General features: G+C 59.5%; 46 protein-coding genes and 4 pseudogenes (1 of these 50 running past the window's edge). 30 read left to right on the top strand and 20 right to left on the bottom strand.

Going from position 1 to position 57,671, the window contains the following annotated elements:
* The 4 genes from JMY24_RS35500 to JMY24_RS35485 all read left to right on the top strand — a co-directional run.
* On the top strand, positions 1-174 hold the 3' portion of the coding sequence (locus JMY24_RS35500; RefSeq protein ID WP_128598364.1) for a hypothetical protein. The gene continues 72 nt to the left of window position 1, outside the view; 174 of the gene's 246 nt are visible here — the last part of the coding sequence; its start codon lies beyond the left edge, outside the window; it ends in the stop codon at positions 172-174.
* Between the two features lie 30 nt (positions 175-204).
* The gene (locus JMY24_RS35495; RefSeq protein WP_128598365.1) at positions 205-1,656 is read left to right on the top strand and encodes an FAD-dependent oxidoreductase; all 1,452 of its coding nucleotides are present in this window, start codon (positions 205-207) and stop codon (positions 1,654-1,656) included.
* Positions 1,657-1,665: 9 nt separating this feature from the next.
* A complete protein-coding gene (locus JMY24_RS35490) occupies positions 1,666-3,432 on the top strand; it encodes an FAD-binding protein (RefSeq protein WP_128598366.1) in 1,767 nt (588 codons plus the stop codon).
* A gap of 86 nt (positions 3,433-3,518) precedes the next feature.
* Positions 3,519-5,048 carry an FAD-dependent oxidoreductase gene (locus JMY24_RS35485; RefSeq protein ID WP_128598367.1) on the top strand — a complete coding sequence of 510 codons (1,530 nt, stop codon included), beginning with the start codon at positions 3,519-3,521 and terminating at the stop codon, positions 5,046-5,048.
* A 78-nt stretch (positions 5,049-5,126) separates the two neighbouring features.
* Here the strand turns inward: JMY24_RS35485 and JMY24_RS35480 are convergent, their stop codons facing one another.
* Complete coding sequence (locus tag JMY24_RS35480; protein ID WP_128598368.1) at positions 5,127-5,867, bottom strand: SDR family NAD(P)-dependent oxidoreductase; 741 nt, start codon at positions 5,865-5,867, stop codon at positions 5,127-5,129.
* Between the two features lie 222 nt (positions 5,868-6,089).
* Between JMY24_RS35480 and JMY24_RS35475 the strand changes: the two genes are divergently transcribed.
* Complete coding sequence (locus JMY24_RS35475) at positions 6,090-7,055, top strand: LysR family transcriptional regulator (protein WP_128598369.1); 966 nt, start codon at positions 6,090-6,092, stop codon at positions 7,053-7,055.
* An 83-nt stretch (positions 7,056-7,138) separates the two neighbouring features.
* Positions 7,139-8,065, top strand: a complete 927-nt coding sequence (locus JMY24_RS35470) for a LysR family transcriptional regulator (protein ID WP_128598370.1) — start codon at positions 7,139-7,141, stop codon at positions 8,063-8,065.
* A gap of 1 nt (position 8,066) precedes the next feature.
* On the opposite strand, the gene JMY24_RS35465 is transcribed toward JMY24_RS35470, so the two are convergent.
* Complete coding sequence (locus JMY24_RS35465) at positions 8,067-9,428, bottom strand: MFS transporter (protein ID WP_128598371.1); 1,362 nt, start codon at positions 9,426-9,428, stop codon at positions 8,067-8,069.
* A 290-nt stretch (positions 9,429-9,718) separates the two neighbouring features.
* Here JMY24_RS35465 and gtdA point away from each other — a divergent pair, with 290 nt between their 5' ends.
* From gtdA to JMY24_RS35410, 11 genes are all read left to right on the top strand, one after another.
* The gene (gtdA, locus tag JMY24_RS35460; RefSeq protein WP_128598372.1) at positions 9,719-10,780 is read left to right on the top strand and encodes a gentisate 1,2-dioxygenase; all 1,062 of its coding nucleotides are present in this window, start codon (positions 9,719-9,721) and stop codon (positions 10,778-10,780) included.
* A 35-nt stretch (positions 10,781-10,815) separates the two neighbouring features.
* Positions 10,816-11,520, top strand: a complete 705-nt coding sequence (locus JMY24_RS35455; RefSeq protein WP_201703863.1) for a fumarylacetoacetate hydrolase family protein — start codon at positions 10,816-10,818, stop codon at positions 11,518-11,520.
* Between the two features lie 38 nt (positions 11,521-11,558).
* A complete protein-coding gene (gene maiA / locus JMY24_RS35450) occupies positions 11,559-12,218 on the top strand; it encodes a maleylacetoacetate isomerase (RefSeq protein ID WP_201703869.1) in 660 nt (219 codons plus the stop codon).
* Between the two features lie 54 nt (positions 12,219-12,272).
* A complete protein-coding gene (locus JMY24_RS35445) occupies positions 12,273-13,505 on the top strand; it encodes a 3-hydroxybenzoate 6-monooxygenase (RefSeq protein ID WP_128598373.1) in 1,233 nt (410 codons plus the stop codon).
* 72 nt (positions 13,506-13,577) lie between these two features.
* Positions 13,578-14,612, top strand: a complete 1,035-nt coding sequence (locus JMY24_RS35440; RefSeq protein ID WP_128598374.1) for a Gfo/Idh/MocA family protein — start codon at positions 13,578-13,580, stop codon at positions 14,610-14,612.
* Positions 14,613-14,680: 68 nt separating this feature from the next.
* The gene (locus tag JMY24_RS35435) at positions 14,681-15,529 is read left to right on the top strand and encodes a branched-chain amino acid ABC transporter permease (protein ID WP_128598375.1); all 849 of its coding nucleotides are present in this window, start codon (positions 14,681-14,683) and stop codon (positions 15,527-15,529) included.
* A 166-nt stretch (positions 15,530-15,695) separates the two neighbouring features.
* Positions 15,696-16,742 carry a branched-chain amino acid ABC transporter permease gene (locus JMY24_RS35430; protein ID WP_128598376.1) on the top strand — a complete coding sequence of 349 codons (1,047 nt, stop codon included), beginning with the start codon at positions 15,696-15,698 and terminating at the stop codon, positions 16,740-16,742.
* Complete coding sequence (locus JMY24_RS35425; RefSeq protein WP_128598377.1) at positions 16,739-17,452, top strand: ABC transporter ATP-binding protein; 714 nt, start codon at positions 16,739-16,741, stop codon at positions 17,450-17,452. The genes JMY24_RS35430 and JMY24_RS35425 overlap by 4 nt, the downstream gene beginning before the upstream one ends.
* Positions 17,449-18,147: an ABC transporter ATP-binding protein gene (locus JMY24_RS35420; protein WP_128598378.1), complete on the top strand. Its 699-nt coding sequence runs from the start codon at positions 17,449-17,451 to the stop codon at positions 18,145-18,147. The genes JMY24_RS35425 and JMY24_RS35420 overlap by 4 nt, the downstream gene beginning before the upstream one ends.
* Before the next feature lie 40 nt (positions 18,148-18,187).
* On the top strand, positions 18,188-19,381 hold the full coding sequence (locus JMY24_RS35415) for an ABC transporter substrate-binding protein (RefSeq protein WP_201703861.1): 1,194 nt from the start codon (positions 18,188-18,190) through the stop codon (positions 19,379-19,381).
* Between the two features lie 104 nt (positions 19,382-19,485).
* Positions 19,486-20,220 (top strand): EthD domain-containing protein, encoded by a 735-nt coding sequence (locus JMY24_RS35410; protein WP_128598381.1) that lies wholly within the window; start codon positions 19,486-19,488, stop codon positions 20,218-20,220.
* A gap of 874 nt (positions 20,221-21,094) precedes the next feature.
* Here the strand turns inward: JMY24_RS35410 and JMY24_RS35405 are convergent.
* The 10 genes from JMY24_RS35405 to JMY24_RS35360 form a co-directional block, all read right to left on the bottom strand.
* Positions 21,095-21,292 carry a hypothetical protein gene (locus JMY24_RS35405; protein ID WP_201703859.1) on the bottom strand — a complete coding sequence of 66 codons (198 nt, stop codon included), beginning with the start codon at positions 21,290-21,292 and terminating at the stop codon, positions 21,095-21,097.
* 237 nt (positions 21,293-21,529) lie between these two features.
* Positions 21,530-24,025, bottom strand: a complete 2,496-nt coding sequence (locus tag JMY24_RS35400) for an NACHT domain-containing protein (protein WP_236597699.1) — start codon at positions 24,023-24,025, stop codon at positions 21,530-21,532.
* Between the two features lie 387 nt (positions 24,026-24,412).
* Positions 24,413-27,013 (bottom strand): P-loop NTPase, encoded by a 2,601-nt coding sequence (locus JMY24_RS35395; protein WP_164853853.1) that lies wholly within the window; start codon positions 27,011-27,013, stop codon positions 24,413-24,415.
* A 1-nt stretch (position 27,014) separates the two neighbouring features.
* The gene (locus tag JMY24_RS35390; RefSeq protein ID WP_164853854.1) at positions 27,015-27,455 is read right to left on the bottom strand and encodes a hypothetical protein; all 441 of its coding nucleotides are present in this window, start codon (positions 27,453-27,455) and stop codon (positions 27,015-27,017) included.
* 874 nt (positions 27,456-28,329) lie between these two features.
* Positions 28,330-28,608 carry an HU family DNA-binding protein gene (locus tag JMY24_RS35385; protein WP_201703855.1) on the bottom strand — a complete coding sequence of 93 codons (279 nt, stop codon included), beginning with the start codon at positions 28,606-28,608 and terminating at the stop codon, positions 28,330-28,332.
* Between the two features lie 1,594 nt (positions 28,609-30,202).
* A complete protein-coding gene (locus tag JMY24_RS35380; protein ID WP_128598384.1) occupies positions 30,203-30,586 on the bottom strand; it encodes a hypothetical protein in 384 nt (127 codons plus the stop codon).
* Positions 30,587-30,777: 191 nt separating this feature from the next.
* Positions 30,778-32,004: a hypothetical protein gene (locus JMY24_RS35375; protein WP_201703853.1), complete on the bottom strand. Its 1,227-nt coding sequence runs from the start codon at positions 32,002-32,004 to the stop codon at positions 30,778-30,780.
* 16 nt (positions 32,005-32,020) lie between these two features.
* Positions 32,021-32,431: a hypothetical protein gene (locus JMY24_RS38885; RefSeq protein WP_236597696.1), complete on the bottom strand. Its 411-nt coding sequence runs from the start codon at positions 32,429-32,431 to the stop codon at positions 32,021-32,023.
* 604 nt (positions 32,432-33,035) lie between these two features.
* Positions 33,036-33,356 carry a type II toxin-antitoxin system RelE/ParE family toxin gene (locus tag JMY24_RS35365; protein ID WP_128593993.1) on the bottom strand — a complete coding sequence of 107 codons (321 nt, stop codon included), beginning with the start codon at positions 33,354-33,356 and terminating at the stop codon, positions 33,036-33,038.
* Positions 33,353-33,622 carry a type II toxin-antitoxin system ParD family antitoxin gene (locus JMY24_RS35360; RefSeq protein ID WP_128593992.1) on the bottom strand — a complete coding sequence of 90 codons (270 nt, stop codon included), beginning with the start codon at positions 33,620-33,622 and terminating at the stop codon, positions 33,353-33,355. Before JMY24_RS35360 ends, JMY24_RS35365 begins: the two co-directional genes overlap by 4 nt.
* 761 nt (positions 33,623-34,383) lie before the next feature.
* Here JMY24_RS35360 and JMY24_RS35355 point away from each other — a divergent pair.
* The 5 genes from JMY24_RS35355 to JMY24_RS35335 all read left to right on the top strand — a co-directional run bounded on the left by JMY24_RS35355 (position 34,384) and on the right by JMY24_RS35335 (position 39,738).
* The gene (locus tag JMY24_RS35355; protein WP_128593991.1) at positions 34,384-34,638 is read left to right on the top strand and encodes a type II toxin-antitoxin system ParD family antitoxin; all 255 of its coding nucleotides are present in this window, start codon (positions 34,384-34,386) and stop codon (positions 34,636-34,638) included.
* On the top strand, positions 34,635-37,778 hold the full coding sequence (locus tag JMY24_RS35350) for a CheR family methyltransferase (RefSeq protein WP_268960843.1): 3,144 nt from the start codon (positions 34,635-34,637) through the stop codon (positions 37,776-37,778). The genes JMY24_RS35355 and JMY24_RS35350 overlap by 4 nt, the downstream gene beginning before the upstream one ends.
* A gap of 9 nt (positions 37,779-37,787) precedes the next feature.
* Complete coding sequence (locus JMY24_RS35345; protein WP_201703849.1) at positions 37,788-38,183, top strand: response regulator; 396 nt, start codon at positions 37,788-37,790, stop codon at positions 38,181-38,183.
* A gap of 575 nt (positions 38,184-38,758) precedes the next feature.
* Positions 38,759-39,019, top strand: coding sequence for a hypothetical protein (locus tag JMY24_RS35340; protein ID WP_128593990.1), 261 nt, complete (start codon positions 38,759-38,761; stop codon positions 39,017-39,019).
* A 95-nt stretch (positions 39,020-39,114) separates the two neighbouring features.
* The gene (locus tag JMY24_RS35335) at positions 39,115-39,738 is read left to right on the top strand and encodes a hypothetical protein (RefSeq protein WP_201703847.1); all 624 of its coding nucleotides are present in this window, start codon (positions 39,115-39,117) and stop codon (positions 39,736-39,738) included.
* Positions 39,739-40,223: 485 nt separating this feature from the next.
* Here JMY24_RS35335 and JMY24_RS35330 read toward each other — a convergent pair whose 3' ends face one another.
* Positions 40,224-40,733, bottom strand: a complete 510-nt coding sequence (locus JMY24_RS35330) for a ferritin-like domain-containing protein (protein ID WP_128593988.1) — start codon at positions 40,731-40,733, stop codon at positions 40,224-40,226.
* A gap of 267 nt (positions 40,734-41,000) precedes the next feature.
* On the opposite strand from JMY24_RS35330, the gene JMY24_RS35325 reads away from it, so the two are divergent.
* A complete protein-coding gene (locus JMY24_RS35325; protein WP_128593987.1) occupies positions 41,001-41,183 on the top strand; it encodes a DUF2934 domain-containing protein in 183 nt (60 codons plus the stop codon).
* Positions 41,184-41,903: 720 nt separating this feature from the next.
* Positions 41,904-42,920 (top strand): chemotaxis protein CheB, encoded by a 1,017-nt coding sequence (locus JMY24_RS35320; protein WP_201703845.1) that lies wholly within the window; start codon positions 41,904-41,906, stop codon positions 42,918-42,920.
* A gap of 1,750 nt (positions 42,921-44,670) precedes the next feature.
* Here JMY24_RS35320 and JMY24_RS35315 read toward each other — a convergent pair.
* The 3 genes from JMY24_RS35315 to JMY24_RS35305 all read right to left on the bottom strand — a co-directional run bounded on the left by JMY24_RS35315 (position 44,671) and on the right by JMY24_RS35305 (position 50,833).
* Positions 44,671-45,279 carry an H-NS family nucleoid-associated regulatory protein gene (locus JMY24_RS35315; protein WP_128593985.1) on the bottom strand — a complete coding sequence of 203 codons (609 nt, stop codon included), beginning with the start codon at positions 45,277-45,279 and terminating at the stop codon, positions 44,671-44,673.
* A 918-nt stretch (positions 45,280-46,197) separates the two neighbouring features.
* On the bottom strand, positions 46,198-50,262 hold the full coding sequence (locus JMY24_RS35310; RefSeq protein WP_236597694.1) for a CheR family methyltransferase: 4,065 nt from the start codon (positions 50,260-50,262) through the stop codon (positions 46,198-46,200).
* Between the two features lie 160 nt (positions 50,263-50,422).
* Positions 50,423-50,833 carry a response regulator gene (locus tag JMY24_RS35305; protein WP_164853362.1) on the bottom strand — a complete coding sequence of 137 codons (411 nt, stop codon included), beginning with the start codon at positions 50,831-50,833 and terminating at the stop codon, positions 50,423-50,425.
* Here JMY24_RS35305 and JMY24_RS39780 point away from each other — a divergent pair.
* Positions 50,832-51,191: pseudogene (locus tag JMY24_RS39780) on the top strand (chemotaxis protein CheB); the annotation flags it as partial. The gene JMY24_RS35305 and the pseudogene JMY24_RS39780 sit on opposite strands and share 2 nt — an antisense overlap.
* Positions 51,192-51,343: 152 nt before the next feature.
* Here JMY24_RS39780 and JMY24_RS39775 read toward each other — a convergent pair.
* Together JMY24_RS39775 and JMY24_RS35295 are read right to left on the bottom strand one after the other, a co-directional pair.
* Positions 51,344-51,580 (bottom strand): DUF6566 family protein, encoded by a 237-nt coding sequence (locus JMY24_RS39775; protein ID WP_413231301.1) that lies wholly within the window; start codon positions 51,578-51,580, stop codon positions 51,344-51,346.
* 116 nt (positions 51,581-51,696) lie between these two features.
* A complete protein-coding gene (locus JMY24_RS35295; protein WP_128593978.1) occupies positions 51,697-52,185 on the bottom strand; it encodes a DUF892 family protein in 489 nt (162 codons plus the stop codon).
* A gap of 392 nt (positions 52,186-52,577) precedes the next feature.
* On the opposite strand from JMY24_RS35295, the gene JMY24_RS38880 reads away from it, so the two are divergent.
* Together JMY24_RS38880 and JMY24_RS38875 are read left to right on the top strand one after the other, a co-directional pair.
* Positions 52,578-52,724 carry a DUF3460 family protein gene (locus tag JMY24_RS38880; RefSeq protein ID WP_236597693.1) on the top strand — a complete coding sequence of 49 codons (147 nt, stop codon included), beginning with the start codon at positions 52,578-52,580 and terminating at the stop codon, positions 52,722-52,724.
* A 602-nt stretch (positions 52,725-53,326) separates the two neighbouring features.
* Positions 53,327-53,768 (top strand): annotated as a pseudogene (locus tag JMY24_RS38875) (IS21 family transposase); the annotation flags it as partial.
* 836 nt (positions 53,769-54,604) lie between these two features.
* On the opposite strand, the pseudogene JMY24_RS35285 reads toward JMY24_RS38875, so the two are convergent.
* A pseudogene (locus tag JMY24_RS35285) lies at positions 54,605-54,859 on the bottom strand (transposase); the annotation flags it as partial.
* A 118-nt stretch (positions 54,860-54,977) separates the two neighbouring features.
* Entirely contained in the window at positions 54,978-55,526 is a 549-nt protein-coding gene (locus JMY24_RS35280) for a hypothetical protein (protein ID WP_128593977.1), read from the bottom strand.
* Between JMY24_RS35280 and JMY24_RS35275 the strand changes: the two genes are divergently transcribed.
* From JMY24_RS35275 to JMY24_RS39910, 3 genes and pseudogenes are all read left to right on the top strand, one after another.
* A complete protein-coding gene (locus JMY24_RS35275) occupies positions 55,525-56,871 on the top strand; it encodes an SDR family oxidoreductase (RefSeq protein ID WP_201703841.1) in 1,347 nt (448 codons plus the stop codon). The genes JMY24_RS35280 and JMY24_RS35275 overlap by 2 nt on opposite strands.
* A gap of 7 nt (positions 56,872-56,878) precedes the next feature.
* Positions 56,879-57,343 carry a DUF2269 family protein gene (locus tag JMY24_RS35270; RefSeq protein WP_128598777.1) on the top strand — a complete coding sequence of 155 codons (465 nt, stop codon included), beginning with the start codon at positions 56,879-56,881 and terminating at the stop codon, positions 57,341-57,343.
* 163 nt (positions 57,344-57,506) lie between these two features.
* Positions 57,507-57,671, top strand: a pseudogene (locus JMY24_RS39910) (IS110 family transposase); the annotation flags it as partial.

Below are 57,671 nucleotides of genomic sequence, written 5' to 3'. Positions count from 1 at the left end.
TCCATCCTCGCCGCGCTCGTCACACTGGCGGGTCTCGGCTACCTTGCTTTCGCTACCGCGACGCCCTGGCTTTACCCCGTGGCATTGGTTGGCGCTGTCGTTCTGCTGGTCTTGCTTCTTAGCTACGTTGAAGTTCTCAAGATTATCGCCGACACCCTTCTGCCGAAGTACTGAAGCTAACGGGTCGATATCAAGGAGACTGCAATGACGCGAGATTCAGAATACGACGTACTCGTTATAGGTGCGGGGCTGGCGGGACTCACGGCCGCGAACAAGGTAGCGGAGGGTGGATTGAGAGTCCGCGTTCTCGAAAAGAGCAGTGACGACGCATATCTGTGTAACAGCCGCTATACCGGAGGACTCTTCCACGTTGCGATGGACGACATGACAGGTGACCCATCATGGGTTCGTTCGAACCTGATGCGCGTCACACGCAACACGGCAGACCCGGCCCTTGCCGATGCTCTTACAAAGAACGCACGCCGCACACTCGCGTGGCTCTCGGCTCAGGGCGTCCGGTTTATCAAGGCTGGTCCGGATGGGCTGCGGCGTAATTCGTTGGCCCCTCCGGGCATGCGGCGGACGGGCCTTAACTGGCATGGGCGCTCCGGAGACGTGATGCTGCGTACCCTGGGGCAACGGCTCGCCGCCCGTGGCGGGCAGCTGTCACGCGGCATTAAGGCGGAACGACTGTCAATGGAAGACGGTCGATGCGTCGGAGTCGAAGTGTCGAATGGTGCCCATGGAGTGCAGCAGTTGCCGGCCCGCGCAGTCGTCATCGCTGACGGTGGATTTCAAGGCAACCTAGAACTGCTTCGACGTTTCATTTCGAAGCGGCCGGAGCAGTTACTGCAGCGCAATGCGCAATCGGGACAAGGTTCTGGACTGCTCATGGCTGAGGCGGTCGGAGCGAAGTTGATAGGCACTGACCGCTTTTATGGTCACGTTCACGACCTCAAGGCAATGACGAACCCTGGGCTGTGGCCATACCCGGTCGTCGATTCCCTGACCACCGCAGGCATGGTTCTCGACGGTCGCGCCCAGCGTTTTTGCGATGAGGGTCTCGGTGGCGTCTATATCGCGAATGCAATTGCCGGACTCGATGACCCACTCACTGCCGTCGTTGTCTTCGACGACGCAACGTGGAACGGTCCGGGACGCGACTGGATTTTGCCTGCGAACCCGAACATGGTGAACGCTGGCGGCGAACTCATTTCCGCAAAGACTTTTCAAGAACTCGCCCGCAAGCTAAACCTCGAACCTGCGGCACTCCAAGCGTCAGTGGAAAGCTTCAACCGAATTTGCGAAACCGGGCAGGCAGACGGACAGCCGCCTCGCACCACGACCGTGTACAAAGCGTGGCCGGTCCGGACCGGTCCGTTTCACGCTGTCAAACTTTGCGCGGGCGTCACATACACGATGGGTGGAATTGCTACCGACGCGGAAGGTCGAGTTCTCGATAACTCGGGTGAACCGATTTCCGGACTGTATGCGGCGGGAGCGTGTACCGGTGGCCTTGAAGGACAAGGCGGGGCAGCTGGCTACTCGGGCGGTCTTTCGAAGTCGAGCGTATTCGGGATGCTGACTGGAGAGTCAATCATCCGAACCTTGGGCAGCGAACAAACTGCGGGGGCCCGCGCTCTCGCCGGCGTCTAGGAGACGGCTATGACCACCAACACGAAATGGGACCGGGAAGTTGACCTACTCGTTTTAGGCGCTGGCGCCGGCGGAATGACCGCGGCGCTCGTGGCCTCGCTGGAAGGCCTGACGCCTTTGGTTATCGAGAAATCACGCCAGGTTGGCGGAACGGCATCTACCTCGGCAGGCTCAATCTGGATTCCCGGCAACCGTCAAAGCCTCGACGCAGGATATCCAGACTCGGCAGAAGCTGCCCACGTCTACATGGAGAAGCTGAGCGGGAGGCGGGATGACTCAGGTCTGCGTCAGGTCTATCTTCAGACCGGGCCGCAGGTAGTCGACTACCTTCGGGCAAAGTCCGATGTGCGTTTTAACCCATGCGGAAAGCATCCGGACTATCGGGACCTCGATGGCGCCGCCGTTTCAGGTCGTGCACTGGTCCCTGAAAATTTCGACGGCCGTCTTTTAGGCGCTGACTTTGAACGCGTTCGCCCGCCCATTCCCGAGTTCATGGTTCTCAGCGGGATGATGGCCGGCAAAGAGGACATTCCCAGGCTGCTGGGCCGCTTCAAGACCGTGTCAAACTTCATGTATTCGGGAAAGCTCTTCGCCCGCTATGTGTTCGACCGAACCCGATACTCACGCGGCACGCGCGTGGTCATGGGCAATGCGCTTGTCGCGCGACTCTTTTACAGCCTGAAAAAACGGAAGGTAGAAATCCTCTTCGAGTCCACGGTCACTGAACTGGTTCGCGATGGAAATGCGGTAATTGGCGCCGTGGTCCGAACCGGGTCTGGAAACCAACGCGTCCGGACTCGTAAAGGCGTGGTTCTCGCTACTGGGGGTTACGGTCACAACAGGGAGTTGCGCAAGCAATTCATGCCGCGCCCTACTCCGCAACATTCTGTCGCCAGCGAAAGCAACACGGGCGATGGCATCACCTTGGGCCTGAAATACGGCGCAAGCGTGAGGCCTGAAGAGCATGGAGATGGTGCATTCTGGACGCCGGTCTCAATTACGCGGCGTTCCGACGGAACGAAAGGTCTCTTTCCTCATCTTTCGCTTGACCGCGCAAAGCCCGGTCTCATTGCTGTGAATAGCGCGGGCAAGCGTTTCGTCAATGAAGCAGCTTCATATCATGACTTCGTTCAGGGCATGTATGCATCGCACCCGGTGTCGCCAACAATGCCGGCATATCTCATCTGTGAAACCGGCTTTATTACGCGATACGGACTGGGTGCCATCTACCCCGGCACCAGGAACCTGTCGAAGTTCGAGAGCTCCGGATATCTCATAACGGGTTTGACGCTTGATGTGCTTGCGGGGAAGCTGAAGATTAGGCCCGATGCGCTGCAGGAAACGATTGAACGATATAACCAGTTCGCACGCAATGGCAAAGACCTCGATTTCGGGAAGGGTGACACAGAGCTCAATCGGTTCAATGGGGACCCGAAGGTGCGCCCAAATCCGTGTCTGGCTGAAATCAGGCAAGGACCGTTCGCGGCAGTCGCGGTCTACCCCGCGGAGATTGCGACCAGCACGGGGTTGCGTACCAATGGTGACGGTCAGGTTCTCGACGAAAAGAACCGCGTCGTAGCGGGCCTCTACGCCTGCGGTAATGACATGGCGTCGGTCATGCTGGGTACGTATCCCGGCCCAGGCACGACGCTCGGCCCGGCCCTCACATTCGGATATCGGGTCGCGATGAATGCGGCGGGTAAATCCGACCTTGCAGTCACCGGTACGCAAATTGGTCTGCGCTTGCTGCCGACCCTACAAAAAGTCGGCAACTGAGAGCACGAGAACGCCTCGGTAGAGCCGATTCAATGAGTCGAGCATCGAAGGAGATAGCCTTGCATAGAGATTTGCACACGAATGGGATGCGTCAGGAATTCGCTGACGTAATCGTTGTTGGAGGCGGTGGCTCCGGACTCGCTGCGGCTTGCTCTGCGGCGAGTGCCGGAGCCAAAGTAATCGTTCTTGAAAAGAACCCTCATCTGGGCGGCACGACTCGACTGTCGATCGGGTCGATTACTTCCACTGGCACCCCGTTCCAGAAACGCAAGGGACTAGTGGACACGCCGGACGAGCATTTCAGCGACATGTCATTGTTCCTGCCGCCGGAACTCGAATCGAAGGAGAATCTCGAATTGCGTCGCGTTCTCGTCGACAATATCCCCGAGACCTTCAAATGGCTGCTTAGCATCGGACTCAGCTTCTACGGTCCAATGCCGGAGCCCCCGCATCAGAAGCCAAGGATGCACAATGTGTTGCCGAACTCGCGCGCATATCCCTACTACCTTTCCCGGGAATGTAAGCGTCTCGGTGTCGACGTGCGCCTAAGTGTGCGTGCGCAATCACTCGTGGTCGATGACCACAAGGTTGTCGGCATCGTGGCTAAGGATGCGTCTGGAGCAACCGAATTTATCGCGCGCGGTGGTGTCATCCTCGCCAGTGGCGACTTCAGCGCAAGCCCTGCGTTGAAGAAGGTCAATCTTCCTCATGTCTCACACGTTGACGCCATCAATCCGATGAGCACAGGCGACGGTCACGTGATGGCTGAGACAGTCGGAGCATGGATTCGAAACCCGGATGTGATGTGGGGACCGAGTATGCGGTTCAAGGCGCCGGCGAAAGACACGTTACTCAGGAGACTGCCGCCGCACCGTCTCATCACCGCGCCCATGCAGTTTGCCCTGACCAACCTGCCGTTGTCCTTGTTCCGGCCGTTCATTACCAAGTTCATGACTGCATCGCTCGCGCCTGAGCCATCCCTGCTCAGGGCAGGTGCAATTCTGGTGAACCGTCGCGGCGCCCGGTTTGCGGACGAGCTTAACAAGCCGGAGTTGCAGGTATCCAATCAGCCGAATAAAGAAGCCTTCCTCGTATTCGATGACCGGGTAGCGCAGATGTTCGAGAAGTGGCCCAATTTCGTGTCGACGGCCCCGGGGATTTCGTACGCTTATCTCGACGACTACCGACGTACACGGAAGGATCTCTACCACAAAGCTTCGACGGTAGAGAGGCTTGCAGAAGACATCGGTGTTGCGGCCGCGACCTTGCGCTCGGCCATCGACGAGCACAACGCGAAGCTCCAGCCAGGCAAGTCGACTGGTGACCAGCGGCAGCCCGTATCGAGAGGCCCCTTCTATGCGCTCGGCCCCGTGCAGAGCTGGATTGTCTTCACGGAAGGCGGTCTAGCCGTGTCCCGAGACCACGAGGTTATAAATCGCACGGGGGACCCGGTGCCTGGACTGTACGCGGCGGGTTCAGCTGGGCAAGGTGGGGTGATTCTCGCCGGACATGGTCATCACATCGGATGGGCGATGGTGTCGGGGCGCCGCGCGGGACGTTTTGCGGCTGAGCGTGCTGCGTCGACGAAGTTAGCAACGGCAGGAACGCGTGTCTGAGCAGGCAGCGGGTAGGAATCGATGACCGGCGCGAGCACGATTGATCCGCGCTCGCGCGGCGGGTATTAGCTTCGAATTCTAGATGCCGCGCCCGCCCGAAAGGTCGTAAACCGCTCCCGTTGAGAACGAACACTCTTCGGAGCAAAGCCATGTTATGAGTGCCGCAGCTTCGTCGAGCGTGCCTGCGCGGCCGAGAGGGATTCTCGACAGGGCGGCTTCGTAATACTCCTTCGTGAGCTGCCCGAGTAATTCGGTTGCAATAAGCGCAGGTGCGATGGCGTTCACCAGTACACCGGTACCCGCAAGGTCTTTGGCCATCGATTTGGTTAGTCCGACAACACCTGCCTTTGATGTGGCATACACAGCAAGGTTTTTTGGTCCTTCGTTTGCTGTCACAGAAGCAATATTGACGATGCGCCCCCAGCCATTGGCGACAAGAAGCGGCCTTGCTGCACGCGAAACAAGAAACACGGAGGTCAGGTCGATCCGTAGCGTTCGTTCCCATTCCTCTGGCGTGGTTTCCCAGAAGGGGCCGTTCGGGCCAATCAGTCCCGCACCATTCACGACGATGTCGAGACGGCCAAATTGTCCCATCGCCTCGCTTAATGCGCGGTCGATGTTTCCGGCGTCGGTGACGTCAACGCGCTGCGTCAACACATGCGCAGCGTGCAGTTGCCTGCAGCTAGCAAGACGCTCTTCGTTGATGTCCCAAACTACGACTGTTGCTCCTTCGGCCACCATGCGGTCAACGACCGCGCGGCCGATACCCGCCGCACCGCCGGTCACAAGCGCGACCCTGCCGCCAAAACGTTGTATCACAGTGATGTCTCCTTGATGCCTCCGAAGGAGGCGCTTCTAGTTTTACGAGGCGCTATCGCTGGACGATTGCCGCACCGATAGCGCCTGGTCGAAAGCGATCTTGGCTGGTGTCGATAAGGATAGACACCAGCATTAATATGCCGAAGAATTCATGCAGATAACACTGGGAATATGTCATGAGGTATGCCACCTTTGACATACCTATGTCGTGGAGACATTACTGTGGATTGGACCGACCGCCTTCGCTTGCGCAACCTGCAAATGCTTCTGAGCCTGGCGCGAACCGGCAATATGAGCCATTCTGCGGATGAGCTTCACACGACGCAGCCAGGCTTGTCGAAATGGCTCAAGGAGCTTGAGGAAGATGTCGGGTTGCCTCTATTTGAACGCCGCGCGAGAGGTATTCGTCCGACCATCTACGGAGAAGCATTGGTCGACCACGCGCGTCGAATCGTGGCCCATCTCGACAAGGCCCGCGACGACATGGCTGTAATGCGCGCGGGCGGTGCAGGCATCGTGACACTGGGTATTGCTGGCGCATCGTCCGTCGATACCGTTGTGCCGATGGCTGTCCTGCGAGTCGTCGAGAACCTCCCGACCGTCCATGTGAGTATCGAAGAAAACGCCGTCGAAACGCTCCGTGAGAAGTTGAGCTCGGGCCAGCTGGATATTGTGGTCGGCAGAACAGGCATCGATTTTCAGAATCCCGATATTCGTTCGGAAATCCTGTATGTGGAGCCGATTCACATCGTGGCTCGTATCAATCACCCTGTTTTCAAAATAAAGAAGCCGACCTGGGAGCAGATATCGGGCTACGGTTGGGCTTTGTGGGCCAAAGGGACGCCGGTGCGAACCGCGTTCGACCTGGCGATAGCAGAGTCTGGAAAGAACCTGCCCGGCAACTTCGTCGAGTCTAATTCCGCGACGCTCAATACCTCTCTGCTAACGGGAAGCAATTTGATAGGCGTTGCATCCCACCGACCGGCGCTGCGACTCAACCGGATGCAGATTCTCGGAATTATCGATTTCCCACTTTCGGTCGTTGGGTCGGTCACCATGTACTGGCGGGAGGACGCGGTTGCCCGGAGCGCCGTTAGGGCCGCCCTTGATGGTCTCCGCCAGGCTGTTGTCGGAACAGGAAAAGGCGGCGAAGCGATACACGTTCGAGATGGGGCCGTATCCACCTGAGTCCAGCCGCATTTTCAAACCGACGCAGAGTTCCTCGCCGCTAGCCACGCGAGCGATGCCTCATCGAAGTGGAGTACAGAAAAATGATTGAAATTGACGTAAAGCTGTTGAACGTATTTGCGGAGACTTACAGGACAGGCAGTGTTACTCAGGCCGCAGAGAATCTCGGTCTGTCGCAGCCCACGATCTCATTCAACCTGTCAAAGCTACGTGACCACTACAAAGACCCGCTTTTCGTCAGAACGTCGCGCGGTATGGAGGCCACGCCCTTTGCTCAGGAACTGTATGAGCAGGTCGTCGACCTCCTGGCGTCCTTCTCGAATATCGCGCGTCTGCAGACGTCGTTCGACCCAGCGGAGGCCCAGCGCATTTTCCGCATCGCCATGACCGACATCAGCCAGATAGTGCTGTTGCCTACGCTGTTAAACAAGCTACGAATCGTAGCTCCGGGAGTACAGCTGCGAATCAGTCACATCACGACTGAGACGCCGCGCTTGCTGGAAAACGGCGAAGTCGAGCTCGCCGTCGGCTTCATGCCGCAGCTCGACGCTGGCTTCTACCAGCAAAAGCTCTTCCCCCAGCGCTTTGTGGTCCTTGCGGCGTCCCGGCACGCTGGCTTCGGTGACAGCATGTCGCTCGACGCCTACCTTTCGGCTGGGCATGTCGCTGTCACGCCTTCGGGCACTGGTCATTCCATCATCGACCGTACGCTGCGCGAGCAACAACTACACAGGCATGTCGTACTCGATGTTCCGAACTATCTCGCTATCGCGGACATTGTCGCGCAGACCGATTTACTAGCAACCGTTCCGCAGAAGCTAGCAGACCTGATGAGTTCGTCGGTTGGTGCGCGGCGCTTTCCTGTGCCATTCGAAATCCCCCAATATGATGTCAAGCAGCACTGGCACGCGAGAACTCATCAGGACGCAGGGCATCGGTGGCTTCGCGCCCTTCTCGCGGAGCTGTTTCTGGAGACCGAAACGCCGACATTAGGGACGGCGTCCGGATAAATCATTCCGCGACTGCGGAGGTGAGTTTGACGCTGGTGTGAGAGCCCTGAGTGCGGCGTACCCGTTCCAGCGTGAACAAGGCGATTGCAGCCACGAGTGCAGGAATGATCAGCAATAGGATGATGCCGCGTAGTTCAAGGCCCATCCCCAACATTGCGCCACCGAGCATCGACCCCAGTACCGAGCCAACGCGACCGGCTGCGTTAGACCAGGCAACGCCTGTCGCCCGATTGCTCGTAGCGTAGTACGCGGCAGCAAGGGCGTAGCCACCAATTTGTCCGCCGCTGATGAAGAAACCCACCCCGAAAACGCTCAGCGAAATGAGAACCCTGGAATCGCCCGAGAATGCACAGAGGGCGATAAGACCAGCCGCCGCGACGTACGACCATCCAAGCACTCGCTGCGGATCGAACCTGTCCATCTTCCGCCCCAGCCAGATACCGCCAATGGTCGCTCCCACCTGGTACATCATGGTAATCAGTGACGCTTCCTTGAGAGACACACCTGCGCTCGCGAGCAGAACCGGCATCCAGCTTGTCAGCAGGTAGACGACCAGAAGACTCATGAAAAAGGTTGTCCACAGGAGCATCGTTCCGAGGAACACTCCCGGCGCAAACAGGGCTTTCACCGACGAGCGAGCAGCTTGTTCGCCAGCCGAGAGACGAGGTACGGTTTTGCCGCGGCCGACAATTCGGGATGCAATTGCCTCAACGCGCCGATAGTCCTTCTTCGCGCCGGACAGGAGGAGGAAGCGAATCGACTCAGGAAGGAACGCAAGCATAAACGGCACGACGAGCAGAGGCAGTGCCCCGCCTATGGCGAGCACGCCCTGCCAGCCAATCACGCCAACCAGTTGTGCGCTCATGAGCCCCCCGAGCGCAGCCCCAACCGTAAAGCCGCAGAACATCAGGGACACGAGGCCCGAGCGTTTCGCCGTAGGACAGTACTCGGATGTCAACGTAATTGCGTTTGGCATCGCGCCGCCGAGCCCGAGACCGGTGACGAACCGCATTGCAATGAGAATCTGCAATGTTGGCGCGCACGCAGAAACGATACTCGCCAGACCGAAGACCAGCACAGAAATTACCAGCACCTTTTTTCGGCCAATCTTGTCGGCCATCGGGCCGAAACACAGAGCCCCTACCATCAGACCAGCGAGCCCTGCGCCAAACAACGGCGCGAGAGCTGCTGCGGTGAGATGCCAGTGCGCCCGAATCGCCGGACCGATAAACCCGATGCAGGACGTATCGAGTCCATCGATGGCGACGATAAAGAAACAGAGGAGCAGGACTCTCTTCTGAAATCCTGAAACCGGACGGGAATCGATAAACTCATCGATTCTGAGTGTGCCTGCGGACCGCATATCCTGTCTCCAATGTTGTATGGCGGTGAACCAGCTTCCTGACTTTCACTCGATGATACGAACTCCGTATCGGTAGTCCATAAACGTCCGTCTATATCCTCAATCTAGAACTTAAATAATGGAGGGAGACAGACGCAGAGCGCCTTTCCGTGCGGCCGCGACATTTATTAGTCACCTAGATATCCCCTATTGAGGCGGCTTTATGGACCGTGGGCTGAACGATTCATAGACTTGGGGCCATCCAACTCGGGTCGGCGGCAAGACCGAACGACCCTAATCCGGGAGACGAAATGAATGCACCTCATGGTCCGGCGGACGAGCGTCGGCACTTCAACGAAGATATCGCGAAGCTCAATCTTTCCCCGCTGTGGGAGTCGCTGCATAACCTCGTGCCGAAGCAACCGAAGTCGCCGTGCGTTCCAGCTCTCTGGAAGTATCGGGACGTCAAGCCGAGTCTGATGCGTGCCGGCGAACTGATTACAGCGGAAGAAGCCGTGCGACGCGTGCTTGTGTTCGAGAACCCTGGCCTGCCTGGGCAGTCGTCTATCACCCACACTCTGTATGCTGGCCTGCAGCTCATCCTGCCAGGAGAAATCGCGCCGTCACATCGTCACGTTCAATCCGCTCTCCGTTTCATCGTCGACGGCAAGGGCGCATACACCACCGTCAACGGCGAGCGCACAACGATGTTCCCGGGCGACTTCATCATCACGCCGTCGTGGACCTGGCACGACCATGGTAACGAAGGCATCGAAGGCCAGGCCGAACCCGTCATCTGGCTCGACGGTCTGGACATTCCGATTCTCCGTTTCTTCGACGCCGGGTTTGCCGAGAACGATACGGAGGCCTCGCAGCGAGTGAGCCGGCCTGAAGGGACGAGCGCTGCCGAGTTCGGCTACAACATGGCGCCGGTGAAGAATGTTGGGACAATGGCCTCGTCGCCAATATTCAACTATCCGTACGAACGCAGTCGCGAAGCACTAGCGACGCTCGCAAAGACGCAGGCGCTCGATGCCTGGCAAGGCTACAAGCTCCGGTATATCAATCCGCTGACTGGTGGCGCGCCGATGCCGACGATGGCTCCTTTCCTCCAGCTGCTGCCAGCAGGATTTCCAGGCAAACCTCATCGCTCGACGGAGGGCACCGTGTACTCGGTGGTCGAAGGAAAAGGCACGGTATTCATCGGCGGCTCAGAATTCCGCTTCGAACCTCAGGACACGTTCGTCGTCCCATCCTGGCACTCCGTCCGCATCAACGCCGACACCGGTGCGGACGTCGTTCTCTTCAGCTTCTCCGACCGGCCGATGCAACAGGCCGCGTCGATGCTGCGCGAAGAGTTCCTCGATACTTGAAACCTCCCGAAATTGATTAATGAGGCAACTACTCAATGAGTCTCGCATTCGCACCGATGTCCGTAGTGACGCTGCCCGTTCAAGGCACCGACCTGCAGTTTCCCGTTCGCCGCGTCTACTGTGTTGGCCGCAACTACGCTGCCCATGCCCGGGAAATGGGCTTCGACCCGGACCGTGAACCACCGTTCTTCTTCTGCAAGCCGAACGACCCGGAATCCATCGTGCCCGTCGCGGCCAGTCAAACCATGACGCTCCCTTACCCGGCGGGTACCGAGAACTTCCACTACGAGATTGAGCTGGTGGTTGCAATCGGCAGGCGAGGTTCCTCGATTCCGGTGGAAGAAGCGTCTTCTTACATCTACGGCTATGCCGTCGGCCTCGACATGACCCGGCGCGACCTGCAGATGAAGATGCGCGAGCAGGGACGGCCATGGGAAATCGGCAAGGCATTCGATTTCTCCGCCCCAGTCGGCCCAATTCGCCCCATCGAAGATACGGGCGCGCTGAAAAATGCATCTATTTCGTTGCGCGTCGATGGGGAAACTCGGCAGTCGAGCGACATCTCCCACCTCATCTGGTCTGTGGACGAAGTCATCGCCAATCTTTCCACGCTCTTCACTCTGGAACCCGGCGACCTGATTTTCTCCGGTACGCCGGAGGGCGTTGGCCCAGTGGTGTCCGGGCAGACCATGGTTGGGGCCATTGATGGGTTTCCTGACCTGACAGTGAAGGTCGCTTGATGAACTCTACCGGTGGTGGTTCGATCGCGGCAGGCGACATCACGCTCTACAACTACTTCCGCAGTTCGGCCTCTTATCGGGTCCGGATTGCGCTTGAGTTGAAAGGTCTGAAATACGATTACGTTCCGATTCACCTCACCCGTAGCGGAGGCGAACAGTTCGCTTCGAGCTACGCCGAAGTGAACCCGGAAATGCTGGTCCCAACCTTTGTTGACGCGGGCGGTTCCGTAATCACCCAGTCGCTCGCAATCATCGAATACGTCGATGAGACGCACCCGGATCCAGCACTTCTTCCCCAAACCCCGGTGGACAGGGCCTACGTGCGCTCGATTGCCAATCTCATCGCGTGCGACATCCATCCGGTCGACAACCTGCGGGTGCTGGGATACTTGAAGAACGTTCTGAACGTAACGGACGAACAGAAAAGTGCCTGGTATCGCCATTGGGTCGAGGAGGGATTCAAAGCCCTCGAAACACATCTCGTCCGCGAAAGCCGCCTTGGCGGTCGGGCGGGGACACTCTGCTTCGGCGACAAGCCGACCCTCGCCGACCTGTGCCTCGTCCCGCAGGTCTTCAATGCCAGACGTATGCAGGTGCCTCTGGACAACTACCCGACCATCCTGCGAATGGCCGAGGCGGCCAGCGCAATACCCGCATTCGAGCGCGCATCGCCCGGCAGGCAGATTGATAGTGAATAACAGCCGGCTTGCGTCGCTCACCGGCATTGAGCAAATCCGAAGTTGGAGAGGTATATGAACAGACAGGTAACTAGCGCCGACGTAGTCGTCATAGGCGCCGGGATTGGTGGCCTTGCAGCGACGCTGTCGCTCGCTCGCCTCGGCCTCACCGTCGACGTGCTGGAACAGAGTCCTTCGATCGGTGAAATTGGCGCTGGGCTCCAATTGGGGCCGAACGCTTTCGCAGCGCTAGACGCGCTTGGTGTTGGGCAGGCCGTACGCGATCGTGCAGTCTTCACTGAACGTCTGCTGCTGATGGATGCGGTCGATTGCCATGAAGTTGCCAACTTGCCGGTCGGACCAGCGTTCCGTGAACGTTTTGGCAATCCATACGCTGTTATCCACCGCGCCGACCTCCACAATGCGCTGTACGAAGCGGCCTGCGCTCATGAGGGAGTGCGCGTTCACACCGACTCCCGCGTCTCCTCGGTCAATTTCGACGACAAGTCTGCGACCGTCGAGACCGCCAGGGGCGACGTATATACGGCAAAGGCGTTGATTGGCTGCGACGGAGTCAAATCCGTCGTGCGCGATACCATGCTCGGTGACAGCGCTCGTGTATCCGGTCATGTGGTATATCGCGCGGTCGTTCCGGTCGAGAAAATGCCGAGGGACCTGCAGATGAACGCACCGGTGGTCTGGAGCGGCCCGAACTGTCACCTGGTCCACTATCCATTGCGCAGCGGCCGCGAGTACAACCTCGTCGTGACGTTCCATAGCCGGGAAAAGGAAGTGTGGGGCGTGACGGACGGCAGTGAGGAAGAAGTGCTTTCCTACTTCAAGGGCATCCATGACCGCCCCCGCCAACTGCTCGGCTTACCAACTTCCTGGCGTCGTTGGAGCACGGCCGACCGCGACCCGGTAGACACGTGGAGCAAAGGCTGCGCCACGCTGCTCGGGGATGCGGCACATCCGATGATGCAATACCTCGCGCAAGGCGCGTGCATGGCTCTGGAAGATGCGGTAACGCTCGGCCGGGCATTCGCAGAACGTGACCACAACGTTGTCGATGCGCTCAAGTTGTATGAGCGCGCGCGAGTCACCCGCGCCGCACGCGTCGTCCTGTCTGTTCGGGAAATGGGGCGTATCTATCACGCGGCCGGCATCGAGCGGCTCGTTCGAAATAGCCTGTGGAAAAATCATACATTGGAACGTTTCTACGATGCCGTCGAGTGGCTGTATTCATGGAGCCCAGACACATGTCTCCATGATGCGCAAGAGCTCTTCGCGGCCCCCTTAGCCGCATAGGCGCTCCCGCACACAACCGTTTTTCGCGGACGCAGTGTACTTGCTACCACCCGCGTCGATTTCGGAGGCGTCATGAAGACGAGAACCCGCTTGGCGGTAATTGGCGCGGGCGTCATTGGTCGGCTTCACGTTGAAACCGCTCTTCGTGACGCGCACTGTGACGTTGTGGCCGTCTCAGACCCGTCCCCGGAATCCGAGGAATTTGCTCGCCGTCGCGGCCTCAGATGGTTCGGAAACTCCCGCCACCTGCTAGAGGAATCGCAGCTTGACGGCGTAGTCATCGCCACTCCCAATTCAAGTCACGTCGAAATAGCGCTTGACTGCATCAACCGGGAGATCCCGGTACTGGTTGAGAAGCCTATCGCGGATACCGTAAGCGACGCAGCGCGACTGGTCTCGGCTTCACGTGAACACAAGGTGCCCGTCCTCGTTGGCCACCATCGCAGACATAACGTAGTCGTGCGCCGCGCAAAGGAACTGATTAACGACGGTTGTATTGGTGAGCCAATAACAGTCAACGGTCTTTACACTTTCTTCAAACCCGACACCTACTTCGAGGCGCGGTGGCGACGCGAGAGCGGTGGCGGCCCCGTACTCATCAATCTCATCCACGAGATCGACATGCTCCGTTTTCTGCTGGGCGAGATTGAGCAAGTGCAGGCAATGACGTCCAACGCTCATCGAGGGTTCGAAGTCGAAGACACCGCCAATGTATTGCTCCGCTTCCGTGGCGGTGCCATCGGCACACTGACGGTATCGGATTGCGTCGCGTCGCCGTGGGCATGGGACCTGGCGGCGGGCGAAGCAGCTCAATTTGGCCGGACGAACGTGAACACGCATTTCCTCACGGGCTCCGAAGGTTCGATCGCGCTTCCGAGACTTGACGTCTGGAACTACAGAAGTGGCAAGGGCTGGCACGAAGAGATGACTGTGGAGCGGACCCATCTACATCACGCTGACCCGTTCGAGGAACAGATCCGGCACTTCCGCTCAGTCATAACCCGTGACGAGGTGCCGTTGTGCTCGGCAGAGGATGCGCTGAGGACACTCTCTGCCACGCACGCTGTGCACGAGGCGGCTCGGACGGGCAGCACTGTGAGCATCTAGGGACGGGCTAAGACGGCGGCTCGATCAGTCGCAAAACACTCGAAAAAATATTAGATTTGGAGATAAGCATGGCCATTCAGATTCTAAACGGACTCGTCTACGGAAGCCTGCTTTACGTGTTGTCCGTCGGACTGGTGCTGATTTTCGGCTTACGACGAGTCGTGAACTTTGCACACGGCGGCATGTTCATGATTGGCGGTTACGTTGGCTACACCGTAAGCGCCACCGCCGGCTTTGGCGCTGGCGTACTCGTTTCGGTTCTCGCGATGGCAGTCTTCGGTGTTCTCCTCGACCGGTTCGTGTTCCGTCAACTGCAAGACCACGACCCCATCGTCACCGTGCTGGTGACGTTCGGCATTCTACTGGTCCTGGAGGATGTCGCCAAAACGGTCTGGGGAAATGAGATGCTGTCTCTCCCCATGCCGCAAGCGCTGTCGGGCGTCGTGATGCTCGGGGACACAGGCTTCCCTGTCTATAGACTATTTGTTGTCGGGGTCGCTATCGTCGTCGCGCTCGGTCTAGGCCTTTGGCTACGCTGCAGCCGCGCAGGGCTGTTCGTACGTGCCGCTAGCGTCGACCCGGTCACCACGGGCATGCAAGGTGTGAATACAGAGCGTCTCAGCGCGATTGTGGTCGGCGTCGGTATCGGACTGGCGGGCCTTGCCGGCACAGTTTCGGCTCCTCTTCTCGCACTGGCTCCCAGCATAGGGGCATCGATTGTTATCGATGCTTTCATCGTGGTGGTGACCGGCGGTTTAACCAGCTTCACTGGAGCATTCATCGCAGCCATGCTCATTGGCCAGGTACACAACTGGGGAGTTGCGTTCGTCCCGGCTGCGGCGTCGCTCATCCCACTCCTCCTGATGGTTTGCGTTCTCATCTGGCGCCCGCAGGGTTTTGGAAAGAGCGCTGCATAGCTTTGGAGCAGTCATCTGAAATGCGCGGGACGGAGATCAATCGGTTCAAGACGGAACGACAGATTCAGTTTGCGGATGTGCCGGTAGCACATTTGTGCTTGCTGACAGTAAAGGAGACAACGATGCGCACCAGTACCGAACGGGCTCACCCGAGAGGAGAGCCGACATGAGTTCAAACAAGCAAAATCCTGCCGCCAATGTATCTGGAGCGACCGCGGCGGTAGTCCCAACCTCGTCACTGCCGCGTTCGGCGTCAAACCGGGTTGTCCCGTTCTCGCTTGCTATCGCTCTTGCCGTCGCCGGTGCGGCGGCCCCTTCGGTCATTCAGTCAACGCTCGTCTTTACGTTACTCACACAAGCCACAATTAGTGCAATTCTGGCAACGAGCGTCGGATTTCTCATCCGCCAGAACGGGCTGGTAAGTTTTGGCCACGCCGCGTTCTTCGGTCTCGCTGGGTACATCATTGCACTGAGCATGCGAGGCCACATCGCATCGCCCGAAGCCGCGATTGGACTCGCAGTTGTGATACCGACTCTCCTTGCCTTCGGGCTCGGCATGGTCTTCATCCGGATGGTTGGTGTCGCGTTTTCGATGCTTACGCTTGCGGTTGCTCAGGCATTCTACGAACTGTTCATGCGGTGGCGGGGCCTGGCAAACGGTGAAGATGGTCTGCGGGTGGACTGGCCTGCCTCGATTTTCGCCGTCCATACCGCAATGTTCCAGGATGCTGGAACAATGTTCATTGCCTGCTGGTTCGTCCTCGTTCTGGTGGTGTTCGGCCTATATGTTCTTGCGTCCGGCCACTTTGGGACACTCACACTCGCCATTCGCGAGAACGAAGAGCGTGTGCGCTTCATTGGCTACGCGACCGTCGTTCCGCGTGCCATCGTATATGCGATTTCGGCTTTCATTGCGTCCTTGGCCGGCGTCCTCTTTACCTTGTACAACGGGTTCGTCACACCTGACATCCTGAGCTGGAGCCTGTCGGGTGAGGTCATGATTATGGCCATCATTGGCGGCACCCGCAGCGTTTGGGGGCCAGCCCTTGGAGCGGTGTTTTTCTTCTTCCTCAAGAGTTTCATTGGTGACGTCACTGATCATTGGCAGGCTTTGGTGGGTGGCATGCTCATCGTGGTCGTTCTCGTCGTTCCACAAGGCATCAGTGGACTTCTGAAACTCGCCCGAGGAAAGTCTGGAGGGCATGCATCATGACAAGCGTCGAAAACAGCATTCTCAAGGGCGTCAGTCTGACGCGACGTTACGGCGGCTTTGCGGCGCTCGATAACGTCAGCATATCGCTAAAGCCGGGCGAGGTTCGCGGGTTAATCGGCTCAAACGGGGCGGGTAAATCCACCCTCATGGATGCACTTTCTGGCCGCGGTCTCACATCGGGCTCGGTTCATCTCGACGGCGTGGACGTGACAACGATGAGTCCGCGCGAGCGTCGGCGTGCAGGACTGGCGCGCTCCTTCCAGAAGACGAGTATCTTTCCCGACCTTTCCGTCGAAAAGCAAATCCGGTTGTCGGCCCGAGGTGCGGAGCAAGACAACGCCGACGAGGTGATGGAAGAACTGTCGCTGACAAGGCTTGCCAAGCGCCGCGCGCACGACATCTCCTATGGCGAACAGCGGCGGCTTGATTTGGCCTTGGCCCTTGCGGGACGACCAAAGGTCTTGCTGCTCGATGAACCGGCCGCTGGTTTAACAGTTGACGAATCGCTCAAGCTCGCTTCCCTGCTGAGGGATCTGGCGAAACGCTGGGGAGTGACTGTCCTCATCGTCGAGCACGACATGGAGGTGATTTTCTCTATCTGCAGCCATCTCACCGTCCTTCATCTCGGCAAGATTCTTGCCGAAGGTTCGCCGGCTGAAGTCAGGGCGATGCCTCAGGTCATCACCGCTTATCTTGGGAGCACGGCGTGAGCCCACTTCTCTCGTTGGAAAAAGTAAATTCCGGATATGGTCGCGCGCAAGTGTTGCACGACTTCAGCCTTGAGATTGGCCGCCAGGAACGCGTGGCGATTCTCGGTCGCAATGGCGTCGGAAAGACAACCGTCGTCAATACGTGCCTCGGCCTCGCGAACCTGCATAGCGGCTCCGTCCAGATGGGTGGCAAGCAGTTCCGGAAGCTACGAAGCTTCAGCGCCGCCTGGTCGGGGGTCGCGGTGGTGCCCCAAGGCCGTCGGATTGTGCCGACGCTTAGCGTCCGCGAGAATCTGCTGCTGGGTGCCGCAGTAAAGCGACCAGGGCCATGGAATGTCGAGTCAATATTCAATCTCTTCCCGATTCTGCGTGAACGGGCCGAGACGCCCGGTACCGCGATGAGCGGTGGGCAGCAGCAGATGCTCGCTATCGGCCGCGCCTTGATGACCAATCCCGACCTGTTGATTCTTGATGAGCCGAGCGAAGGTCTCGCCCCGGTCGTCGTCGACGCGCTGGGAGTAACGCTTCGAAAGCTTGCAGACCAGGGCACTAGCATTCTCCTCATCGAGCAGAATATTCGGCTCGTCTGCGCCGCCACTGACCACTATCACGTTCTTTCGAAAGGGACCATTACTGACTCTGGCTCAATGAAGGGAATCACCTTTGAGTCGCTTCATAAGCACATCATGGTTTAGTAAAACCAACTGAATCACTTTTCCACATTGGAGACAAACAATGAAATTGTTCAAAGCTACCCTTTTTGCGCTGTCGGTCGCGATTGCTGCAGGTAGTGGCGCGGCCTTGGCGGATCAGGAGCCAGTCAAGATTGGGGTGCCGACTGCACTGACCGGTTCGCTCGCTGACCTGGGCGACCAGGTGAAGCGCGCGGTGACGTTCGCAGTTGATGAAGCGAACGCCGCTGGTGGCGTCGACGGACGCAAAGTTGAGGCTCGCTTCATGGATGACCAGGGCCGAGCGGACGCAGCGCGTCAGCAAGGGGAGAAGCTTGCGCTCGATGGGTACCGCCTGCTTACGGGCACTATTCAGTCTGGGGAGGGTCTCGCCATGGCACCTATGCTGCAACGCTGGGACGCATTGTACGTGGCAACCATCAACAAGGCGAACGAGGTCACCGGAGTGTCCTGCAACCCGAGAATGTTTCGCGTGAACAGGCCCGACAATGCCGATACCACCGTCGTTAAGCCATGGTTGGCAACGCGCAAAGAGGACAAGTGGGCAATCATTGGAACCGATAGCACTTGGGGACACAACGCCGGAACCAGCTTCGGGGATGCGGCAAAACAGCTGAAACACCAGATTGTTTCAGAGGCATATGCGCCGGTGGGCACAAACGACTTTGCGCCCTATATTCAGGCGATTGCAAACGCAGGCGCGCAAGGCGTGTGGGTAGCTCTGTCCGGACGTGACGCGGTGAACTTCGTCAACCAGGCCACGCAGTTTCGGCTTTTCAGCAAGGTTGTCGTCGCGGGGGTCACATATGCAAGCGATAACATGGTCAAAGCGAGCGGGGATAATCTGAAGGGCGCGTGGACTGTCATCAACTACAGTTCGACCCTGGATACGCCCGCGAACAGGAAATTTGTCGCTGACTGGGCCAAGAAATACCCAGGAACCTGGCCCACCAACTTCGAAGGCGAGACATACATCGGGATGCAGGTCCTGTTTCAGGCGATCGCCAAAGCTCACAGCGTCAAGGCCGCTGACGTGGCCGGGGCACTTTCTGGCGGGACCTTTAATACAATTTACGGTACGCAACGGATGCGTTCCGAGGACCATCAGCTCGTCGCACCGAACTTCTTCGGCGTTGTTGAGCAGGTTGACGGCAAGTTGCGGCCAGTCATCAAAATGACAGTCCCGCCGGATGTCGCAACGCCCTCGCCTACCGGTTCCTGCAAGCTTCGCAGTTGAATCACGCACGTAGTACTTCGCCCGCATAATTTCCTCGACCGCGTGGCCACGTCCTCCTCGGCCCGAACGTTCAATCGCGGTCGCTTCCTCAATCGGAGGTACACATGGACGCAATCCAGAAGTTTTCATTGCTCAAGCGCCGCAGCGACCTGACCCGCGAACAGTTCAACGAACACTGGCACACCGTGCATGGCCCGCTGCTAGCTTCGATAGCGTCGTATTGGGCGAACAATGAAAGCTATGTGCAAAGCTATGTTCTGCCGATGCCCGCAGGCATCGGGACCGAGGCGGAATTTGATGGTATTGCGCAGACAATGCAACGTCTGCGCCAGGATATGACTATAGACTTCTTCGACGAACCAGAGTATCTGGCGCTCGTTCGTCCGGATGAACAGGAGTTTCTGTCGCTCGCCGATTGCACGGCCATCTTCGCCCGCCAGAAAGTCGTCAAGGATGGTCCACGCGCTGGGGTGAAATTCATGTCTTTCCTGCGGCCAGCATCGGGGTTCACGCATGAGTCATTTCTTGAATACTGGCGGAATAATCATGCTCCGCTCGTCGAAGATACCAAGCCGTTCTGGAATCGGATCCGGCGGTATGTCCAGAATCATGGCATGCCCGAGCGTTACCGCAGCCTGAGTCCCGAAGGAAGGATCGCACCGTACTCTGGCGTTGCTGAAATCTGGTTCGACTCAATGGAAGACCTGGAAGCTGCGTTCAATGATTCCCAGTACCTTGCCCGAGTCCGGCCTGATGAAGGTGTGTTCATCGCGAAGCCGACGACTCGTTTCATCATCCGTGAGCGGAAGGTTATCTGGTCGGACAGCGCAACCTTGTAGAGACGCGCGCCGGCAACGCGATGGCGACAAAGCTCGAGACGCCCCGTGACTGCGATATCTGAGCAAGCGTCCGCTCATTGGCAGTAGCGCCGCTCGACTCATGCCGAATCGGGGTCATTCTTGCTTGATCCGTTGGGCGTCGCACCACCCATCTCTCCTTTGGGTCCTCGTATCCAATCCGTGAGGTCTGTTACAGACAGGTGAGTGAACCGCTCTATTATGATAAGTTTTCTTCTCTCAATAGCAGCATTTCGTGGCATAACTTGGGCGAAGCGATCTACGCCAGAGAACTGCTGACGCGGCCGCGCCGATACCGATCAGTCATTCTTGCACCGCGCCCCAGTGACACAACGTCATTAATATGTACTCCATATCTATCGACGCTTAATGGTCGACGATGGTCTGCTCTTCACCCTGCGGGATTTCCTGTCTCCGTTCCTCTTGGTCACTAGCGACGATCCCTGTCAAACGACGCGATCCGCCGTGTTGAGCTGAACGGCCTAATCGCCAGCGATGGCAACGCACGCGAAGTTTCCAGAACGCACACCGCCTCACGCTTGACCGGCCGGCATCGGGTCTGCGCTCATGTGAGCATTCCGCGGCTTCGCCCGCTCGAGCATCACTTTTCGACGGCTTTCGCTCGCGGCAATGCGTTCATCGAGCTCCCGTTCAAGATCACCGTCTGCCGTGTCAGAATTCCACTGTGCTACGCCATGCTTCCTTCGTGTCAAGCGCGCCAGTAGTCGAATTGCTGTACAAGGCCAAACCAAACCGGGTTCATCTCGTCACTCTCCGCCGGGTGCGCGGCCTTCCTTTCCCCGGTCCGCGTCTACGGCACGGTGAACATCTTGCGCGCTGTTATTCGCAATGGGGCCTAACGCCAGACCGACATTCTTCCCGTTTGTCGCAGAATTATATGGGCAGCGGCCAGCCGGTCGATCGACATACCCGGCCACTTCCCGGAAAAGCTCACCGTTCGCTCGACGGTGAACGCCCCTTCCCCCGTTTTTTGTCCACGCCCGACATTTAGGAACACCAACAGCAGATTCGGCGCCAGCAGAATCGTTGCCATGGCTAGCGGCAATTGTGAACGCCAACAGCAACTCCGGTTCACGGGTTGGAGGCCGTGCTGGTTCGACGCCTTGACGCTTTCAAGAGCAGAAAACAGCGCGACTGCGGCCACACCCAGCGTCAACTTCGATTTACCACGGCGTCTTCCTGCTGGTTTATATCGGTTCAATCGCTACAGCCCCAGTCGGCAGCCGTGAACGAATTGTGTCGACAGGCGTTCGCGCGCCGCGGCAAGTCGCTATGATGCGGCACTCGGGATGTCTGCGCCCTCGGCGAGGTCAAGGAGCTCATCGTCGGCTATGCTGTAATGTCGACGTGTCCGGTCATCGACCTTCACTACGTTAAAACGGTCGCCAGGGCTTCGTACAATCTTTTCGACCAGTTCACGTCTCGCCTTACCTTTGACGGCTTCAATGGCTTTGACAGCTGGCAGGACCAACTTAACGGGTCCTTTCTGCCCAGATTGCGGCAGCTCGATAATCGAGTACGGGGTCAGCAGGGCTTTTAACTCCGAATCCTCGGGCTCTGCAAGGTACTCTAACGTCACTTTATCGTAAAGGAGCTGGCATGCCTTTTTGACATCGAGCTCAATCACAATCCCGTCGGTAATGTTCCTGATCTTTCGCATGCAACTGCTGAGCATTTCTTCCAGCACACCAAATTTCTGGCTGGCGACCGTCAGCGATTTGTCGACGTCATCGGGCTCCCGGACCCGTTGAGCGATGCGCAAAAGAAGTGCGGCAACAAATGCTTTCATGGCGGTTTGTGACCCTTTATACGCCATGCGCAATAGACTCAGGGCAGCGAGGGGAGCCGTATCCTTGTCACGGGTAATGACGGCATGACTCAAGATACCGATTGTCTCGACCTCTGACAGCGGCCAGTCGGCGTGATGGTCGTGTGCGATGCCCAGCACGGCGATATGTGCAGGGGAACACGCGTCTGACTTCGCGGCGCCTGCAATGGTTTTGACGAGTGCAACATCTGACTGGAAGTACCTGAGATATTCGATGGTCAGTGGACCCTCGCACGCAGTGAGCGTCTCAAACCAGGTTGTGAGATGCGTCTGGTCTGGGGCCTCGTCCAGAAAGCTTCGGATGTCCGGCGTAATAGCCGCGCTCATGGTGACATGCTGATCTGGCGTCAGCCGGACGGTGCGAAGATGATCGGCAACCAGGAATTCCTGAAACGAGCGATGCGCGAAGTACAGGACGCCAGCTTCCTTTTCTTCGGTCAGACTCGAAACGATGTACTCATTCAGCTTTGAGGCGCCGTCGGCCGCATCGCCATCGGGCAGGCGTTCAACGAGCTGAGGGGGTATCTCGTCACGATTGAAGTATCCCTGACCTTCGCTCGATTTCGTCCAGGACCACCATGCGAGTTTTTGCTGGAATAAGAATCGGGGTTCAAACGGTATGATCGCTCGCGCGCGCTTTTCCTCCATATCGCGATCAATGACTGCGCGGATGAAGGTGTCGTACAAGGTGTACTTGGTGAATCCATCTAGCGTAAAGCCGGGGTTGAAGGCCAGATCCGCGACGATCCTCGCCTGTACCGGTCGGCTCAGCAGATCGGGGTTGACCTTCGAAATGATCTCTCTAACGCGCGCGTCAACAAATGCGTCGACGGACATGCGGGAGACAGTATTCATGCCTCGCGTGCTTATCAGATGACCGAGATAGGCTCGAAGAAACGAATCGACTTCCTCAGCATTGAAAAAAGCAATCTCTTCTTCGCGCCACGTTCCGAAGTGCGGATCCTGGATCATCTGCGTACCAACACGTCTTAATCCCCGGAGCACATGTGTCCGGGCTTCGGTTGGCAGTGCATTGGGTCGCCCCAGTAACAGCACTTTTGCTTTCGGCCCAAGCAGTCGATTGAACTCCCGGAACGTCGCGCGGAAATCAGCGAGCGACATCGCATGTTTCATCTCATCAAACCCGTCCAAGACGACGAGCAGACGGCCTGCGGCATTCAGGTGCATCAACGTTTGGAACCGGAAATCGGTCGCGGGATGACGTGCCGTGAACTCTTTTCCAAAGAGCGCTTCAAGTTGCGTCTCGTGCACAACCTGGCCTAGCCGGATCAGGATGGGTATGCGTTCCGTCGGATCGTTGCGGTGTCTTTCGGCTTGTTGCGAAACGACGCGAAGCGCGAGACTTGTCTTCCCCTTTCCGTAGCCGCCCAGAATAGCCATGGGAGTCGGGTCGTCAGAGCGCATCCACTGCGCGATCACATCGAGTGCGGGCTGCGTATGCCGCTCAAAGCGGGCGTCAACGTAGTAGCGGTCAAGATGGTTGTCCTTGAACATCGCGGCAAGTTCCGCCACATACTCGTTCAACCCTATCAGGCTGTCCTCAAGCTGCTCGTAAGTCTGAAAGCGCAATGCCGCCGTTCCGTTGACAAATTCGCGAGCCATCGCGTTGATGTCTTTGCGGGCTACGATGATCAGCATGTCCAGCTTTTGCGTGTCCACCAGTTGCTGATGCTCCGCCCAAATCTCGGTGCGAATCCGGTCTTTGGTTAGGGGCGCCGCTTCGTTCTTGCATTCGACGCCGACCCTGATGCGCCTGCCGAAGTCTGAAGTCGTGTAGACGATATCTACTTTTTTTGCACCGATCAGCACCTCTGTCGCCACATCGGAATATTTCGTTCGCAGGAGTGCAGCGACGGCGTCCCGAAAACCGTCGCCTACCTCGGTCGTGCTGGTGGAATTGGTCGATCTTTTGCGCATCACAGCATCTGCCTTTTGTTCTATCTGCGAAATCGCTGCATCACCGGCGACATCCGGCCCCGTCCAAGTATGTTGTCAGCTACATGTCAGGAATAGTCGCATTGTGGCCGCGCGGATTAGTGCTTTCAGAACACTCTCCCAAATTCCGTCCGCCCCCAACTACTACGGACTTCAACAGCTCCAGGCCCGCGTCGAGCTGGTCGATGGGAGACTGCGTAGCTGCTTTCGAAACCGATACGTCCATACATTCGCCGGATCTTTGCCCACGTCGCGCCAAGCAGCCGCGTTGCGGCGCTGTGGTATCGACGACAACCTCAATCGCCGTCAGTGCTCAAACTCTCAGTGTCACCTCAGCCGTCTCCGACCTTATTGCGGAAAACACCTCTCTCAGTTGGCTTCTGCTCGTTTTCGAACATACTTCATCCCGAGCCCTGCCTTGTAAAGCTGCCGCGCTCGCAGTTCCCCTGGATACCCGATGCGGGATTCGAACATACCGATTTTCTGCATGCTGCTGATCGCCAATCTGACCAAGTCCTCTTTGATCTTTGTTTTCCCGGAAAGCACGGAGATCATCTGTTCAACCGAAAAAGGCGTTGCCAGTCCATTGAACGCACTAATTAGGCGATCGACGGCAGCCTTATTGTTGTCGATACCGGACTCAAGATTGAGGAATGAATACAGTTCTGTGCGAACGTCGTCGATAAACGACCGTGAAGCATGGTCGTACGCCTGCAGCACCGAGAGGCTTGACAAACGACCGTCGACAATATTTCCACTCGAACTTTCTGCACAATCCTTAGCCAGCGTCCGCAAAAAACCGTCAAATAGGCGCGGGTAAAACGCCGAATCATTTCCCGCATCGCCGCCCGCATCGGAGAAATACGTCGCAAAAAAGGTCGTCGCCTTGAGCCGATTCCTCTCTAGTCCCCAAGGGAATATCTCCAGCAATAGCTCCTCAGACTGCTCGTCGGGCAGTGCGCCACGCGAGATGGGTTCCTCCCGTTCGTCGATGCGATTGCAGACGTCAGAAAAATTTGTTCTAAACCAGTCAAGACTCGCAATTCTGGCTAGAGCGAAGTTCAAGATGGTTGTCTTGTTCCAATGCAGGTAGATCGCAAGACCTTCGATTTGCTGTTCGACATTCTGGGTGGCCCCGGTGGCAAGGTCCGTACGTAACAACAGTCGGATCGTCATCGCGCTGGCGAGCGTCCGGTCGTACTGAACAACGGCCAAAAACCTAAAAAGAGACTCGACGAAAGCACGAAGAGACGCCGCAGGGACAGCCGTTTCAACTCCGTCGATCACAAAGACACGTTTCCGTTGGGCAACTCCGGATAGCAACGATCGAGGATCTGAGGGAACCAGTGAATGTTTTCCGACGGCAGCCAAGCCCACCTGTTGTCTGATTGCCGTTTCTAGCGCATCCCCGTGCCGCGTCGATTCAACTGACAACGCCGCTCTTAAAAGAAGCCACCAAAATGCCTGAAAATTCCCGTCGCAGGCGGAGAGCGCATATTCAAAGGCCGCTCCCCCACTCGGCAGGCCACCTTCGCGAGCGTCATTTGCGACGAGCAACGGCTCCGCAAGCTGCTGGCGCACAAGCTCTGTAAGGAGCCGTGTCTTGCCAGTTCCTTTACGACCGAAAATGTAGGTGTAGGCACTTTCCGCCGAGAAGACCTTTGCAAGGCCCGGCGTAAGGATGAACTGCCCCTCGTCGGATGACCCACTGCTCGTAAGAATTTTGCTGCGCACTTCACCTCGCGGGCGCCCGCTAAAGCCAAGAATCGATCGCAAGTCAGCGATGGTTTCCCGATTGTCACCCGAAATATTCGTCGGTGTTACAGTCGCTCCGTTCAACAGGCTCTGATCGTGTCGCCAGAAAAGCCAATATGGCTCCAAATCTGGCTCGAGGTCAGCGTCAACCTGCATCGCGTCGCCGATCTTTGACAAGAGACCTTCGATGAAGCGGGCGTGCTGGTGACGCACTTCGTGTGCTGACATCTTCGGGTCTAGCGAGAAGCTAACGAAAGCTCCGGGGGAAACCGGGTCGTGCGACAACAACTCGTCAAGCAACCGCGAGTCCTGAATGTGCTGCGCCATTCCGTCCGGTCTAACGAAGATCACGGCCGGGCCAGGCCATGCTTCCATGATCGGTAGAACTGATGGGGCTAACCCGGTCCGATGGTCAAACAAAACCACGTCGTAAGCATGCTGATCTGAGCCGTTCGATGCCTCAACCTGTTGTCGCATCCTCCCGACCGCTCCGCGGAGTACCTCGGCATCCAATGAGGCATTCATGAGGAAAGCGGCAAAATCCATGTCGAAACGGGCATTAACAGGCCGCGCGGGCACTAGATCGACAACCCCTTGCATCGAAGTTCCAACGTAAGCCCTAGCGAGAGGAGCGAGTCTAGCGGTCGGGTTTGCCATACCCATTAGCGACGACGCTTCATCCGCCGCAGATACCCCTAGCATTGAGTCCAACGACGGTGCCTCAATGTCGGCATCGACGGCAAGCACCGTAAATCCGGAGTCGGCCAGTGTCTTCGCGAACGCCATCAAAACCGTCGAACGGCCTTGGCCGCCTTTATAGCCGTAGAAGTGAATGGCTTTCGGCTTCTTGGGGAGCACCACCGACTGTGCCTCTTCTGCCTCAATTGCCGCATCACTTACTTCGTTGACTGTCTGCTTCACCGGTAACGGACTAAAGGCGCTGAGCCAACTAGTGCCAGCTGAAGCACCGTCGAGAAAACCAAAGTCCTGCGCGCGTTCTTCCTCAGTTAGTAGCGCAATTTCGACGAGCGGGTTGGTCGGGCCCACGGCGGGCAGTTCCACCTCTCTTCGGAGCATTTCAGTCCGTAACTCTTGCGGTACCCCCACGAAGGTATCCGATATGCATAAAACATACAGCGTCGGATGCGCGTAGTGGATCTCAACGCGAACCGTCGAAGCGTTAGATAGCGCCTTAATGTACTCGGAGATGGTCATGCTAGAGCGCCTTGTCAAATTTGCTGGCGAGGTAGGCGCGGATTTCTGCGACCTTTTCAGCGAGTTCCGTTGCCTGCTCAAGGCTGGTTGACGGAGAGGGCCATCCATCCGTCAAATGTCTCGTGTACCGTATATAAGGGTACGAGTCAGTCGGAGCCGCCCGCCCGTTTCCGTCAACACCGTTCACGCTTATCGCGTCGATGCGATTGCTGAGTTGAGTGGCAAGAGCATTCAACCTGATTTTGCATCCGCTCATGTGATCTATGGCGTGCTTGATCGCGAACTTCTTCAGTGCGCTCGGTACGTTGTGGTCTTTCAAGCCGGTTGCCTGCTTAAGCACAAGTTCGATAGCGACAAGTCCGCAATAGGCCTTGACAATTGAATCGCCACTTGTAAGTGCTGCTTGACGGAAGGCCTGGATATTGGTTTTGTGATCTGTCATGAACCTTTTGCGGGTCTTTGTGGAGTATCAAAACGTCGACCAACTATGCTCGGAAGGGGTTCGTGCATCGTCGTTCAACGCTTTTCCTCAGAGTTGCGCGAATAGCCTGACATCTTCACCCGTTTCCTCCTTGGTCCGCAAGCCTTACAGCTGCCGAAGGTCCAGCGGCGCTTAGTCTACGGTCTCCCGCCGGGGAAGTGCGGGTACGCGAAGGCGACCGAGGATCCTTATCTCGCCGCGAAACGCCAGCGGCTCTGACGCAACCGTCCCCGGTCCTTGGCCCTGAATTGAACAGCAAGCGTAGCAAACCAGTTGACCGTGTCTCGGCGAAGCGCACCTCGGCGTGCCGTCAGTACCTGCAAACGAAGGGTCGAAGGCTCTTACTTCCCGCCCCATGCGTCGCGTAGCCCGCTTGTCCAGAAGTGAAGGGTATGAAAGCCACAACTTTCATACCCTTCCGGGATCGGCGTTCGACAGAAGACCGGAAAGATTCAGAAAAGCTGCGCCCCAAGTTCGTGCGGACTGCGCCACCTCGCCGTGCTGACGACAGTCCGGCCATGGGTATCACGTCACTCGGTCATCGCGGGGTGGCCCGCTCTTCAGCGCTCACGCTCGCGCGCGATGCCGGAGCGGTAGCGCAACAGCGCGCCGATGGGTGGACACAGCAGGTTCCGCCGGCGTCGTGATCATCTGTTTTCCTGGAGGTTTGCCATTTCAGAAGCAGACTCAACCGGATGGGCGCGGCTGTCGTTGCCCACCGCGGTATGGCGTCACCGATGCTTCAAGGCGACGCCGTCCAGGTCCAGACGCCGCAGCCCGGATATTACTTGACCATGCACAGCCGGCGCCGTCCGCGCGAACGGGTTGCAGGACCTCAGGCCCCGTTCACCGCATCCTTGAACGCCTTGCCCGCCGTGAACTTGACCGTCTTCGCGGCCGGGATCTGGATCTCGGCGCCCGTCGCCGGATTGCGACCGACCCGCGCGGCACGCGCCCCGGTCGAAAACGCGCCGAACCCGATCAGCTGCACGGTGTCGCCCTTCGTGACGGTCGCTGTGATGGTGCCGAGCAGCGCGTCGAGCGTTTCGGCGGCCAGCGCCTTGCTGGTGCCGGTTTTTGCGGCGACGGCGTCGACGAGGTCCTGCTCGTTCATGGTGATGTCCTTCAGGTTGGGGTTGAATGCCGCACCCTACCCGATTCCCGCACCGGTGCGCAACCGGCTTCAGAGCGGCGCCTCCGGACTGGCAGCCATGCAGCCGACACTGCCCATCGGTGGCATGGCCGTTAAAGGTCACCTTTTGTGGGGCGGCCCGAATTCCCGACGACGCCAGCGATTCCGTCGGTCAACCGCGATCACGACCGTCACGGGTCACCGCATGCCCATGCCGCGGTGCAGTCATTACAAGTTGCGCGCCGTAATCCGTCGATACGGCATTCAATGTCGTCAAATGGAGCGGCTGATGGCCTTGCAACCCTTCGTATCCCGATTTCCCGCTGACGCGCGCATCAGCGACCGGCGTCCTCGCCAGCCTCACACCTCAGCAACCGCAGCGCTCGCCGCGCCTGCAGACTCCGCAGCACGGTCGGCGAACTCACTTCCAGGTTTCCCCGACGGCGGGCGACGACGAAAAGCGGAGCTCGCGACCGACCGCCAATTTCAGTCTCACTCCAGTTTTGATAACTGCTATTACCAAAACTGCATTTAATGCATCGAATCTCGGAACCCCTGTGCGACAGGTCACCCAACGTTAGGGCACCTGTCGCCCCGGTGACACGCCTGAGCTGCGCTTAAGTGAGCGGAGTCCCTCCCCTCTATCTTTCCCCATGGCGCTGTCAAGTAGCCCCGACGCTGAGCGTTGCGTCCCGTCGCTCAACCCGGTGTCGGCGATCACGGGCACGCCCTCTGACGGCGCTTAATGGTGATAAGCCGCATTGCGCCACTGTTTCATGCCGCCCAGCCCTTTCGCCGCCTGTGTCCCGATCCAACAAGCGACCTCCCGAAGACGCTCACCTATCGTCACAGCAAGGCCACGTGCAGGAGCTCCGGCGTAATGGCTCTGACGCAATCGTCACAGTCCCTGCCCCGCCTCCAACAGGAAGCGTCGCAAGCCAGTAGACCGCGTCTCGGCAAACCGGGCCTCGGCGGGACGTCATTGACCGCGCTGCATGGCCGATTTGTGGCGAAATCAAGGGGTACATACCGCAACTATCTACCCCCTTCGCCTTCGCGATGGCGCCGCCAGGTAGCCGCGCGAGTGGTGAGCGTTAGCGTGCAATGAAGCGAAAGTAGAAGCGTTTGGGAGGTAACAGTAGAAGCAGCCTTGGCGCAAACCAGCATCGCCCACGCAGACGGTCGTCATGCCCATTCTGTTCGAACTCTATTCACCACCACGTGCGCAGAGGTCCGGCAACTTTTACTCGACCCGTCATCGCTACCTTGTGGCCCTGTCCGTGGAACCGCTCTGTTCGTTATTCTTTCCTGCCGCTCGCTGCGCCGTCCTTCCGCGCGCTTCAGGACGTCCTACAGAGATTGCACGTTTTCTAGCGTCGTAGGACCAAAGCGCTGGTGATAGCAATGCGCGATAAATTCCGCGACGGGGCGCTTCCACGGTTCCTGCTCCCTTTAGCCAGTGACTCGAATTTTCGGGGGATTCAATTCCAGTTCGCGCGCATCTGTATATGGGCATGACTCAACCCGAAACGCTGTCTCACTTCGAACCGCGGCTGAAGTTTCGACGATATCGGCATCAGTGTTCGCCTCTGCGCCAGCTCGCTGCGGTCAACCGCTCCACCTCCGCGTAATAACGCGCCTGGGAAGTCGCGGCATCGTCGTTCTGATCCGTCTTCAAAATATCAAACAGATGCTCTGCGACGACTGAGCCGATCGCGTGAACCGCGTCGTGACGCGTAAGCCCTTCTTTCCCGAGGCGACCCACCGCCCGGACCACGGGTTCAAGGTTCAGGGCAATCTGGTTTTCGACGATCGCGTGTAGCGCTGCGTGTGCCGTGACGTTGGGAAGCTTGATCCGGGCAACGCGGTGATACGTTTCGACAAGCGCAATTCGCTCCTGTTCGTCGAGTTCGAGCCATGATTCAGGTTCGGGTGCGCAACAAGGGTTGTACTCTTTCATGATGCAAGTCCTGTACAGACTTCTGTCTGTCGTAAAACTACCGGCAACAACCGCATTACGCTTCAGTTCAGTCATCGACGGCATAACGGTGGCGCTCATCCCGCAGGCCTGGGGCCGCCCGTTGACGACAGCACGCCGGGCCGCAGGCCTTGCATGAGCCGCCCTCCTGGTGAGCTGGATGCACCGCGCCGTCATGCGACCCAATAATGCGCCAGCACCGTGGCGACAACTGAATGCCCTGGCCTGGCCGCGAACTGATTGCGCAACTGCCGGTTAAGCTCGTCGCGCGTCATGCCACTCGCGAGCGCCGCCTGTGACAGCGAGGAATAGGCATCGAGTACATCTTCACTGGTGATTTCATATCCAAAACCTGCGTCTATCCAGTGCAGCGCCGCCGTACCACAGGTCATCGCGAACGCTGGGGCCTGTGCGGCGAAATCGCGTGCGGCCCGCGTCAGGGTTCGCGGGTCGGCGGGGCCGCGCATCGCGAGCGACGCCGCCAGATCGAGCAGGCCGGCGTCCTTCGCGGCGGCGAACCATTTCCCCTCGGCGCCGGGACTGCTCGCGACCAGATCGTGGAGAATGCTGTCGGGACTCCTGTCCGGATATTTTTTCGCGATGGCACGGAACGTCGCGAGATGCGTGGTGGCCTGATTGGCCTCGATCGCGTAGTGCCGATATGCCTCGTCCATCATGCCCTTCGACAGAAGGATCGCTTCGCATTTGCGGGCGATGGCGGCAGTGGGCGCATTCAGCCCCCTCGACGCGTCCGCATAACGCAGTGCTTCAGCCGGTCGGTTTAATGCAATCAGTGCGTCCACTCCGTACTGGCGATACCCCCACCAGTTCAGGCGCGCGCCGTTCACGAGAGCGAGTAGTTCCTCATGGCGGCGGGCGGCATTCAGCGCGCTGAGGCAGGCGGTGGTACCCGCGAAATGCTCGCCGAGACCCTCAGCGCCCATCACGCGCGCTGTAACCGGCAACAACCGGTCTGCCCATGAGGACGCGATGGTGGATGAGGTGCACAGGTCGCCCCAGCGATCGCCCAGCTGTTCGATATACGGCATCCGGTCGTCCTGGAGCGCGTCAAACAGGCGGTCAAGCCAGCGCATGCGGACCGGAGCGGGCACATCCGCCCCGGCAATGACGGGCACCAGCGCATCGATGGCGCGATTCACGGCGGTACTGATCGCCCCGGAAGAACTGTCCACGTGCTCGAGCGCCGGCGAAAGCTTTTCGAGCAGAGCGACCGCGCCGTCAGCGGCGAGAACAGGATCGGCACGGGCGATCTGCCGGATTTCTGTCAAGGCCTCCTTCAGACGCTGGATCGGCAGTGCGGACTTCCAGCCGAAGGCGCCACGCCGGAATCGCGTGGCGAAAGCCCACTTGTGAGCGGTGTGAGAGGTTGTGCGCATCATGCTCCGGGGTGCCAGCTCAACGCGTCTTCATACAGGCAGCGTACAGGGCCGCGTTGAGCGCCTCCAGTTCGCGCCGGGTTTCGAGCGGGTCGTGATGCCGGCCCTGACGCTCCAGGCTGGGTAACCCGAGCATCACCTTCGCTGCCCGCTCGGGCCCATTCTGTCGCGAAGGCTCTGCCAGTCTGAACAGAGGTGCGAGGCAGGCCTTGTCCGTGAGTACCCAGGCCGGAAACCATTCCAGATCGTGAATGTCTCGGGCGCCGTCGAACGACGTATCGAAGGCGCGCCGCAACCGGTTGACGCACGCGTCGTCAAGCCGGCTCAAAAGGCGGTCAAACCGGGATGGCGAAAGCCACGCAAGTTCACCAGCAACGGCCAGGCCGCGTCCCGACCGTCGAGCCGGTAGCGCGCCTTCGTCATCCAGCATAGCGGCGCTGGAATCCGTCGCCAGGACGTGATGCGGGATATCGCGTCAGAGGCCTTGGCCCACCTCGCAGCAAGCAGGAAGAGCGGCGCCGCGTGCGCATCTGCGTGGTCCGCACGGAAAGGCAGCGCAGCGAGCGGCGCGACCGGCCAGTTCTGCCCAGAGCGGTGCGAGCCAGGTCGCCCCGCTCTGCCTCGCGAACACGCGCGCGACTGCGGGCTGGACTTCGCGAGATAGTGCCTGGCGAGCCCGCAATGCGGCTTCGCCACAGTCAAACGGGACCGTCGATCGACCCTCGAAGGCATTGACGACCGCGCCGAAATACATTAACACATCGTCGTCAGGATACTCTTTCGCCAGGGCCTGCAGCGCGCCGCGCGCCCGCCCCATCGTACTGCTGCAACGCTGACAGCACATCGTTGCGCAGCATCACGTCGCGACTGCCGTTGAAATGCCGAGCGGCATCCGGCGGATTCAGAACAGTTTGCTGGTCAGGGTGACGAGATTAATCCATTGACCGTGCTTCTCAATTTCCTGCGGTGCTCATCGACTGACTCGACGATTGCGCGCCGAACGCCCGCATCGGCAACACGGTGCGGGCGCGTCATCAGTGGTCGTGCTCCGTCGGGTCCGCGAAAGACGGTTCCCAAGCCTGTCCGCCGTAGAACACGCCAACGATTGACACCACCTCGGGATCCACAAGGTAAGCAATCACGGCGCGCTGCCGGTAGTGGGTCACGCGCAGGCCAGGCAACAGATCATCGCGCGGCACGCCGCGCTCAGGGAACGTCTGCAGGCGCAGGCAGAAGCTCACGATGGCGTCGACGTATTGGGCCGCCGTGATGGGCGAACCCGCTTCACGGATAAACCTTTCGATGTCCTCAAGCTGGTCCCGCACTTCCGGGGCAAACTGCACCCGGTAGTTCATGCGGGGCCGGAGCGCTTCTTCGCCAGGTGAGCGCGCACCTGCTCGGGCGTGAGCGCGCGCGCGGGCTCCGCGCGCAACGCTTGGGCCGCAGGCACCACCTCGTCACGCAACCAGGCATCGATGGCCCTGTCGCGGGCCGCGAGGGTACGTAGGCCGTCGCGGATCACCTCGCTTTCAGAAGCGTACTCGCCGCTGGCGACCTTAGTGCGGATGAGCTCGGCCATCTCGTGGGGCAGGGTAATGCTGAACTGCTGTGTGGTACGCATGGCGCGCTCTCCGGGCTGACAGGATTCAATCCTACTCCGTCGGCACGGGTGCTGGCAAGGCGTGCCGGGCTTGCAGAGACGACGATAACCGTGGTCACGGGCGCGCCTGATATCAGTTCAGGGGCCGGAACGGAAAAATCCTTGCTATCGGTTTGCTGAAGCTGGTGCCAAGCGCGTCGGTCGCCTATCGACCGCTGCCGCCGTTCAGCGATTTCCCTGAACGTCTCAGCCGTGGCCGATACCGTTGAAAAAGTCGCCGCGCGGCTTCCTCAGTTCTCCTGTGCGAAAATCGACCTCCCAGATCGGCCTACAAACCGCTCGCGCACGCCGGCCAAGGGTAACAAGACCCTGAAGACCTTGTGAGAGAGACGGTCAGCGACTTTTTCAACAGTATCTGGTCAAAAACGGCCATTGGACTGGTCCCCAAGCCATATTCAAGCGGGCGCGCCGATCCCGGGTGTAATCGCTGCCGATGGTCTATAACTTGATCGCTCCATTGATCTAACAGGCGCAATGTTTGACAAGAGCCTTTGCATACCGCTATGCAGCAAGGTCACCGGCAGTCGATGGGAATGTCCAGTCCTGATGGCTGGAGCGTCAAAAATCGCGAGGCATCAGGAACGATTACGGTCTCGACATCTCGACACTCTTCATGCCAATCCGCGGCCCGGTCAGTATAAGGGCGCGTGTCGATACGTCGATAGACGCGGGATAGGACAAGGTAGTACCGTAGGATTGCATACACTGCCGAGAGTAGACCCATGTCGAGCAAATACGCACTCAGCGTGTCGCTGACGGAGCACCTGTGCCACTTCGTCGACAGTCGGGTGGCCTCTGGCCGTTACCGCACGGCGAGCGAAGTGTTTCGGGAGGCGCTCCGCCTGCTGGAAACGCAATTTTCGAGCCCGACGCCGATCGCCCAGAACGCTGTCGCACCAGGCGACGCCCACGGGGCCAAAGTCGTTGGAACCAACGATCGCGAATGGCCGGTGCAAAGGCGCGGGAGGGGTCTGTGAACGGCGTATTGCGGTTTCCGGTTACCGGAGTCGGTGCCTCAGCCGGAGGCATTGAAGCCCTGGACGGCTTCTTTCGCGGAATGCCCGCGGAGCCCGGCGTCGCGGTTGTCGTCGTCACCCATCTCGGCCCGGACCGTGAAAGCCTGCTGCACGAGACCATGGCGCGATATACGGCGCTACCGGTACAGGTCGCGGCCGACGGCATGCAGCTCGAGATAAACAGCGTGTACGTGGCGCCATCCAATGTGGTCCTCGGGATCGAGAATGGCCACCTGCGGGTTCGTGCGCAAAGTACGGGCCGGCGCGAGCGCAAGCCCATTGACATCTTTTTCAGCGAACTGGCAAACGACCGCGGCGAATTGGCCATCGGTATCATCCTGTCCGGCGGCGATTCCGACGGTACGCTCGGCGTCAAGGCGGTCAAGGAGCGCGGCGGGCTGACCATGGCCCAGATCGCCGACGGATTCGGTCCTCAACACGCGAGCATGCCCGAAAGCGCAATCGCCACGGGTCTCGTCGACTTTGCTATCCCCGTCGAGCAGATGGGAGCAAAGCTCGCTGAATTCGCCCGTAGCACCTATGTGCTGGACGATATCGCCTTCAAGACGCGAAGCGCGGCGGAACAGCAACAGCTCGATGACGCAAGAAAGGAACTTTACGGCATCCTGCGCGGCCAGCTTGGCCATGACTTTAGTGGCTACAAAACGAACACTTTCATGCGTCGCGTGCAGCGGCGTATGCAGGTAATCCATGTCGAGGCAATCGATGCCTACGTCGAACACCTGAAGCGCGATCCGCAGGAAGTTGGCGCGCTTTTCCGGGATCTGCTCATCAACGTGACCAACTTCTTCCGCGATGCGGATGCGTTCGAGAAGCTCGCAAGTACCGTCATCCCGAAGCTTTTTGAGGCACGCGGGGCGGACGAGGTGGTGCGCGTCTGGGTGCCCGGATGCGCGACCGGCGAAGAGGTCTACTCGCTCGGTATCCTGCTGCGCGAACACATGGACCAGCTTGCCGTCGTGCCCCGGGTGCAGATATTCGCCAGTGATATCGACGAACATGCCCTGGCAGTCGCGCGCGCGGCCAAATATCCGGGGCAGCTACTCGACAGCGTCTCGCCCGAACGCCGGGACCGTTTTTTTATTCCCGATGGCGCAAGCTATGTCGTGGCGAAAGAGGTGCGCGACCTGTGCATCTTCTCGCCGCACAGCGTGATCCGTGACCCACCTTTTTCCCGGATCGACCTGGTCTCCTGTCGCAACCTGCTGATCTATTTCGGCCAGGCTGTGCAGGGGCAGGTCATTCCGACGTTCCACTATGCGTTGCGCCCCGACGGCTACCTGTTTCTCGGCACGTCGGAAAGTGTCAGCCAGTTCGACGACCTGTTTGCTCCGGTCGAGAAAAAACATCGTATTTTTCGTCGGCGTTCGGTGCCTGCTTCGCACGTTCGGCTGCCGCTAATGGTCTCGTCAATGCGCGCCGCTCACGCAGGCGAGCTGACGGCGCGGCGTACGGATGTTGGTGCTGTCGCGCTGCGCCAGATGGTGGACGCCCAGGTGCTTGAGCGGTTCTCGCCGCCCCACGTACTGGTCAATCGCGACGGCGACGTCGCGTACTACTCGGCGCGAACCGGAAAATATCTTGAGCCGCCTGCCGGTATTCCGTCACGGCAGATATTTACCATGGCGCGCAAGGGCATCCGCGTCGAACTGCGAACCGTGTTCCGCGACGCGGTTGAGTCCGGTCGTTCAGTGACCCGGGAAGGCATCCCGGTCGAGGAAGACGACGGACGCGTCCAGATGGTGAATGTCACCGTCGAGCCGCTGGGCAGCAAACCCGGCATCGAGCCGCTTTTCCTGGTCCTGTTCATCGATCAGGGAGCGGTGCTAAGCCGCGAGGAAGCCCTGGACCGCGCTCATGCCGCACACGACGGAACGGCGGCGCAGACGGAACGGGAACTGCGCGACACGCGCGAGCGCCTTCAATCCGTGATCGAGGAGTATGAGACCGCACTGGAGGAACTCAAGTCGTCGAACGAGGAACTGGTTTCCGTCAATGAAGAGATGCAGTCCACCAATGAAGAACTGGAAGCGTCGAAGGAGGAACTGGTCTCGCTTAACGAGGAACTGCACACCGTTAACAACGAACTGACCGGGAAGATCGAAGCGCTTGATCGCGCGAATAGCGACCTGCAGAACCTGTTCGAGAGTACGGCGGTGGCGACCGTGTTTCTTGACCGCCATCTGGTGATTCGCAGCTTCACGCCTGCCATGACGGAAGTGTTCAATATCCGCCCGGCCGACCGAGGGCGACCCATCACTGACTTGGCAAGTCCGTTGCACATACCGCACTTCGACAGCGACATCGCGCGTACGGTGACTGAAGGCGAAGTGATCGAACGCCGCATCGATAGCAAGGACCAGACGATCAATTACCTCGTCCGTCTCTCGCCTTACCGCAACGGCGACCGGCGCCCCGAAGGTGTGGTGGTCACGTTCCTGAATGTCACCGGTCTGACCCACGCCGAGACGCGCCAGAAAGTCCTCATTGCGGAACTCCAGCACCGCACGCGCAATCTTCTCGCGCTCGTCGAGTCAGTCGCCCGTCAGACGTTGCCGAAGCATGCCTCCGTCGAGGCGTTCATCGCCCGGTTGCGTGCCTTGGGACGGCTGCAGGGGCTCCTCGGAAAGGCCGCGGGCGAGCATATCGATCTGGCTGACATTGTGCACATGGAGATTGAAACCATTGCCGGGACGGACGCCGATAATATTACGATCACCGGCCCGGGCGTTCCCCTCAGCCTTCGATATGTCCAGAACGTTGCGCTGGCCATTCACGAACTCGCAACAAACGCGCTGAAGTACGGGGCGCTGAAAAACAGCCAGGGACAGCTCGATATCCGGTGGCGGGTCAAGAACCTGAGGCAGGACCAGTCGTTGCTATTGCTGGAGTGGCGCGAGAGTGGCCTGCCCGTTCCGCCCGATTCCACCAAGCGCGGGTACGGACGACAGCTGATCGAAGAGGCCCTGGCGTACTCGTTGCGCGCCAGGGCGGAACTGAGTTTCGGTGCCGATGGCGTTTCGTGCCGGATTGAAATGCCGTTCGAACAGAAAGGCGGCCTCGCTCGTGACGACACCTGAGGAAAGCCGATGGAACCGGGTACAGACATTCAGGGACGCCGGGTAGTGATCGTCTTAGACGACTTCGTCGTCGCGCAGGCGTTGTGCGGCCTGATCGAAGATGCGGGGGCCAAGGTCATCGGCCCCATCGGCTGGCTGGACGAAGCGCTCGCGTACGTCAGGTCCAATGAAGATAAATTCGACAGTGCCGTACTCGATGTGAACCTGCATGGCGCGTCTTCATCGATAACAGGCCCTCGTTTTCTTCACGAGGGGCTCTCCGATTACGTTGGCCTCGACTTGGCATGGACGAACCCGCCACGTCCTTCCCAAGTCGTGTCTGCTGCCAACGACCTCGCGGTAGCAGACGGAGCGTGTAGTGGCTTCAAGGGTTCAGCTCACCAACGTACGATTCTTTGCGATTGATGAGTCGGCGATCGGCGATCTGAAGCGCTCGTCACTTTGCCGAAGAGTCACGGAAGCGTGGTCGAAAGTATCTCCCGGGCACAGTGACGGCGCTAGCGACTTCGGAACGCAATTGTCGGAGATCGTCGATATGCGCTCCGCAACCGGCGAATCGGCGATTTCTCCGCACCCTCATTTCGGCCGTTGTACTGACTCAGTCGCAGACGCCGGACTGGGGTCGCGTGTGCCGACCGCCTTCGCTCGCGGGCGGCTCCGTATGCGAATCGCATAAGGCACTGGTCGGCTACTTTCGGTCATTCGACGTCATGCTCTGGATCGTTGCCAACTGACGCGAAGCTACTCTTCCAGAAAAGCTTTCCTGTTCGATCGAAGAAAACTCGCGGGCAACGACGGTGGAGTACGGCACGTTTTGCCCTTCCTAGAGGTCACACAGGCCCGATTGAGCTACCACAGCGGAGCTTAGGCTCTGATTAATGACAGTGCCAGAGGTGTTTGCGTGATCGAAGTGCCCAACTTCGTCTGTCTGTGGACCTGTATACGATCATGTCCTCTATCAGTTATAGGAGCATGGACAAATGGTCGAAGGACTGGACGGTCTTGTGCGACAACTGAAGGACGCGTCGCAAGCGTTCGAATCGTTGGAGGGGGAAATTGCCCAAGTCCCGGTTGTGCCGGGGGATCAGGCCAGTGTGCAGGCAGCAATCGAACAGATAGAGGCTGCCATTGACCAAAAGGCCGCGCCCTATCGGGGCAATCCTTTCGTGGACCCGGTCGTAAAAGCCCTCAAGGAAAAGTGCCGCGAGCACATCATTGAACGTGGCCGGGAGCAGGCATGAAGCGCGAGATGGACCTGATCCGCGAGTTGCTGCTGGCGGCCCTGCGGCGGCCCCCGATACCGCGACGGTGAACATCAGAAACGGGGACCAGAAGAATGAACTGGCTGTGGACTGGGGGCGGCATCAACTTCGGCTATCGCGAGCGTGACAATCTGTGGACTTACGACGGGCGCCATGTCGGCCGTTCTGCCGGTAACGACGTCTACGCCCCGGATGGGGCGTACCTCGGCGAACTCGCGGGCACGCACCGCCTGATCACCTGCCAGGCGAAGCCGGGCTCGCGGCAGGCTGGCTTCACGCGCTCCGGAAGGCGGGTAGTCTACGCGTCTTACGCCGACTACAGCGGCTACGCGCTGGACGAGGGCTACGAGGATTTTCCAGCCCCGGGGAACGCTGCGATGACACGCGCCACGAAGCCACGTGGCGAGCGCAGGCCAGAGGGCGGCATCCTGCCGATGCAGACGTATCTGGAAACAGCACCGAGATGGTTGCAAAGAAATAATTCGTTATCCGGAGCGGTGGAAAATAGCACAGCGCAAGAGCGTCGACGGTCGTTTCAATCACGTGCTTTCCGACACCTGCAGCGCGGAAAAACTGCTGACGGAAGCGGTGGCCAGACTCCACCGCGCGGCGTCCGATCCGCGTCCGTTATCGCATACTGGCAGCACCGATTTTTGTTTGAGCGCCTTGCAGCAGCGAAAAAAAATGGCCCGCCATAAGCGGGCCGCACGCCATGTGGCGCGCTAACCGGTGCGCGGGAGCCACCTACGCACCGTTCCACGTGGCGCTCAATTCAGTGCTCAGCTGAAATGGTCTTCCCGCTCAGACGAACAGTGTGCCGTGCGAGCACGCCGCCTGCAGCAGCCATCAACCTGTTGCGTGCCTCCTTCCCGCTTTCCCGGACAAATCCTGCGCTACGCATCGCCCGCTCCACTGCTGGTGGGCCAGGAATACGGGCTCCGCACCGCTGCACCCTGACTTCGACAACTGCCGCGATCTCTGCGAGACGGTAAGCCAGACGTGAAACTGCGCTCGACGAAGATACCGACAGCGTGCCGAACTGGGAAAGCTCCCCCAGAACGCTCCGCTTCGAGGACCACTAGATCTTTTGTCCAGCCCATCATTGCTTCAGCTTCCAGGGATTCCGGCGCGGGTAAGCGAAACGAGCGTCAGCCGGACCACAACTGGCTCACTAACGACATCGCTAGCGTTTCGCATCGCCGCGGCCTTCCGCGGATCGCGACATGTACGCAGTGACAATACCGGGCAGGTGTTCGAGCAGCCATCGCGCCATCTCGATTTCCTGCGGCAGGATCTGCTCGCAGCAACGCACCGTCTCCGGGTCCCCGGCACCCTGTGCGGCGGCGATCAGCGCTGTGTACGATGCGACTTCGGTCTGTTCGAAAATGTATCCGCTCATTGCACCCTTGACGACCTCATCCGTCACCGTCATGCCCCCGACGGCCTGCCCAAAGGCTGCAATCCGTCCGGTCAGGTCTTTCATCGCAGAGGGGCTGCTGCCGAGGCGGTCGAGGCAGCCTTCGAGCAGGGTCTGCTGTCCCAAGGTTTCCTGGAGGTGCTGGTCAATGCGTTGCCGTAGTTCCGGGTAATTCTCAAGACGGGAAGACTGCGCCTTGAGCATGCTTTCTGCCTGTTTCTCCATCGCATATGCGTCGCGCAGCCAGTCCACCAGATGTTCATTCGGATTTGCCATGTGTTACCTCTCACAACCGCAATTGCGTACGGCAGGCGCGCTCTGGCCCAGTGCCAGTGCTGCGAAAGTGCGCGCATTCGCCGTTCCTGGTCGCCTGCGCCGGGAGTACGGTTGCGGAGGGCGTCGGGGGAAGCGCGGCGTAGCGCCCGGTGCTGGATGAGAAGGCTGCCTCAGGCCGGAAACCGATCGCGTTTTACCACTATTTCAATAAGGAGTACCGTTTCCCATAACCGGAACACTGCGCTGCCACTGACGGAGAGCATTGCAATGAACGAAATGACGATGGCGGAACGAATCCGGGCGCGCGCGTATGAACTGTGGCAACAGGACGGCTGCCTTGAAGGATGTGCAGATGAGTACTGGCATATGGCTCGTTCACTCATCGAAAAAGAGATAGCTAGTCGGGAGAGGTCAACAGAGGCCGACCCCAGTGACAAGTCCGCAAAGTAGTCTGACAGCGCGCCATCCGGACTTCTGTTGTCCCCTTGCTCCTGGGCCTGTCGCTCGATTTGTGCGGCATGCGTTTTGTAACCTGCCGGCATTGCTTAAGGACACGGAGGAGCAGCCCGATAGGGGCGACGCCGGTTATCGCATTTATGCTACGCACAGGCGGACGTGCGATTGAGCGACTGAGAATGAACCGGACGCCTCGGGCCGAGGGCCAGCGTGATGAGTTCGGCCGAGGTCATGGATGTCGTGCCCCGGGTATGCTCTGCAAGCGTGAGGGCAGGCCGGCTCGGCGGCATCGGTGATGCCAGTAGTGAACCACCCGCATGCGGCCCGGTCAATCGGTCGCAACCCAACTCATGTACCGTTGCCTGCGAGTCGATGTTGGCAAAATTGCCGGCCAGGTCTGGGCACAAAAACGACAACCTTTCAGTCCAATCGCCGTCGCGCAAGCGCGATGCGGACAAGGCGCTGTTCCGTCTACAGGAGGGATTCGCTAGGCGGGATTGAAAAAAAACCGAACCCCCGGTCGTCCCGGGCCGAACGGCCGGCACTGTTGGAGCAGCCTCCGGACGCCGCTACTGCGGCCGGTTTTGCACTCGACTTCTTATACGGCGTCCGATTGGTGAGCGGCGTCTCACAGCTTTCTGGCCAGCGCTGGCTCGCGCAAGACAGGCGTGATGCTTGCTCACCATGCTCATCCGGGCTCCAGGGTTGAATAACATGAACAAGACGTCGAACGCACGAGATATTGTGGTGGTGGCTGCGTCGCTTGGCGGCCTGCAGGCATTGAAAAAAATCCTGTCCTCGCTGCCCGCCGATCTTCCTGCAAGCGTCTTTGTCGTCATGCATATTGGAGCCTGGCCCAGCCTGCTTCCCGAAGTTCTTCAGGCGGACTGCCTTTTGCCGGTCATGCACGCGCGGGATCGCCAGCCGATTGTGGAGACAAAGGTCTACGTGGCCCCGCCCGACCGGCACATGCTGATTCGCGACGGCGTGATCGTACTGTCAACCGGTCCCAAGGAAAACTTCGCACGGCCGGCCGCTGACCCCCTATTCCGTTCCGCAGCCGTCGAGTATGGGCCCCGTACAATCGGCGTTATCCTGACGGGGAAACTTGACGACGGCGCCGCGGGACTGAAGGCTGTCGATGCGTGCGGTGGTTTCACGATCGTTCAGGACCCGTCGTCCTGTGTCGCCCCGGACATGCCGACGGCGGCGCTCCAGGCTGTCTCACCGGACAGGGTGATGCCGATTGATGGCATAGCCGCAGCCATCATCAGCGCGCTTACAGACGAATCGCGTAAGGGATCGAACATGGACGAACGCGAGCGGGTTGCCCTCGAAACGAAGATCGCCTTGACGGGCAGATCATCGCCAGCGGAGCTCGAACGACTCGGCCACCGGTCGAGCTTGACGTGCCCGGACTGTGGCGGTGTTGTGTGGCGCATTGGCGATGATTTGCCGTTGCGCTACCGTTGCCATACGGGGCACGCGTTTTCGGCGCTGTCGCTTGAGTCGGAGCAGCGCAGCGGTGCTGAAAATGCGCTCTGGGCGGCTGTACGACGCCTGGAGGAGAGGCTGCTGCTTACAGAAGAACAACTCTCGCTGGCCGAAGCCGCGCGAAGCCCCGAAGTGTCCAAATTGCGCGTGCAGAAAGATGGTTTGCAGGCTGCAGTGGAGGTAACCAGGCAACTGGCACTCGAGTCGAGTATTTCCACGGCGGAGACACCGGCGTGAAGCGATTCACGGTTTCCTTACTGGGCGCAGGGTGCGTGCCGGCAAGGCTGCGACGGCTGCGGTGAGACGCAACTGTCCACGAACGAAATGCGAGAGCCATAAGTCTTTTCCGTTGGTCGCTTTTGCACCGTCCGCGCTTCGATCACGGCAATGACTGCGCCGGGTCCCGCTTACGTTGGCGCTCCCCGGGCGATGGAGGCGGCTCTTGCAACCCGGCGTTGTCGACATTCCCACCCTCGACGAAATGAGTAAGGCTAGCGACGTTATAAATGACGCATAAACGTACGCAAATCCGACGGGTATGGGCGATGCTCGCTATGTGGCACGCGGTTTCACCCCCCACGCGCTTTGTTGCGTCTCAGGGAACCTGCCTCTCACTACATGGATCGGCAATGGAAAAGCGCACTATTTTCTATCTGCAATGCCAATGCGGGACCCCTGACTCCATTGTAGAGCGTTGTAACGCAACGGCCTGTCGTCGAGGCTGACGTCCGTTCCCGCTTCGAGCTAGGGGGCCGTCCTCAGACGGAGGCTATGCCGGAAGGACCCGCTTTTTCTGTTGCTGAGACCCGCATGCGAGAAGTGCGGACGGCACTGGCGCCCGGAAGCGTCGTTGGCGTCAGCGAGCCTGGTCAGGTTGCAGTGATCGCTCCGGTGCGCTCCATCGCCAGGGAACCGGGCGCTGACGTTTTGAACAACGCCGCCGTGCGGGTTAACGGGGACCGTTGCAATTTATCATTCACAGCCCCCCGCCGAAACCAACAGTGCCTGATCGCCGGGGACATGAACTCCGCCTTGGCCTACAGCAGTGGCGACGTGGATTCAGTCCAGAATTAGCGAGTAAGAGTCGCCAATTTGACTGTGCCCTGGTTCAGATACGTCTCGTGCCACCTGTTCCATACTGGCCGTTGGAATGAAGCGTTTAGCTTCCCTAAGAGAAGAGGACCGTTTATACACCGCTCGGGCAATACCGCCTTCCATGGCTCTCTGAAGGCGTTAACGTTCTTCGTTAGGGAGCGCCCCCCGCTTTTGCAGCCGGTGCGAGCTCCCCGATCGGAGTTCGGCTCGAAGGACACGACGTTACGGCGACAGAAAGATGGCGCCTGCGTAATTGATTCCCTCGTCCGCCGGCTCGACAAGCGAGAACGTCATCGCTGGATAGACAAGGCGCTGGTAGAACGCGGTCTCGTACAACCGCCTATCACCGCAGTGATAGAGCAGTCGAGCACACAAGTAAAGGTGCGGCCCGCTTTCCGGGGATGGTTCGGGCTAGATAAGGCCGCCATAGACGGTTCGCCTGTCCGTTTCGAATTGCGTCCAGAACTCACTCTCCGGTGGCAAGGCGGCGCCGCGCCGCAAAATTGCAGTCACTGCATAGCCCCAGCCAACCCGCGGAAGAGCGTGAGGACTTCCGCTGTATGCTCGCTTGACTTCGAAGGCGCCGCTTATGACTTCGACTGTGTTGCGGCAGAAATTTTTGAGCACGATCACCACCTTGCCTGGCTTTCCGCACAAGGCGCTTGCTCTCGTCAGCACGACTGCGCACCGCTCATCAATCGGATCTGGCATCGGTCGGGGCAACTGAGATGGGTCTTCCGCCTGCGTACTTCCGCCCGACCCCACTGGGCGCCATTGCCTTGGGGAGCGCCGCGCAACGTCTGGCGGAACACGCCATAAGAGTCGGGCGGCCGTGAGCGTCCCGTGAAATCAGAAAACTGCTGTTTCACCGGGCATTATTCGGCACGGCTTCCTAGGCCGGCAACTTCGTGCTCACCGCCTTGTTGGCTGCGATCTTCTTCGCCGCCGCGGCCTTGTTGGCAGTAGCCTTCTTGAGCACCGGCTTTTTGTCGGCCGCGGTAGCGCCATCAATCAGAAACTTCCTGCGGTCCTTCGCGTTAGCAATCCACGCCGGCGCACGCCCACGCCCACTCCACGTCGCGCCAGTCTTTGGGTCGGCATACAGCGCCGGCTGGGGGCCTCTGACGTAGTTTCCAGCCTTCGCGACCTTTTTGGTAGCAGCGGCCGAGACTTCGGCGTTGCCTCTAACCAGATACTTACTGCGGTTCTTCGCGTCCGCAATCCATCCGGGCGCGCGGCCGTGTCCTGACCACGTCGCGCCGCTCTTCGGGTCGCGATATTTTGCCACTGATTTTCCAGCTTTCGCTGTAGCCTTGGCGCCAGGCTTGGGTCCACGTTTGTTGCCGCCAACATGGGCGTCAACGTCAGCAGTAGTCAGTCCATGTTCTGCCATCAAGCTTCGAATTTTCTCGATAACAGCGCCCGACTTTTTCGCGGCGAGCGCTTCTGCTTGTGCCTGCAACTTCTGGATTTTCACTTGCAAAGATTCGAGGGTCGCCATTGCGCCTCCACAGTTAAGATGCCGCACTATGCCATGCCAATGATGATGTGCGTCAATTCAAGGCTTCTTCTTACCGCGCCTTCGGTAATTGGTCGTTATCCCCAGCGCCCTGTTCCGGCAGATGATGAATGCGCCGAGTGGAATAACGATAAGGATGAGCACTTCTAACCCGGCGATCAGCCTCCTTTCGCGGCGCGCGTCGTACGCGCTGGACGCGGATGAAGTAACCCGCGGTGAAAGCGTGTTGCTCGCGGCCGGTTGCAGCAGCGCGGCGCTGGCTCGAGTGCATTGACGCGTCAGAGAGGGCTCCAGATGTTGGCGATGCTGCGGCTGCTGTAAGACTGCGCTCGTCGGGAGGAACAATGCCTGCACCAGATGCAGGTCCAACTGAAGCCAATTCGGGTGCTGAAGCCATACCCGGTGCTGACGCAGCGGCAGTTTTCGATTCCATGGCCTTAGCTGTCGTTTTCCATTGCACGACGACCGTGCCAATGCAGCGCACGTCAGTAGACGCGCTCCGGAAGTGCCTCCGTTGAGCGAGTTGCCCGGGTGATAGCTTACCGCTGCTGAGAAGGGCCTGTTGCTGAGCGAGGATACCGTTGTACTCGTTGTTCAGAATGGCGTGCTCACAGATGACGCGCTCGGCTGGTCGGCGGGTTGCCGCGCATTCAATGCCACTCGCCCATGCTGCGGCCCGAACGTAAGCGATCCATTATCGACGTGTACCGAATGCGACTCTGAGCGAGGAGCACGGGCAAATCAACAGATCATTTCCACCGCGCGAGCGCTCCCAATTGCGCCGGTGAGTTGGTTGCTCTGATTGACGGCATCCTCGCCAAATGGTCACGGACACGCAACGGATGCGGCTTTACGTGAGCGCATAGGCCGCATATGACTTGACCGTTCCGAATAACTGCTTTACGTCGCCGATCGAATCCTATGGACAACATCAGCCAGCGCCTGCAGATTGAATGGCTTGGCAAGACAAGCGTCGCAGCCGGCATCGCGCGCAGCCGTCTCCTCCTGCGTGACCGGTCGGCCGGTCACCGCCACGATCGGAACACTCGAGCAGTTCTGCAGTTGCCGAAGTTGCGCCACCAATTGATAGCCGTCCAGGTCGGGCAAGTTCACATCGGTGATGATAAGGTCGAAGTCAGATGTTTTTGCCGCCTGTAACCCCTCAGCTGCGTTCCTCGAGGTCTTAACGTTTGCGTCGTACATCGAAAACAGCTCCGCCATCGCCTGCAATGACTCTTCGGAGTCCTCGATCAGCAGCACGCGCGCACCCGCAAAAATGGAAAGGTCCGCTGGCTTGTCGCCGGCCTGCCGATGCACGAAGGAGGCATCGGCAGGAAGCGAGACGACAAAACGCGATCCGCGACCTTCACCCTCAGAAAACGCCTCGGCATTCCCGCCGTGCAGACGGGCAAGCTGGCGCACCAGAGACAGGCCAATGCCAAGTCCACTCGCTCGCGCACGAGACGGCACATTGGGCGCCTGCTGGAAAATTTCAAAGATCGACTCAAGCAGGCTGGGCGCGATGCCGACTCCCGTGTCGGCCACCTCCAGGCACAGCTTGTCAGCTTCCAGCTGCAACCGGACAGTGACCTTGCCGCCCGCTGGCGTAAACTTCAACGCATTGCTCAGCAGGTTCCAGACGATCTGTTCAATGCGGATGGAATCTGCTTCAATAAATACCGGCGTCGACGGGATATCCAGCCGCAGATCGATCGTGTTTGCCGCGAAATCGTCGCCTACAGCCTCGGCAATCGACCGGGCAATTTTCGCGACATCGGTTGGCTCAAAACGCAGGGAAAGCTTTCCCGTCTGGATCCGCGAAAAATCAAGCAGATCATCGATGATCTGAGCTTGCGCTAACACCGATTTCTGGATCGCGTCGGAGACCTCCCGAACCCGCCTGATGTGCCGCGCTTCAGGGATGCGCGCGAGGATCTCGGCTTTCATGTGAATGAGATTAAGCGGATTTTTCAGTTCGTGAGACAGCACCGCAATGAACTCGTCTTTCAAACGGCTCAGTTTCTGGATTTCAGTGTAGTCAGCGCGCTGCCGCGCCAGCACGAGATCTTTCTTTCCCTCTACCAGCTTCCGTTGGGTTGCGTCGTGAACGATCTTGGTAAAGCCTGAAAATCCGGGCACCTCGATGCGGCTCAGGAAACCACTGCAGAAGACGCGCTCGTCACCTTTTGTCACATGCCAGCGTTCGTCTTCAGCACGGCCTTTACTGCGGGCTTTGCCGCGCTCCCGTGCCGGTACACCATCCGCACGGTCCTCAGGCGTAAAGATCGCGTCGAGGGTTCCGCCCAGCATCTCTTCGGCCTTGTAGCCGAAAATGCGACTCGCACCCACGTTCCAGCTGACCACTACACCGTCATCGTCGAGAAGAATAATGGCGAAGTCGTGAGTTTCCTTGGCAGCGAGCTGGAGCCTTTCTTCGCTTGCGCGCGCCTGCGCCTGAGCGGCCTTCTGTTCGGTGATGTCGATCAGGGCGAGCACAGCGCCATCGATGCGATCGTCGTCGGTGCGGTACGGAATGACGCGCGCGAGAAAAGCGCGTCCATCCTTGCTCTGCACCTCCTTTTCAATCTTCCTGAGCGACTCAAACGCGGCGCGCAGGTCGTCGATCATCTCCGGATAATCGAGATCGTGGGTCAGATGCTGAAGCGGTCGCCCCGTGTCGCTGGGCAGAATATTGAAAAGGGCTTCGGCCGGAGACGTATAGCGTTTTATGTTAAACGTACGGTCGACGAACACCGTCGCAACGCCAACCAGAGCAATCAGGTTTTTAAGATCATCGCCGACGCGTGCCGCCTCCTGGACCTTCGACAGAAGTTCGGAATTGACCGTAACCAGTTCTTCATTGAGCGACTGCAGTTCCTCGCGGCTGGCTTCCAGTTCCTCGGTTGCCGAGCGCAGCTCTTCGTTCATGGCCTGGAGTTCTTCGTTCGACGCGCGAAGCTCCTCGGCCGATTTCTGGGCGTGTTCCAGCGAAGTGCGTACGCGGCTCTCGCTGCCCACCAGTGCCTGCCTGAGGGAATCCAGCGTCTCGTCAGCTGCCTCACCGCGCACAGCGGAATCAACCAGCGGAAGAGGCGCCAGCAGATCACATGTGAGGGAAACCAGATCCTCGTCTCGCGCGAGGTCATGGTAGGGCCGCAATGACAGATCCACCGCAACCTCGCCCGAAGCGGTCGAGAAGGGTAGCGCCTCTTCGTCCTGGCGTCGTCCGGCCGCGATGCAGCGCTCTATGGCCTGCCGGAGACGGGGATGGGCGTCTTCACGGACGATGCCGAAGATATTGACTGCATGCGCCTGCCGCACATCCTCGGTCAGCCTGATGGCATTCGACGAACGATGGACAATGGCGCCGTCCTTTCGCACGACAATCAGCGGCGGCCCGAACAGGTCGAACGATCGGGCCTGGTCAGGCACCGCGACGTCAACCGGTTTGCTGCCCGCGGGCGAAATGAAGAAGGTTTGACCTCCACCATCAAAAGGGTGCTGTTGAATGGTTGCGTAGGCAGGCAAAGTGTTCGTGGCGGCGTTCGGCACCGCTCGATAGATCTTCTTGAATTTGTCCACCGGCGAAAAAAGCTCCTGGGCGAAATCAGCCGATTCGGCCGTGCCGAGAAACAGCAGACCCTGTGGGCGCAGTGAGAAATGGAACGCTTCAAGGACTCGTCGCTGGGCGCGGCGGTCGAGGTAGATCAGGACGTTGCGGCAGGAAATCAGGTCGATGCGCGAGAACGGCGGATCGCGCAGCAGATTATGGGCAGCAAAGATAACCGTGTCACGCAGCGACTTCACCAGTCGATAGCGGTTTCCCTCCCGGGTAAAATACTGGGCCAGACGGGCAGGCGACACGTCATTGGTAATGGCCGAAGGATAGCTTGCCGACCGCGCGATGGTGACCGCGCGTTCGTCAATGTCGCTTGCGTAGACCGTTATGCGCGGCCGACGCGGCAATCGACGCACCGCTTCGTCCAGAAGTATTGCGATCGAGAAGGCCTCTTCGCCGGTTGCACAGGCCGGCACCCACGCCCGCACCTCGTCACGGTCTCCGAGACTTTTTATGAGTTCAACAGGCAATGCTTTTTCGAGCGCATCAAATGCCTCGGGATCACGAAAGAAGTTCGTGACGCCGATCAGCATGTCCGTCAGTAGTCTCGGCGTCTCCTCGACATTATCGGTCAGGAATTTCCTGTACCCCGCCACCGTGGTGAGCGCATTGACCTGCATGCGGCGCTCGATGCGGCGCACAATGGTGCCGCGCTTGTAATTGGAGAAATCATGACGGGTCCTAACTCGTAGCGTATCCAGCACCTCGTCTATTGCGCTGGCGTCAGGAACAAGCGAGCCGACATCATCGGCACCGTCATCGGGGTCCGACGGTGTTGGCAATGTGATCTTTGCCGCGCTCCGCACCAGATCCAGAAGCCTCGGAATGATTTCCGCCACCGGCAACACAAAGTCGACATCCCCCGTTGCAATCGCGTTGCGCGGCATTTCACCGTACTGCGCTTCTTCTGGACGTTGGGCAATGGTGATGCCACCCTGTTCCCGGACGCGCGCAATCCCCACCGAGCCGTCTGCCCCTGAACCCGACAGAACGACGGCGACAGCACGGGCGCCGTGAGCGCCGGCGAGGCTGCGAAAAAACACGTCGATGCTCGTGGGCGGTAGTCTCGGCGGTTCGGGATCACTCAGGCGCAGGTAGCCATCAACCATCGAAAGGAGCTTGCCGGGCGCAATAACATAGACGTTGTCCTTTTCGAGTGGCACCGGACCGCTGACCTGCCGCACGCGCAAGGCAGTTACATTCTGAATGACCTCGTGCGCGTGGCTCGCATGATCGGGCGACAGGTGCAGCACCACTACGAAGGCAACGCCTGGCGAGGATGGCGCAGCCTCGAACAGCCGTAAAAGCGCTTCAACGCCGCCAGCGGACGCGCCGATTCCGATCACGGGAAAGTCCGGTCCAGCGTGCCTGGGTTGCTTGTTTGGGGTCATACCAGCAGTCATATTTCCTCCGACCGACTGACGCATGTGCGACAAATGCGGAGCGCCCAGCCGACCAAACTCATATTGCTTAAATTTCGACGCTCAGCCGGGGCAGGCTATCCGGCTAGGAAAGCGCAAGGCGTGCAATGATGTCAAGTAGAGGGCCGGTTCCGGCACCTTTCCGACAGAATGCATCGAAGCCTGCCGCCAGGCCAGGAGGCTGTACAGCTTCTTCATCCAGCGAGGTAAACGCTATCAGCACGGTCTCGCCTGTACCGTCGGCCGCACGCAGAATCGCTGCAAGCTGGAAACCGTCCGGCGACGGCATATTGATGTCGAGCACCGCAATGTCCGGCGTCCAGGATGCGATGCACTGGAAGGCTGAGTCTGCATCGAACGCGAAGCGGGCCTCGTGACCGGCGATCGTCAGTGCGAGTGCCACGGCTTCAGCTCCAACAGCATAATCATCGACGACCAGAACGCGGAGCGGACGGTTCAGGGACGCCTTCCTATCGGTCCAGATTCCGCTTTTCATGTCGACTCTCATCCGTATGCAGGTGAGATTCCCCCGCATGCCCCGTTCCCAGGCCTACCGCTTGCTGACCATCCATGTGGACCGAAACGACCAGCCGCCGCATACCGGAACCCAAGAACCGACGAAGGCAGGGAGCAAAGACTATCGGAGGCAGGTGGTGGATTCTTATCCGCATAACAAGAACCGTATTGTCGCCGTCGGGACGTCATTGGGCGGTCTCGACGCACTTCGTACGCTACTGTCTTCACTCCCCGCGGATTTCACCGTCCCGACGTTGATTGTCATGCATATTGGTGCCCGTCGCAGTCTTCTGCCTGAGCTACTAGCGCCCATTTGTTCTTTGCCGGTCGCGCATGCGATGGACAACGTCGCTTGCTTTCGTCAGCACGACTGCGCACCGCTCATCAATCGGATCTGGCATCGGTCGGGACAACTGAGACGGGTCTTCGGGCTGCGTACTTCCGCCGCCCGACACCGCGGGGGCCATTACCTGGCGCAGCCCGGCGGACGTCAGCCCACACGTCCGTACGGTGCTGTCGGCACCTCGCGGCAATCGATCAGATATTGCGCCCGCTCAAGAGCCGCTCGTATGGCCTGTTCTCTGGTCGGCCATGAGCGCGTGTGGTTGTCCTTTTCCAGGATAACCGGACGCCCCCTTAACCTTACATCCGCGCGCGCTACCCATCCGTCAATCGGATCGCGCCAGCCGCGGGCGTCAATCACGTATCCGCGATGAACCGCCCGCATGGTCCGCTCCATCCTCGTATCTAGCTGTTGCATTTCTGCCTCCTTCAAGGACGCCCCGGTCCAGATTCTGCACCAGATTGCAACCATGCCCTTGACTGGCGCCGCTCGGCGGAGTTTCATCTCGCGAGTCGCGCAATTGAGCAATACACCTCGGCATCCATGCTTAATGGGACTCTGTTCTTTGATCCGTCGCCGCGTCGGGGGGCCGGACCGCAGCCCTTAAGGTAGACCTCAGACGCTAACCCGCCCGACACAAGCTCGTCAGCAAGTTTGTACGCGGCGACCTCCGTGTGTTCAAAAACGTATGCGTTCATTGCACCTTTGATGACTTCGTCGCGGACAGTCATTCCGGCGACTACCTGTCCAAACGCCGCCATCTCTCCGGCCATGCCCTTTAGCAGCGAAGGACCACTGGCGAGACGACGCAGACCGCTTTCGAGCAAAGCCTGCTGACCAACCGTTTCCCGCAAGTGTTGCTCGATCCACATTCGGACGCTGGGGTAAACCTCGAGACGGGACACCAGCCCTCCAAGCATTGCCTCTGCCTTCACTTCCATCGCGTACGCATCACGTAGCCAGTCCACCAGATGGTCTTGCGGTGTCATTCCATATCTCCATCCATTCCGTTGTACAGGTATGGTGAAGACGCCGACGGATCGTGAAACAGATGTAAGGGGCAGTGCTCCTGCCCTCTCTTGAAAGCGCCCTATCGGATTGACACCAACGTCAGAGTCTTCTGCCGCATCCGGTGCGCCTTCCGCTGGCTGGTGCAGAGCCGGCCGGACCCTGCTTCGACCTGTCGTCTAGCGCACCGCTATGCAGCTGTGCGCATTGCGCGTGCCACAGACGATCGTAGTCGCCCGGGTAGGCGACAGGTGCATGGACGCGCCCCGCGCATGGTGATCGTCAGCTGGCATACCGTTAGCTGGGACGCTCTCGGCACAGTAGATTGCCGAATGTCGGCCAGACCAACGTCGCAACCGCGAGAAACTCGAAAATGAAGCTATTCAACCGTTCACCGAACCACTGGTCCGCTGCTGTGAAAGGGCTGTATGTGTCGCCCTTCCAACAGTTTCTCAACCAGTACAAGTCGACGCACCCGGACGTCGACAAAAAGCAGATGGAGGGCCGTGCATTGCTTTGAGACAAGCTTCCTGTGCCCAACCAGACAACCGATGAACCGTACCGAGCGACCGGGCTGCGCCAGCCTGGATACGCCACTACAGCGGCAACGAGTAACTCGTGCCCCGGGTTCGCAGCCTGGTCGAAACCTTGTCAGACACGCAGCGGCGGGTGCGGATGCTCAGTCGACTGTCGACATGTGGACCGTTCAACCACCCGTGGGCGCAACAAAGCAACCGGCTGGGATTGCGGCGCGCTTGTCAGGCGAGGTGCGATGCGACTGGACCCGCAAATATTCCGCAACGGCTTGCTTTTTCAAATTGTCGGCCAGTACCGCGAAACTATAGGGGCACCGAAACGGAATCGAAGATCAACGCCCGGCAGATGCGCGGCGTTTGCGGCCGCGGACTTCTGGTGCCAATCCGGATCACAGCCGCCTCGGCGCGTTCGGCCATCAGACGCGCCGCGATGCCGGTACCGCAGAGCCAAGCTGCGTTGCACCGTCACTTCCAGCAACGCGGTTGGAATTGATACACCTCGTTGTAGGGATTGCTCCGTTTTGGGCGGCCCGTGAGCAGAGAGCGGAGTACATGGAAATGAGATCCTGCGTCGCAGGAAAACGGCCTTCGGGACATCGCGATCGAGACCGTCATGGCACTCAACACAGTCAGGAAGTATCCGGAATCGGGCCCGCTGCTGCGCGAGGCCCGTCAGCCAGTCCTCAGCAGGGTTGCGCTTCGAAAGCCACCAGCAGCGGCGCGTCGAAGCAGCGAAGCCGGACTGGATCCCGGCCGATGGTGCACAAGCGGGAAATTGAGGAGCGACTACACAGGTGCATTCCACCGGGTGCAGCAGTGTCTGCCGAAGCTTCGACCCGTTGCACGCCCCGACCCGGTGGTCAGATTCGAGACAGCTCCAAGCCATCAGATGCAGATGCGACTGGGTCCAGTGTCCAAGGCGGGGCACAAACACCGGATGCTCGCGGCGTTCTTTGCGACGTTGGGCTACAGCCGCGTCAGCTGGTTTTGTCACCGACATGCGTGCCGAAACGCCGCAGGCCTGCCACTCCATCCCCCTCCCTGCAACACGCGCGTTACCTTCCGCAGCCGAAGCTGAACGGATACAGGTTAAGACCGATCATGCTATCGATCGATGCAGCAGCCACCCCGATACGACCCCGGCGCAATGACAGCCATCTGCCCTAGTTCGCTAACACCGACGACACTCGCCGGTCGCATTGTTTGCCCGCAGTTCTGACATGCAGGCTTTAATCGGGCGAAGACCTCGTTGCCTCCGCAATACTCGCCGTCACGGGACAGCCCCCGAAGCAAGAACCGGGATCGCCCAACGTCAACGGTGCCACGCTGTGGCCCGCACAACTCTACAATGGACCCGCGACTTCCACATGCGCAATGCACGTAGAAAACGATGCGTCGTTCCATGCCAGGAATCCGCAGCAGTAGCTGCCCTAAGGCGCTCGCGAGAAAGCGCGTTCACGAGCCGATCGACACTCGCCATTTACGAGCCGAACAATGTATCGCACCTTTTTTTGGTCCATTGCGGTCAGCCCGCCGTCCGTGAGCCAGCTGCCAGGTGCATCACCGTCAGGCGGTGACCCGGCAGTACTGTCCGCGACACCATTCGGTGACTTGTCGAAGGCGACTACCCAGCGCTGCCTGAAGGTTTGCGCGTAAAGTTTGCATTTGTTATCCATCTGTGCGTCGCGGCTCGGACACCGATGCAAGCGCTTGTACCACAAGCGCTTGCTGTTGACGCCTGACGCGCCTGCTTGTCGGGCGTCGGCGCGTGAGGAGCCGCGCATCGGCCATGCCTGCCGACGGACGCAATCTCGCGCGGTCCTTCGGATAAGGGTGGGCCGAGCAAATGACCAAACGCAGACCGGCGCTCCGTTCCAATTTCGGCCAGCTCCCGCTTGACTCGCTCGAGTCCGGCTTCGATCTCCGTCAGCGGCTTTTGATGCTGACCTACGTGCTCCAGCTTGCCTGCCTTCGCAGCACGCACCTAGTTTGCCACCGTCTTCATCCATATCGACAGCCTATGCGCAGCCTCCGATACGCCAACGCCTTCGGTCATCGCAAGCTTCACCGCCTCTTCACGGAATTCCTTCGTGTAGACGGCTTTCGGAATTCGGTTCATGTATGCCTCCATTCCTCAATTTTACGAGATGTTTGCTTCCACTTTCTCCAGCCGGCCTCACGTACGCAGCAGGTGACGCAAGCGAAAGTCATCTACCACTCCTAACGCCTGGATTCGATTAGTCCGAGGGCGTGTTGCCGTCGGCTGATCGCCGCCCGGCAGCTAGCCGCCGCATCCGGCAAAAATCTTCGACGACGAAGGGCGCGACCAGTCCGGCGCCAAACGCGACATACACCGATGCGATGTGCGGCACTTTCAGATGGAATTCAAAACCTGGCGTGAAGCGCTTAGGAACGACCACGTAGTCGCTGAACGCCGCGACGACCGTGAGAGCGGTCGCTAGCGCGAAACGCTGGCGACGCTCTGAGCGCGAGCTGCGGCAAGGCCGGACGTTCTCCTGAATGGCGGCAAGCGTGAACGCATTGACGGCCGCCCATCCGACTGACATCAGATGATGGATCGCAAGACCCGTCAGAAGATGCCGTGCACGGGGGCGCGCCGTCTGGTTCACTTCTTGCGGCCAGACCCAGTGGCTCACGGCGCTCACGGGCGCGGTCGAGCGCTTGCCGATCAGGCGTGCGCATGCACCCAGCGCCAGGGTTGACAGCACCCCGGCAACGAGGCCGGGCAGCACGACATCTTCCAACGGTCTAACGTCCAGATCCATGGTGATATTCCTCACCGGTGCGACCGGTATGATTGGAGCCCGAGTCGCCGATGCGCTTGTCGCAGCGGGCCATTCGGTCGTGTGCGGCGTGCGCGATCCCGTCGCCGCCGCGCCGCGCTTGCGCGGCTGCCGCCTCGTCCAACTCGACTTCTCCGGTCTTCGCGATGTAGCAAGCATGGTGCCGCAGTTAGCGGGCGTCGATGTTGTGATCAATGCCGTGGGCATCTTCAACGACGCAACCGGCAAGGAGTTCCAGCAACTGCACACCGATGCGCCCGCCGTGCTGTTCAAAGCAGCCGTCGCCGCGGGGGTGCGGCGCATCGTGCAGATTTCGGCACTCGGCGCCGACGCGGATGCGCAAAGCGCATATCACCGCAGCAAGCTCGCCGCCGACGAGGCATTGCTTGCTCTGCCGGTGTCGGCCCTGATCGTGCAGCCGTCGCTCGTGTTTGCGCCGGAGGGCCGCAGCACCCAGTTTTTCGCGGCGTGGGCCGCACTGCCGGTGGTGCCGCTGCCGGGCGCGGGCGCACAGCTCATCCAGCCGGTTCATATCGACGATGTCGTCGCGCTGATCGTGGCGGGCGCGCTTGCCGCGCCGGCTCCCGAGGCATCGGCCGCGGTCTCGGTGGCGTCGCCCCGGGTCGCCGCTGTTGGCAAAGAGCCGATGACGCTGAAGGAGTATCTTGCCGTCTTGCGCCACATCGCCGGCGGCTCGTATGGCTGGTTCGTGCCCGTGCCAATGGCGCTGGTCAGGCTGACAACCCGGCTCAGTGCACTTCTGCCCGGCTCGCTGATGAACGCCGACGCGCTCGCGATGCTCGAGCGCGGCAACGTCGCACCGAGTGACCGCTTCGAGAGCGTGGTCGGCAGGGCGCCGCGTGCCCTGTCGCAGATGCCTGTCGAGCCCGAACGTTTCGGCGCACCGGCGCGTTTGATGTGGCTGCTGCCGTTGCTGCGCGCTTCCATTGCGGCGGTGTGGATCTGGACGGCAATCGTGTCGGCAGGCCTGTATCCCCGCGCCTCCAGCCTGGAGCTGCTCGCGCGGGTAGGCGCGCCGGCGGCTCTCGGTCCCTTGCTGCTTTACGGCGCGGCTTTCCTCGATCTCGTCTTCGGCGTGCTCTCGCTCGCGTGGCCGAGCCGCCTTGGCCCGCGCGCCCGGCTCTGGGCGCTGCAAATCGTGCTGATTGTGCTTTATACGGCGCTGATCAGTTGGCGCTTGCCGGAGTTCTGGCTGCATCCATACGGGCCGCTCTCGAAGAACCTGCCCATGATCGCGCTGCTGGTCATGCTGATCCAGTTCGACGGAGGCTCCGGCCGGGCGATCCAACCATGCACGAACGCCTGAGTGACCCATGACTTACCTCGTCATTAAGTGGCTGCACGTGCTTTCGTCCACGATTCTGTTCGGCACGGGCATTGGCTCGGCCTTCTACATGCTTCTGACAAGCCTTGGCCGCGATGCGAAGACCGTGGCGCGCGTCACGAAGCTGGTCGTGCTCGCCGACTGGCTGTTCACCACGCCCACGGCGATGCTGCAGCCGGCCACTGGTCTGTATCTCGTACATCTGGCGGGCATGCAGCTCGGCAGCCGGTGGCTTGCCTGGTCGATCACGCTCTATGCGTTGGCCATTGCCTGCTGGCTGCCGGTCGTGTTTCTGCAGATGCGCCTCGCCGCCTGTGCCCGCGTGAACGCCGACACCGGCCAACCGTTGAGCGCCGCGTACTGGCAGATGTTGTCGATATGGGCCGCTCTCGGCGCGGTTGCATTCTTCGCGTTCCTCGGCATCTTCTGGCTGATGATCACAAAGGTGGCGTGAGTACTTGAAGCACCGGAGTACCGACCGCCCGGCGGGCCTCGCCCGGACCGGAGAAGCGCATGTCGCGGTTCTGATAATCATATAGCCGACCTCCCTCCGTTCCAATCGAGCGGCCGGCGTACAGTCAGGGTGCGAACACCGACGTGACGCACAGGAGGCCGGCATGAATAAGTTAAGTGGAATCGACCTGCACTCGAATAACAGTGTGATCGTCGTTAGCGATGACGCTGACCGGGTTGTCTACCAGCGACGGTTGCCGAACGATCCGGTGCAGATCCGGGCGGCGCTGGCGCCGCACCGCGAAGATCTGGTGGGCGTGGTCATCGAA

Origin of the sequence: Paraburkholderia kirstenboschensis (assembly GCF_904848585.1) — a bacterium.
GTDB lineage: Bacteria > Pseudomonadota > Gammaproteobacteria > Burkholderiales > Burkholderiaceae > Paraburkholderia > Paraburkholderia kirstenboschensis.
Note: the sequence above shows the minus strand (reverse complement) of the source record. Positions and strands in the feature narration are given on the sequence as shown.

What these genes read in the sequence shown, in the direction of transcription:
- JMY24_RS35495 (WP_128598365.1), top strand. Translation starts at nt 205, where the DNA reads ATGACGCGAGATTCAGAATACGACGTACTCGTTATAGGTGCGGGGCTG.
- JMY24_RS35490 (WP_128598366.1), top strand. Translation starts at nt 1,666, where the DNA reads ATGACCACCAACACGAAATGGGACCGGGAAGTTGACCTACTCGTTTTA.
- JMY24_RS35485 (WP_128598367.1), top strand. Translation starts at nt 3,519, where the DNA reads ATGCGTCAGGAATTCGCTGACGTAATCGTTGTTGGAGGCGGTGGCTCC.
- JMY24_RS35470 (WP_128598370.1), top strand. Translation starts at nt 7,139, where the DNA reads ATGATTGAAATTGACGTAAAGCTGTTGAACGTATTTGCGGAGACTTAC.
- JMY24_RS35465 (WP_128598371.1), bottom strand. Translation starts at nt 9,428, where the DNA reads ATGCGGTCCGCAGGCACACTCAGAATCGATGAGTTTATCGATTCCCGT.
- gtdA (WP_128598372.1), top strand. Translation starts at nt 9,719, where the DNA reads ATGAATGCACCTCATGGTCCGGCGGACGAGCGTCGGCACTTCAACGAA.
- JMY24_RS35455 (WP_201703863.1), top strand. Translation starts at nt 10,816, where the DNA reads ATGAGTCTCGCATTCGCACCGATGTCCGTAGTGACGCTGCCCGTTCAA.
- JMY24_RS35445 (WP_128598373.1), top strand. Translation starts at nt 12,273, where the DNA reads ATGAACAGACAGGTAACTAGCGCCGACGTAGTCGTCATAGGCGCCGGG.
- JMY24_RS35440 (WP_128598374.1), top strand. Translation starts at nt 13,578, where the DNA reads ATGAAGACGAGAACCCGCTTGGCGGTAATTGGCGCGGGCGTCATTGGT.
- JMY24_RS35435 (WP_128598375.1), top strand. Translation starts at nt 14,681, where the DNA reads ATGGCCATTCAGATTCTAAACGGACTCGTCTACGGAAGCCTGCTTTAC.
- JMY24_RS35430 (WP_128598376.1), top strand. Translation starts at nt 15,696, where the DNA reads ATGAGTTCAAACAAGCAAAATCCTGCCGCCAATGTATCTGGAGCGACC.
- JMY24_RS35425 (WP_128598377.1), top strand. Translation starts at nt 16,739, where the DNA reads ATGACAAGCGTCGAAAACAGCATTCTCAAGGGCGTCAGTCTGACGCGA.
- JMY24_RS35415 (WP_201703861.1), top strand. Translation starts at nt 18,188, where the DNA reads ATGAAATTGTTCAAAGCTACCCTTTTTGCGCTGTCGGTCGCGATTGCT.
- JMY24_RS35410 (WP_128598381.1), top strand. Translation starts at nt 19,486, where the DNA reads ATGGACGCAATCCAGAAGTTTTCATTGCTCAAGCGCCGCAGCGACCTG.
- JMY24_RS35405 (WP_201703859.1), bottom strand. Translation starts at nt 21,292, where the DNA reads ATGGCAACGATTCTGCTGGCGCCGAATCTGCTGTTGGTGTTCCTAAAT.
- JMY24_RS35400 (WP_236597699.1), bottom strand. Translation starts at nt 24,025, where the DNA reads ATGCGCAAAAGATCGACCAATTCCACCAGCACGACCGAGGTAGGCGAC.
- JMY24_RS35395 (WP_164853853.1), bottom strand. Translation starts at nt 27,013, where the DNA reads ATGACCATCTCCGAGTACATTAAGGCGCTATCTAACGCTTCGACGGTT.
- JMY24_RS35390 (WP_164853854.1), bottom strand. Translation starts at nt 27,455, where the DNA reads ATGACAGATCACAAAACCAATATCCAGGCCTTCCGTCAAGCAGCACTT.
- JMY24_RS35385 (WP_201703855.1), bottom strand. Translation starts at nt 28,608, where the DNA reads ATGAACGAGCAGGACCTCGTCGACGCCGTCGCCGCAAAAACCGGCACC.
- JMY24_RS35380 (WP_128598384.1), bottom strand. Translation starts at nt 30,586, where the DNA reads ATGAAAGAGTACAACCCTTGTTGCGCACCCGAACCTGAATCATGGCTC.
- JMY24_RS35375 (WP_201703853.1), bottom strand. Translation starts at nt 32,004, where the DNA reads ATGATGCGCACAACCTCTCACACCGCTCACAAGTGGGCTTTCGCCACG.
- JMY24_RS38885 (WP_236597696.1), bottom strand. Translation starts at nt 32,431, where the DNA reads ATGCTGGATGACGAAGGCGCGCTACCGGCTCGACGGTCGGGACGCGGC.
- JMY24_RS35365 (WP_128593993.1), bottom strand. Translation starts at nt 33,356, where the DNA reads ATGAACTACCGGGTGCAGTTTGCCCCGGAAGTGCGGGACCAGCTTGAG.
- JMY24_RS35360 (WP_128593992.1), bottom strand. Translation starts at nt 33,622, where the DNA reads ATGCGTACCACACAGCAGTTCAGCATTACCCTGCCCCACGAGATGGCC.
- JMY24_RS35355 (WP_128593991.1), top strand. Translation starts at nt 34,384, where the DNA reads ATGTCGAGCAAATACGCACTCAGCGTGTCGCTGACGGAGCACCTGTGC.
- JMY24_RS35345 (WP_201703849.1), top strand. Translation starts at nt 37,788, where the DNA reads ATGGAACCGGGTACAGACATTCAGGGACGCCGGGTAGTGATCGTCTTA.
- JMY24_RS35340 (WP_128593990.1), top strand. Translation starts at nt 38,759, where the DNA reads ATGGTCGAAGGACTGGACGGTCTTGTGCGACAACTGAAGGACGCGTCG.
- JMY24_RS35335 (WP_201703847.1), top strand. Translation starts at nt 39,115, where the DNA reads ATGAACTGGCTGTGGACTGGGGGCGGCATCAACTTCGGCTATCGCGAG.
- JMY24_RS35330 (WP_128593988.1), bottom strand. Translation starts at nt 40,733, where the DNA reads ATGGCAAATCCGAATGAACATCTGGTGGACTGGCTGCGCGACGCATAT.
- JMY24_RS35325 (WP_128593987.1), top strand. Translation starts at nt 41,001, where the DNA reads ATGAACGAAATGACGATGGCGGAACGAATCCGGGCGCGCGCGTATGAA.
- JMY24_RS35320 (WP_201703845.1), top strand. Translation starts at nt 41,904, where the DNA reads ATGAACAAGACGTCGAACGCACGAGATATTGTGGTGGTGGCTGCGTCG.
- JMY24_RS35315 (WP_128593985.1), bottom strand. Translation starts at nt 45,279, where the DNA reads ATGGCGACCCTCGAATCTTTGCAAGTGAAAATCCAGAAGTTGCAGGCA.
- JMY24_RS35305 (WP_164853362.1), bottom strand. Translation starts at nt 50,833, where the DNA reads ATGAAAAGCGGAATCTGGACCGATAGGAAGGCGTCCCTGAACCGTCCG.
- JMY24_RS39775 (WP_413231301.1), bottom strand. Translation starts at nt 51,580, where the DNA reads ATGCGGGCGGTTCATCGCGGATACGTGATTGACGCCCGCGGCTGGCGC.
- JMY24_RS35295 (WP_128593978.1), bottom strand. Translation starts at nt 52,185, where the DNA reads ATGACACCGCAAGACCATCTGGTGGACTGGCTACGTGATGCGTACGCG.
- JMY24_RS38880 (WP_236597693.1), top strand. Translation starts at nt 52,578, where the DNA reads ATGAAGCTATTCAACCGTTCACCGAACCACTGGTCCGCTGCTGTGAAA.
- JMY24_RS35275 (WP_201703841.1), top strand. Translation starts at nt 55,525, where the DNA reads ATGGTGATATTCCTCACCGGTGCGACCGGTATGATTGGAGCCCGAGTC.
- JMY24_RS35280 (WP_128593977.1), bottom strand. Translation starts at nt 55,526, where the DNA reads ATGGATCTGGACGTTAGACCGTTGGAAGATGTCGTGCTGCCCGGCCTC.
- JMY24_RS35270 (WP_128598777.1), top strand. Translation starts at nt 56,879, where the DNA reads ATGACTTACCTCGTCATTAAGTGGCTGCACGTGCTTTCGTCCACGATT.